Here is a 50140-nt window from a genome sequence, read left to right as displayed (position 1 = left end):
GCCGGGTGGAAATCACCTACGGTCCGGGCTCGGGCATGTAAGCAACGCGCGTCACCGCAAACAGGAAAAGGGCCGGAGAAATCCGGCCCTTTTTTCGTGGGCTGCGCGGGGGCAGGCCAACCACCCGGATTTCGACAAGGTCAGCTTCACCTGCTCGACCGCGTCCAGACGCGGGGTCATGCCGAGCGTGGTGCCGACACTCGATCGGCTGACGCTCGAGCAGGGCGGCAGCTACGCGGCGACCATCATTCCCGGCTTCGACATTTCCGAAACTGCGGAACAGCCGTGCTGATGGGATCCAACACCAGCGGGCTAGTCTGCGTCGCCACCAGGCGGATCTGTGTTCACAACGACATCTACGATTAATGCCACGACGAGATGCGAAGGCCCGCCCGTGGTTGATCGGGGAAAAGCTTCGCCGCAATGGCGGCGGTCCACCACGCGACCCGGCAGCGGGCGCGGTGCTGTGGCGTCTATGTCAGCGCGCGACCTTGAGAGTGTCGCTAGTGCCCTGCGAAAGCTGTTCCTAAGCCGGTCGCTGATCTTCGCGGCGATCGATGATCGACACCTGCCTGCAAATATCAGACTGAATGTTGCACAGAGAGCCGCTTAATCCGCCCTAGGCGCTTTTGGCCACTCCACTACCGCTTAGGCCGAGAATGGATCCAGCAGACTCAGGATGCGAATTTGGGGACGCGGCGCCTGACGAGGCTATGGCCCGGATTGCTCAGGCGGGGAGCGCGGACAAGGCGTGACGCAACCGCTTCCCTGGAATTTGCCAATGTCGAACCAGACGGCGCGCAGGATCTAATCGCGGCAACGGCGCTCTCAACGTTAGACTTCGGCGAAGCTCGCCCAGATCGAGCCGCCACAACGGGTTCTCATCCTAGAGTTGGCACCTGCTGGCGAGGTCACCCAGTTCACCGGAGCGGGCAGCTCGGGCAAGTTACTGTTGGCGCGGCAACTCACGAGGGCCTTAGCCGCAGGCGCGTCTACGCTCAGGTTCGCCATGCCGAAGTCCAAGACGATCTACATCACGTGCGAGGATGATGCCGAGCAGTTGCACTGGCGGCAGGCGCATATCCGCACTTGGCTGAACGTTGCCATGGAATCCTTGGCCGGGTGGCTGCACATGGCCAGCTTGCGTGGGAACCTCGACAATGGCTTGGAGTTGGCAACCGCTCCGGGCGAGTTTCAATTGACCCCCTCGTATGAGGGCTGGCCGCGTTAATCCGGCGAACAGGGGTGGCGTTCGTGGCGATCGACAACGCGGCGCACCAGTTAGCCGGCAACGAGAATGACCGCGGAGATGTCGCCCGTTTCATCAATGCGCTTAACCACCCAGCCGACCCGGCCACCTTGATGCTTGGTCACCGCCACGGCAAGACTGGGCCGTGTAGTCTTTTACAGCTTCCACGGCTGGCACCGGCATGGCTGCCCGAATGGCTTTTCGGACGATTGCCAGGAGCTGCTGAGAATTGTTGAGGTGCGCGCCGATTGCGCGAATCCCGCCGCTCGCGCTCGCCTCAAGCGCCGGGTCTTACGGCGAGCGATTATGGGAACCGGCAAACGATTCGGAAAAATATCAGTCAAATCAATGACGAGTGGCGGAGACGGAGGGATTCGAATATACACGATAAACTATTCATTTCATTAATTCAAAATACATTAGGATGCAAATAATGCCCCCTATCATGCCCCAGATAGTCGTAATCGACAATTGGCCATCGGCTCACCATGCGTGTGACAAAAGTGTGCTTCGGTTGGTGCTGTCCAGTGGGTTTACCGTCCACCGTATCGACATCTCAGGATCAGTGGCGATTTCTGTGTCGGAACTCACGTGGGCTTATGCCGAACTCTCTTTTGAAGATTTTGCTGAACGTACTGGAATCGTTGAATCCCCAACGGAAGGCTATATCCGTAATCGAATTTTCTGAACAAGCCGGAGATGCCAATTCAATCTTGCAGCGGTCCAGTCTTCTGCTTGTGATATAATTGGAGACAGATATGCCTTCTTCCCCGAAAATTCGGTGGGCATGTCGTGGGGAAATGCTGTGTTGCTTAGCGATACTCGCGACGCACAATTCATAATCATCTAGATTTTCGTCAATATACTTTCGAATCTTTTCGAGTAATTCAAACTTTCCATTGTGCTTTACAATTTCCGTACCGTTTTCTAGCGCAGTAACCGCGAGATTAAGCGTGGTGTCCAGAACTCGCCATGCCTGTTCTCTGGTTAGATCGCCGAACTGATTCTCCAAAGCCAGCAAGTGGTCGATGAACAGTTTGTTCAAGCCGGATGCGCATGACATCGGTTTGCCCACAAATTCGCTGGCTCTTGGAAATATGCGATGTAGTCTTGAATGCGCCACGGCGAGCGTGACTTGATGCAAGTCGGTTCCAGTCACGAAGTCCATCGGACGGGTGCTGTCCCATAATACCAGATTGCCTGGTAGTAATTCTATGTCTTCTCCGTCAATCGTCAGGCATTCAGAGCCGGCAGCAATGTAAAGAAAGTTGTATAATGCTTCATCGTCTTGCGCGATCTCGGCGGTGCCTCTGGTGCCTTTAACTCTCGCTTGCGGCGAGGCCGTTAGATTGGCCGTTCGAAAGTCACCGAATCGACCTTCGCGAATGAATGCTGGGAAGTAATCAAAGCTGCTTCGTTCAATTGACCAGTGGAGATGTGCCTCGTTTACGAATTCACACCAGCGGCCAAACTGTTCCCTGGCGGGTAACTGTGCCGTTGACCAAGTAGATGCATCTTTCCAATTGCTGACAATCGTCGCGGCCTCTGCCATAACATCCTCTCTTGTCCAAAGTGCTGCTCTCTTGAAGATTGCAGCACCCCGTTCTGCATTGGCATCAACTGATACCTTTTTTAAAGGGTGAGCTATCGGCAACCCCTCATGCCGTCAATCCCTGGATCACTTCGCGCCAAGCGGCCGCCGACGCAGAAATGACCGTCCTGGCGCAGCTCACTGAGGTTATAAGCGGGGATGAGCGGGCCGCTCCCGCAATTCATTAGCCGGAGGTCAGTCTCGACCAAGTCGGGTGGCGCACGTTGCCAAGACGGCCCATCGCATCGGTCAGTATTGCTAGCCAAAGTTTGGGCGGCTCTGATCGCGTGATGGAAGTAGGCGGCAATGGCGAAAATTCATTCAGACACCAACAAGTATGACCAGAGGGCGACGCCCCCGAACGTCGTCGAGATCTTTCACGGCGGCATCCGGGATCTGATCCGGACCAGATTGGATGAAGTCGGTGATACATGGTCGAACTTCGTCTTCGGCACGAGCTACGATCTCATTAGCGCCAAGGATGTCGTAGAGCTTGAAAAGCGGGCCGTCGATGCGGGATACCGGTACGTGGCTTCCGCGACGATCTCGGCAGAAGAAAGGCCGAATGCCTATCAGCAAATCGGCGGAGCCGATGGGGACGCAGACGAATTCTCTTTCGAGCATCCCCGCGCCGTTGTGGAACCCGCGGACGAAGCTGGCAGGCAAAGGCGGGGTCAGGGCGACAATGTCGTCAGGTTTCCCGCCAATGCAGTTGGCACGGCGCGATACTACCGTTCGGTAAAGGATGTGATGGAGGGGCTGACCAACGGCGTTCCTCCCGAAACGATTGCGATTATCGACGACAGTGGCGGCACCCTTACTGCTCCCATCCTCGAGCAGTTCCACGGGGTGATCTGCGCGGGCGGAACCGTCAAGTCACATCTCGGCATCCTGACCCGCGAATTCGGCATTCCCTGCCTGATGAACGCATGCATCAGCGGTATCCGGAATGGCGACAGGGTCGAGATTGAGGTGTCTGGGCGGGCCAAGGCCATGGGGGACTACCAGACACAAGACGATCATTCAGTTCGTGTGTGGCTGCTTTCTCGCCATTGATACTCCCAAGGTCCTTGAAAAGATAACATGAATTTCCGGAGATGGGCGTGAAAGGTTCTGAAATCACATATGCTAGGTTGCTAGAGGCCAACAATTTGATCCGAACCGCCGGCGAGGAAACTTATTTTCTTGGCGTGACGCGGACGGTACAGGAATCGAAATTCTTTCCTGTCTCAGCTTATATCATGCTTGGGTACTTGAATGCCTTTTACCGGTACCCTCCGCTGCTGCGCAAGATTTCGGCGGTGATGTCACCAGAGGATCTGGCCGATCGCATTCGCAATTCCAACTCCAAGATCCAGTCGATGGGCACCAATTGGTGCATGATCAACTTCTATCTGCTCGGCCGGGAGATGATGATCGACATGGGCCTGGTCCGCCCACAGGACGCTGTCGAGGACGTGATCTTCGTTCTTGACTTTTGGCGTCGCTACCAGCTCGCCTGGCGCCGGGATTCCGGCCATATCACGAACAAGGAGGCCGGGCACCGCTCTCAGGTTCTGCCAGAGCGTCGCATTCAGGTCTATCACGCCGACATGTTCCCCTGCGAGGAAGGGGATGCGTTGCACGGCGCCACCGACAGGTTCCTGGCGGCAGTTTCGCAATACGCCGTTCTGGTCGCTTGCGAGAGCCGGGTCTGCATGACCAATCACGGCCCCTATAATCTCGGTCAGGATCGCGAACTGCTGGTCCGTGACTTCTTCGACCTTGCCGAAGGGGATCTGCCGTGGCTGGACGGAGTGGCGGGCGATGTTCCCTTTTCGCGCCTTACCGTGCCCACCGCAGTCAGAAACACACATTTCAACATTGTCGACGATTGGGGCAGCTTTGACTCAAAGCCGGAATACAGGGCCGCCAATATCTGCGCAGTGGGACTTTATACATCCGACGAACTTACCGAAACGCAAGTCCCGATAGGCATGGGAAGTGCCGAGGAGCTCACGGCAACTTTCGACAGGTATACCGAGATTTTCAAGGATGCGACCAAGAAGCTATGGGAATCGCTGGCCGGATATTCGCGTGAGCAACTGATCGATGCCGGCGCGCTGACCTATTATTCCATCATCAAGGATTTCGCCCACGTTGCCGGATGTTACGAGGCAAGCGACTGGATGGAAATCGATGAGCGCGCGGATCGGTTCCGCCCCTTCATGAACGACGAGTATGGCAACGAATTGCTTGGTGCGCTGTTCGTTCCGCTGTCGCTTTCCAGCCAGCAGTTCAGCGCATATGAAATGATGCCGCATTCCAACCTGCCCAAGCGCAACTATTCCCCGATCCCCTATTCCATCCTTTCCGATGGCGACTATGCGCCGACGGTGGGAGACGAACTCGGACGGGGGGTTACCTATCTCGCTGCGAAGGTCGATCGGTATCGCACAACGCAGGGAACGATGACCCAAGATGAGCTGAACGAGAGGGTTCGTCAGTTCACGCCAAAGCTTTGCACCGAACGCTATCGTTATCTGGACGATGCATGGGTCAAGTACAATTACGACAGCCCGCTTGCCGACGAGCTTTACAGGATTGAGCAGTCGGACTCGCGAAATCTCAAGGATCGTGGAGCGGGACTCGATCGAGACGATGTCGAAGCGCTCTCCAATCTCCAGCACCGTTCCCGATAACGCGAAGAAGAATAGTCATGCTCTACACAGATCATCTTGTGCTGCATGGCATCGGCATCAAGAAATACGCCGACGCCGTGAATATCTCCGAGATAATCGGCATCGCCCAGGCCGAGGTCGAAAACTCGATCGACCGCGCGGAAGAGCGAGGGCTGGTAATGCGGGCCGACGGCAAGGCGACGCTCGGTCCGGCCGGTCGGTTGATAATGCAATGCAATTATTCCCGATTTTACGACAGTGTCAGGAAAAATGATGCCTTTGTTGCGGCCTACGATCGTTTCGAGGAACTGAATGTCGACCTGAAGTCCCTGATTACGGCATGGCAGGTGCGAGATATCGCCGGGAGCACTGTTCGTAACGATCATACCGACGCGGACTACGACAACAAGATCATCGATCGATTGGGCGCCCTGCATGAAAGCGCCGAGCGCATTCTTGCGGCGATGGCGTCGGTTCTTCCGAGAATGGCGATCTATCGGGAAAAGCTGCTGACGGCGCTCGAACGGGCAGAGGACGGTGCGATCGAATGGGTGAGCGACGCCAAGATCGAAAGTTACCATACGCTGTGGTTCGAACTGCATGAGGATTTGCTCTGCATGCTCGGCAAAGAGCGCGAAGAGTGAGGTCGGTGATGGCTGGTTCCATGAAATGGATCATGCGTCTCGATGGGACGAACTTGCCGGGAAAGTCGCTCATTGGCGGCAAGGCGCACTCGATCGTACGCCTGATGGCGCTCGGTCTGCGGGTGCCGCCTGCCTTCGTGGTTACGACCGAGGCCCACGCCGCGTTTCTGGCAACGGGTGAATTCCCCGACGGACTTGTCGAGGAACTCGAACGTGCCATCGCCTGGCTCGAAGAGTCCACCGGGCGCGATTTTGGCGGAGCATCTGCTCCCCTGCTCGTGTCGGTCCGTTCGGGAGCAGCCATCTCGATGCCCGGTATGATGGATACCATCCTCAATGTCGGCATGAACGATCAGACCCAGACGGCCTTGGCAGCCGAAAGCGGAGACGCGGCGTTCGCACAGGATACCCACCGTCGCTTTGCGCAACTATACGGTAACGTTGTTCTCAAGGCCGATGCCAAGGGTTTCGACAGTGCGTCTGACCCACAGGTGTGGCGCGACATGATCCACAGCGCGACCGGCAAGACGCTGCCCGATGACCCGCGTGAACAGTTGCTGGGGGCGGTGACAGCGGTTTTCGAATCTTGGAATGCGCGCCGCGCCCGACGCTATCGCGAGCACCAGAAGATTCCCCACGACCTAGGCACCGCGGTGACTGTTCAGGCGATGGTGTTCGGAAATCTGGATGAGCGATCGGGCACCGGTGTGCTGTTTAGCCGCAACCCTTCGACCGGCGAAGACCAGCCCTTCGGCGAGTACCTCGGCCAGGCGCAGGGCGAAGATGTCGTATCGGGTGAATTCACGCCGCAACCCCTTGCCACAATGGCCGAGATTGTTCCCGAGGCATTCAACGACCTGATGTCCGCCTCGAAGGCGCTGGAGCGGGCCGAACGGGACGTACAGGATATCGAGTTCACGGTGGAGCGTGGCACTCTCTACCTCTTGCAGGCGCGATCGGCCAAGCTCGCGCCCCAGGCTGCCGTGCGAACGGCGGTCGAGATGGCGAATGAAGGCCTGATCGACCGGCGCACGGCCATTTGCCGCATTCCTTCGGACCGGATCCGTATCCTGATGTCGCCTGTCATTCCCGAAGCAGCACGAGTTGCGGCTGCTCAACTGGCAAAGGGAGAGGGGGCTTGCCCCGGTGTCGGCATAGGCATGGTGGTATCCGACTCCGATGAGGCCGAACGGCTTGGCAAGGAGAGGATTGCGGTCGTGCTCGCCCGTCCGACTACAAGCCCGCATGACGTTCACGGAATGATTGCGGCCACTGCGGTAATAACCGAGGAAGGCGGATCGACATCGCACGCCGCCGTGGTCAGCCGGGCGCTTGGCACACCCTGCGTTGTCGGTTGCGGGCAAGGCAGGCTTTCCGCCCTGAACGGCCAGACCGTGACCGTCGATGGACAGACAGGGCAGATCTGGGCCGGAGCGCTGGAGGTTGTTGTCCCCGACGAAGTGTCTGACGGGATGCTGGCGCAGTTGACCGAATGGGCGGATCAGCTTGCGCCAATCCGCATCATTTCGGCCGATGGAGCGAAGGGGCTTGATGCCCTCGATCTCGCGGCGATTGAAGGTGCCGAAGAGTCGGAAAACCTTCCACAAATCCTTGCAGGCAACCAGACTGCGAAGGGCGCAGCCGGAGGCGCGATCGCGACCGACGAAGGCGTGCGCGCAGCCATTGACGCCGGTCTGGAATTCATCGTCGCGGACCCTCGCCTGCCATCGCTCCTGGCAGCGGTTCAGGCGAACGTCGAACCCGTGCCGTGAGAGTGCTGCGTCCCTATCGCCTGCGGACCTGCACGTCGCTCGGCGAGCGTGCGGCGCGCAAGCAACCACACCGCCAATCCAAACTCTCTGTATTCGAGGAATTGAGCAGATGACCAATGTCACCCCCGAAGATGTCCAAGCGCTGATCGAGCTGTTCGATGCAGGCAATTGGGACGAGCTTCACATCACGCTCGACGATTTCCAGCTTCACCTCAACAAGGATCCCGCAGCCCGTCGCGTCTGGAACGGTGGCGAGCGTGCAGTCGTCGATACCCCGGCTGCATCGGTGGCCACCCCTGCGCCGGTGGCGGCCCCGGCGGTGAGCGCGACTGCCGATGCAACCCGATCGGCCGACTATCAGATCCCCGATGGAATGTCGGTGCTCAAGGCCCCGAACCTTGGAACGTTTTATCGTTCGCCCAAGCCCGGTGCGGCGCCATACGTGGAAATCGGGCAGAAAGTGGATGCCGATACCGATGTGTGCCTGATCGAGGTGATGAAGCTGTTCACGCCGGTGAAGGCTGGCGTGGCAGGCACCATTCGCGAAATACTCGTCAGCGATGCCGAGCTTGTCGAATTCGACCGACCGCTGTTTGTTATCGAGCCGGACGCCTGATGCCTATCAAGCGTCTCCTTATCGCCAATCGTGGCGAAATCGCCGTGCGTATTGTGCGTGCGGCGAAGGCGAAAGGTATCGAAACGGTGCTGGCAGTATCGGCAGCGGATCGTGACAGCATGGCCGCAACGGAAGCCGACCGCGCGGTCGTTATCGGCCCAGCGGCTGCCCGCGATTCCTATCTCAATGGCGACATGCTTATCCATGCGGCCCTGTCGACGGGATGCGACGCTGTCCATCCGGGTTATGGCTTCCTGTCGGAACGTGCGGCATTTGCCGAAAAGTGTGAGAATGCCGGCCTGAATTTCGTCGGGCCCAAGGCCGAGACGATCCGGCTGGTCGGCGACAAACTGGCCGCCCGCGCCCTTGCCAGGTCCGCCGGTGTCCCCATGGTTTCAGGAAGCGAGAAGGTCGATACCGTGGATGATGCGCTGCGCATTGCCGATGAAATCGGGTTTCCGGTCATCACCAAGGCTTCGGCAGGTGGCGGTGGACGCGGCATGGTCGTTGCACGCTCGCCCGAAGAGCTGCGCAGCTCGTTCGATGCCGCCTCGCATGAAGCCAAAGAAGCCTTCGGCGACGGGACACTCTATCTGGAGCGCTTTGTCGAACGTGCGCGCCATGTGGAGGTGCAGGTCGTCGGTGACGGCGAAGGAATTATCGTGCATTTCGCCGAGCGCGACTGTTCGCTGCAGCGGCGTTACCAGAAAATGGTGGAGGAAGCACCTGCCGCGATCCTCTCGCCTGCATTGCGCAACCGCGTTTCGCAAGCGGCGATCGATCTGCTCTCGCCGATAAGCTATCGCAATGCGGGAACAGTCGAGTTCCTCTACGACGAGGAAACTGAGCAGTTCTTCTTCATGGAGGTCAATGCCCGGATCCAAGTCGAACATCCGGTGTCCGAGCAAATCTGCGGGATCGATCTGATCCAGCGCCAGCTCGACGTTGCCTCCGGCGAAGCCAGCGAACTAGCGCAGGATGACATCATTCCTGCCGGCCATTCCATTGAGGTGCGGATCATCGCGGAAAATCCGCTGGATAACTTCCGGCCGTCACCAGGCCGTATCACCAACTGGTCGGCACCTTCAGGCACGGGCATTCGGGTCGATACGGCGATGACGTCGGGCGTGATGGTCCCACCCTACTACGACAGTATGATTGCAAAGCTTATCGTGACCGGTCGCGATCGTGACGATGCCGTCGCACGCCTTCGCGATGCGCTCGATTCATTCGTGATCGAAGGTATTGCGACCAACATCGACCTGTTGCGGTTCATTTCCCGCCACCCTGATTTCATCGAAAACCGGATCGATACACGTTGGGCAGAGCGCGTTTTGCTCCCCGAATTTCTTTCAGACAAAGGAGCCCCCTAATGGCGCACATCGACATTCTAGACACCACCATCCGGGACGGCCAGCAAGCGCTTTGGGGTATGCGCATGACCGCGGGGATGGCGCTCCCCGTCGCGCCGATCATCGACCGGACCGGCTATTCCACGATTGATCTTACCGCTTCGTCCTTGTTCGAGGTTCTCGTTCGCAGCTGCCGGGAGAATCCCTGGGACGGAATGGACCTGCTGGTTCAGGCCATGCCGCGCACCCCGAAACGAGCGGGGATGCGCTCGAACGCCGCAGTGAGCTTTGGTGTAACGCCCGACGCCTTGATGGATGCCTGGATGCGTCAGCTGGCGATACACGGCTGCCGCAGTTTCTGGGTCTACGACGTGCTATTCAATATCGACAAGATGTTGCGACTGGCCAAGGTCTCAAAGGAGTTCGGCGCGACCTGTGCGGGTGCGCTCATGTTCACCCTGTCGCCGGTTCACACCGATGAATATTATGCCGACAAGGTCAAGAAGCTGGCTGCATCGCCGGACATCGATTCCATCCTGATCTATGATACGGCCGGCGTTCTGGAGAAGGAGCGGTTGAGCACACTGGTGCCTGCGCTGATCGCTGAGGCGCGCGGCAAGCCTATCGAACTGCATGCGAACAATATTCTTGGGCAATCGGGCAAGGCCTATCTCGATGCCGTGGATCTCGGCGTCACGGTCCTGCACACCTCCACCAGGCCGCTGGCCAACGGACCGGCGGTACCTTCGGTCCAGATGTTTGCGCACAATCTCGAAATGCTGGGGCACACCCACGACCTCGATTTATCGCTCCTTCCGCCGGTCGCCGATCATTTCGAAAAGGTTGGGCGCGCCGCCGGATATCTTATTAACCAGAACAATGAATATGACGTGCTCGCCATTCAGCACCAGATTCCGGGGGGCATGGTAGGCACTTTCAAGGCCAACCTGGCGCAACACGACATGCAGGACCGATTGCCCGATGTGCTGCGCGAGACAGCCGTGGTCCGCCGCGAGCTGGGCTATCCGGGCATGGCAACGCCGTTCAGTCAGATCGTAGGCATTCAGGCGGTGCTGAACATCGTTTCGGGCAAGCGCTATGAGATCGTAACCGACGAGGTGATCGCGTACGCCGCCGGATTCTATGGAGAGATGGTCGCACCGATCGAGCCCAATGTCCTGGACAGGATCATGTCTTCCCCCCGCGCCAAGGACGTGCTCGCCAACCCTCCCGAAAATCCGTCGATCGAGGAACTGCGCAAGCGCCACGGGACGGACAATGACGATGAATTGATCCTGCGCGCGCTCGTGCCTGAGGCCGATCTGGAGAAAATGAGGGCGGCGGGATCGGTGAAGCAGAACTTCCCGCTCATGTCATCGCCCGAACTCGACCAGGTGCAGAAACTGATGCGTCTGGCTCGTACGCCGTCGCTTCAGGCGACCATCGGGATGATGCAACTCGAACTCATCCGGCAGGAAGGCTGATGCTGAAGCCGCTGGCCCTACCTCCCGCAAACTTTGACAAGGAAAAATTGGGTGTTGGAACCGGAACAACTGCGTAATCAGCGGGTCTTGCTGGTCAATGACGACGGCATCCATGCCGAAGGACTGGCGCTGCTCGAAGCCATCGTGCGAGAATTCACCAACGATGTCTGGATCGTCGCGCCCGATGAGGAAAAGTCCGGTGCGGCGCATTCGATCTCGCTGTCTGTCCCCTTGCGCTGCCGTCAGCTGGGCGACCGCAAGTTCGCGATCAAGGGAACGCCGGCCGACTGCGTCATGATGGCAGTTTGGCAACTGATGGCCGAATGCCCGCCGACCACTGTCATTTCGGGGATCAATCATGGCGAGAACCTTGGCGACGACAATATCTATTCAGGCACGACTGGCGCCGCCATGGAGAGCGCGGTGCTGGGCTTGCGGTCGATCGCACTCAGCCAGGCCCGCACTCTCGGCAAGGTGCCGCGCCTGGATGCAGCGCAGGCATTTGCGCCCGGCATTCTGGAAACCTTGCTGACCTGCCCGTGGGAACAGGGTACGATCGTTAACGTGAATTTTCCCGATGTCGCTGCCTCTGACGTGCGCGGAATCGAAGTGACCGGCCTGGGGAACCGTCGGCCGGGTACCTTCCGGCCGGTACCGGGTGCTGACGGACGCAACGTGCCCTATTACTGGGTCAAAGTGGATTACGGCGTTTCGAAGCTGGTACCGGGAACCGATCTGGCGGCGGTGAAATCCGATGCGATTTCCATCACACCACTGCGCGTGAACATGACGGCAAACGATCTCATGCCGCGATTTGCAGAGTTGTTTCCCGTCGGCGCGCTGGCGGCGAACTCCTGAATTGAAGTTACTGCTGACTGGCGACCAGCTGCTGCGACGACCGTCGGCAACGAAAGGATTTGATGTGGCTACGCAACTTCGAGAGCACGTACGAGAAGACGGTGACGGGCCGACCGCTCCCACCGACGTGCGAAGCGATTGGACCCGCGAGGAAATCGCGTTTCTGTTCGATCTTCCCTTTCCGGAACTGTTGTTCCGGGCGGCCAGCGTTCATCGCCAATGTCACGAACCGTCCCGGATTCAACTGAGCACGCTTCTTTCCATCAAGACCGGCGGATGCCCCGAGGATTGCGGCTATTGCTCGCAATCGGTGAAGGCGGACTCTGGCGTCGAGGCGACCAAGCTGATGGAGGTGCAGCAAGTCCTGCAATCCGCCGCGCAGGCCAAGGATGCAGGCTCGCAGCGCTTCTGTATGGGCGCGGCATGGCGCAATCCCAAAGACCGCGACATGCCCGCGATCATTCAGATCGTCGAAGGCGTGCGTGCGATGGGAATGGAAACCTGCATGACGCTGGGCATGCTGACGCCCAAACAGGCGCAGATGCTGAAAGAGGCCGGCCTCGATTATTACAACCACAATGTCGATACCGGGCCGGAATATTACGAACGCGTGATCTCGACCCGCAATTACGAGGACCGGCTCGACACGCTGCAGAACGTGCGCGATGCCGGGATCAATGTGTGCAGCGGCGGGATTGTCGGCATGGGTGAGACACGCGCCGACCGCGTGGGCTTCGTCCACACGTTGGCAACGCTCGAACGCCATCCCGAAAGCGTGCCGGTCAACGCGCTGGTGCCCGTCAAAGGCACGGTGCTGGGCGACATGCTCGCCGACACGCCGCTCGCCAAGATCGACGACATCGAATTCGTTCGCACCGTGGCGGTCGCGCGCATCACCATGCCGATGAGTATGGTTCGCCTCTCTGCAGGCCGCGAAAGCATGAGCGAGGCGACGCAGGCGCTGTGTTTCTTCGCAGGCGCGAATTCAATCTTCACCGGCGACAAGCTGCTGACCGCACCCAATGCGGGCGATGACAGCGACGCTGAGATGTTGCGTAAACTTGGTTTGTCCAGCGGAACGGGCCCCTACAGTGACGATGTCGTCGGTGGGCGAAACAAGCCAAGGGAGAATGTCTTTTAAGGGCAACAACACTCCATTCCTGACTTCCAAGTAATTGCACAAGCCGGAATTCGATGGCTTTCATCGATTTCTGGCTAAGTGCATGTCAGGGTGCTGTTCAGCACCAGAAATATCGCAATTTCTCCTTCATGGGTTGATCCTGTCGAAGTGTCAGATTGTCATTTATGGGGGGTTTGGCGCGCTGCGCCAATATGGCTGTCACTGGTGACCAAGAATAAGAACGGCAACCGGTCCAACGTATATCCGAACCGATCGACCATAGAAACATAGAAAATCGATAAATACGGTGGAGGGATAGCCATGAAGGTTTTGCGAGCATTTATCATAACACTGATGTCGACTGCCGTTGTGCCCAGCGCACTTTACGCGCAAACCGCTTCGGTCCCGTCGCAGGCAAGCGAGCAGCCAAACGTTCAATCCGGCAATGATATTATCGTTACAGCCAACAGGCGAGCAGAATCGCTGCAGGATGTTGGCGCCTCAGTCATGGCCTTCAACGGTGAGCAACTTGAGAATTTGCGGGTCGAGTCGGCTGGCGATCTCGCCGGCCTCACGCCGAATGTCGACTTCAAGAAGCAATGGGGTTCGAAAGGCAATGCCAGCCTTTTCTATATCCGCGGGATCGGGCAGGCCGATTTCAATGAAGGCAGCGAGTCTCCAACTACCGTTTACATTGATGACTTCTACATTTTATCGAGCTCGGCGGTCGACTTCCAGACCGATGATGTGGCGACAGCAGAAATCCTGCGCGGGCCTCAGGGTACGCTTTTTGGTCGCAATTCCACAGCCGGCGCCGTTGTCATGCATACTAACCAGCCCACGAACTATCTTGAGGGTAGTGCGAAAGTTTCCGTTGGAAATCACGATAGTACGGGAATCTCCGGGGTATTGAACATTCCGGTCATATCCGATCGGCTGGCGGTGCGGTTCTCCGCGACACGTGAGACCAACGGTGCGACTACAAAGAACCTCTTTGACGGTCCGGGGGAAGGTGCCAACGACACACACGAAGGCAACTTCCTCGCTGCGCGCGCGATCGTGCGTTGGGACGTTACGGACGATCTTGATATCACCTACAAGTACCAATACGGGCTCGCAAAAGGCCGGAATGGCGGCGATAGCTCACAGCCGATGCAGCAACTTGAAGGCTATACTATCGTAAAGCCCGACGGAACTGACGGTTTCGGTTATAACCCTACAGAGTCCGGTCAGACCAGTACGTCTGTCATCTCTGATGGCATTAATGACTTCCGAAACAAGGTTCAGAACCACCTCTTGACGATCAATTATGACGTCAACGACGCTGTCACTTTGACATCGGTTACTGGGTATCTGAAGCAGTTCAAGTATACTCTGGAGGAGTGCGACGGAACGCCGCGAACGATTTGTGCTGCTTATCAGACAAACGACCAGAAATACTGGACCCAGGAACTGCGCGCGGCCGTCGATCTGGATCGTGCAAGACTTACCTTCGGCGGATTCTATCTTAATCAGGATTACGCCAACCAGTGGACCCTCCCCATCATCAGCGGCACTGGCACATTTCAGGGGCACCCATCGATCGAAGCCGGTGACACTCCCGGCGGACTCGTGCAGTACACCCCCAACAATTCGAAGCTGGAATCCTATTCTTTCTTCGGGAACATTTCCTTCGACGTTACCGACCGATTGACTCTTTCCGGCGGTCTGCGCTGGAACCATGAAGAGCGCGATTTCCAGCAGGTTGAAGGGCTTTATGTCCACGACCACCCCGATACTGGTCAATATACCATTGATGGAAATACATTTGGTATCCTTGTTCTTGATGCCGAGGGGATGGAGAACCTGATCGCCAACTATATCGTCGGCCCTGCCGACCCGGTTGGAGATCCAGTCGTCGACTTTTCGGATACGTTCAAAACCACTTTCGTGAATTATCAGTTGGGCATCGATTATGAACTAACCGATGACACGCTGGCCTATGCATCATTTAAGCACGGCGTGAAATCCGGCGGCTTCAATAACGGACTTGTAAATTTCTCGGCATTCGATCTCGACGCTATCCCCTTCAAGAATGAAGTAAACAATGCTTTCGAAGGTGGTGTAAAATGGCAGACCGCCGATGGCCGGATCCGGATAAACCCTGGCATTTTCTATTATGACTACAAGAACTACCAGGCGACCGCGTTTACAGTGGTGAACGGCACCTTGGGTGTTCAAGTCATCAATAAAGATGCGGTTGTCTATGGCGTGGAAATAGACACTTGGGCGAATCTCGCCGATGGTCTGGATTTGACGTTCGGTGCGGGCTACCTCGACACGAAGGTCAAGGATGTGACAAACGTGGGCGGCGGGGTTGCGGTCACTGAAGATCGTGAACTCGGATCGGCACCGCATTTCCAGGCGAGTGGCTCGCTCCGATACGAAATGGAGATGTTCGACGGTACGCTCAGTAACCAAGCTTCGGGTAGCTATACGTCTTCGCGCTATGTCGATGTGTTAAACGATCCCGCAACGAAACTGCCCGCCTACATCAATGTCGATTACAATATAATGTACAAAGACAATGACGGGTGGCATGTTTCGGCCTATGTTAAAAATCTAACCAATAACACAAAGGCATTGCAGAAGTTTAACTTCGCAAGTTTGTATAATACTGGTCAGATTAATTATGCTCCACCTCGGTTCTACGGTGTAGAAATTGGGTTCGAGTTCTGACCATTAATTTCGGATTAGCCCTCCCTGTCGGGCGGCGGAGTTCTGGACTGGATCTCCGCCGCTCATTTTTGGCCCTATGCGTGCTTCGACATACTAATGGCGCCTGCCTGACCCGGTGATCGGGGACTGTTCGGGGATCGGGCCAGGCCATCTATTGGCGTCTGCAATTGCGGCAACAGACAGAGCCGAGAACGGCAAGTTGAGGAACGTTCGTACGGTAGAGCCGAAGCCTGGCTTGGCGGTTGGGCGTGCGTCGATTCCGTGGCCCCACACTGCACACTGATACCGGCTGTCGTTTGCGCGCCAATCGATGATTCCAGGCGCTCTCCAGTGCTTAGGGTCAGGACCCATTACCCGCACCGTCGAGGCGGCAGAATGGCAAACAGATCGGGCGGCAATTCCCGCCGGGAAGGCTGGTTGCCTTTCCAAGGGGATTGCCGTTCGAGATGGATGCCATTCCGCCGTCCCGCAGGGATTTGGCCAAAATGGCCCGTTGCTGCGTCAGGAAGTCTTGAAATATCGACATATTCCTGCACTTTCCTTCCTTGCACCGAGCCATTTTGACTCAAGCCTCGATAGCGCGGGTAATGGGTCCTGACCCTAGGAAGTCGGTGAAGGGCTGAACGTTCCAAGTAGTCCGTCTCCGCCAATCTCGATGTCGCTGCTCGCCAAGATATTCCGCCTGGTTCTATCTAGTTTCCGGGTCATGTCAGCGTTCTTGCCCGTTGTTCGCCGAATGGGGCAGCCTGGAACGAAATCTGGATGGGAATGCAATGGTTGAGGAGAAGCGCAAGTCGCGCAAAGTGATAATAACGTGTGCGGTCACCGGAAGCATCCACACGCCGTCGATGTCACCGCACCTGCCGATCACGCCAGACGAAATCGCCAGCGAAGCGATTGCCGCAGCCGAGAGCGGCGCTGCAGTGATCCATCTCCACGCGCGCAACCCGCAAGACGGTAGGCCGACGCAGGATCCGGATATCTACGGCCAATTCCTTCCCCGAATCAAACAAGCGAGCGACGCGGTGCTTAATATCACCAGCGGCGGCGCGGTGACCCTGACGCTTGAGGAACGTCTGCGGCCCGCAGCGAAGTATGCTCCGGAAGTGGCTTCACTGAACATGGGGACGATGAATTTCGGTCTCTATCCGATGTTGTCGCGGTTCACCGAATTTCAGCACGATTGGGAGCGGCCCTATCTCGAAAACAGCAAGGATTACATCTTCCGCAATACGTTCGCCGATATCGAATATATCCTGAATACCTGTCGCGACAACGGGACGCGATTCGAATGCGAATGCTATGATATCTCGCATCTCTACAACCTTGCGCATTTCCTCGATCGTCAGCTGATCGAACCACCGGTGTTCATCCAGTCTGTGTTCGGCCTGCTCGGTGGCATCGGCGCGCATAGCGAGGATATCGCTTACATGAAACGAACCGCAGATCGGCTGTTTGGAGATCGGTTCGTATGGTCGGTTCTGGGTGCCGGGCGGATGCAGATGAACGTGGCGGCGCAATCCCTCTTGTTTGGCGGGAATGTTCGCGTCGGGCTTGAGGACAGCCTGTGGAGCGGGCCGGGTCGGTTGGCGACGAGCAATGCCGAGCAGGTCGCCCATATTCGAAAATTTATCGAGAGTCTCGGTCTCGAAGTAGCAACCCCCTCAGACGCGCGTGAGATGCTACAGCTCAAGGGCGGCGATCAGGTCAACTTTTAGATATGGATGTCAGGATCAAGGAGTGATATAATGCGGCTTGAAAACAAGGTTGCCGTGATCACCGGCGGGTCAGGCGGCATCGGAAGCGCGGCGGTAAGGCTTTTCGTCGAGAACGGCGCGAGTGTGCTTGCCGTTGACCGGGACGAGGATCGCCTTGAAGAAGCGATCGCCGACCTCAATCCTGAGAAGGCAGCCTATTGCTGCGCAGACGTCTCGCAGGAAGCGGACGTGGATGCCTATATGCGCGCGGCGGTCGAACGCTTCGGCGGCGTCGATATTGCCCTTCTGAATGCAGGTGTGCTGGGCGAACTGCTCCCCATAACAGAATATCCGGTGGAGATGTTCGATGCGGTCACATCGGTCAACTTGCGGGGCGCTTGGCTGGGCCTGCGCGCCGCTTTCGGCCATATGAAGGGGCGGGGCGGCGGAAGCATCGTCATGACTTCGTCGGTACAAGGCCTGTCCGCTATCCAGTACACTACCGCCTACACCGCCAGCAAACATGCGGTCGTCGGCATGATGCGCGGTGCAGCGCTGGAAGGCGCGCAATTCAAGATTCGCGTCAATACGGTTCATCCAGGGCTTACAAATACGCAGATGATGGGTGGACTTCATGAGCAACTTGCCAGCGAGGCGGAAACCGAGCAGACCGCGCAAGGCATCATGGATAATTGGGCGCAGACCGTTCCCATGCGCCGCTATGCCGCGCCGGTCGAACTTGCGCGGTTGATGCTGTTCTTGGCCAGTGACGATGCGAGTTACTGCACGGGTCAGACTTACGTCGCCGACGGCGGCCTGCTTACGTCATGGACGCCTACAGTGACCGAAGACGTGATGCAGGGGCACAACAGCATTGGGCCCCGAGTGTGATTGGATACCTAAATTGAAAAAGCTTTTCCCCGACGCCCGGTCCGCGCTTGAAGGCCTTTTGCGGGATGACCTACTGATCGCCAGTGGCGGCTTTGGCCTGTGCGGCGTTCCCGAACGTCTGATCGACGCCGTGGTCGAGAACGGCGTGAAAGGCCTGACGGTCGCATCCAACAACGCGGGCATCGATAACGAGGGTCTGGGCAAGTTATTACGCACCAAGCAGATCAAGAAGATGATCAGCAGCTATGTCGGCGAGAACAAGGAATTCGAGCGCCAGTTCCTTGCCGGAGAGCTTGAGGTCGAATTCTGCCCGCAGGGCACGCTGGCCGAACGCATGCGCGCCGGTGGCGCGGGCATCCCCGGCTTCTATACCAAGACCGGCGTCGGCACGCAGGTGGCCGAGGGTAAGGAAGTGAAAAACTTCGACGGTCAGGATTACATTCTGGAACAGGGCATTTTCGCCGATCTCGCGCTGGTAAAAGCGTGGAAAGCGGATGAAAGCGGCAACCTCGTCTTCCGCAAGACCGCGCGTAACTTCAACCTGCCCGCCGCGACCTGTGGCAAGATCTGCGTTGTCGAAGTGGAAGAGATCGTGCCGACCGGATCGCTCGATGCCGACTGCATCCACCTGCCCGGCGTCTATGTTCAGCGCATGATCCTGGGCGCGCCATATGACAAGAAGATCGAATTTCGGACCGTGCGCACCAAGGAGGCCGCATAATGCCCTGGACCCGTGACGAAATGGCCGCCCGCGCCGCAAAGGAGCTGGAGGACGGTTTCTACGTGAATCTCGGCATCGGCATCCCGACGCTGGTGGCAAACCATATTCCCGATGGCGTCGAAGTGACCCTGCAGTCGGAAAACGGCATGCTGGGCATCGGCCCCTTCCCTTACGAGGGCGAGGAGGATGCCGACCTCATCAATGCCGGCAAGCAGACGATCAGCGAACTCGACAAGAGCGCCTATTTTGACAGCGCGGCAAGCTTTGCCATGATCCGCGGCGGTCACATCGACCTTACCGTGCTGGGTGCGATGGAAGTCGACGAGAATGGTGACATCGCCAACTGGATGATCCCGGGCAAGATGATCAAGGGCATGGGCGGCGCGATGGACCTTGTCGCGGGCGTGAAGAAGATCATCGTCGTCATGGAGCACAATTCCAAGGCCGGTGCGCCCAAGTTCATACCCGAATGCACGCTGCCGCTGACCGGCAAGAACGTGGTCGACATGATCATCACCGATCTCGCCGTATTCCAGCGCTCCGACCATGAAAGCCCGTTCAAGCTGGTCGAACTGGCCCCCGGCGTCACGGCCGAGGAAGTGGCGGAAAAGACGACCGCCAAATTTGAGATGAACTCTCATTCTGTGTTGCAAGGATAGCAATTCGAACAGGCAGATATCATGGATCAAGAGAATGATAGTCCCGTTGTTCTGCGCACTCTCAGTGAGAGAGTTGCACTTGTAACTATTAATAGACCAAAAGCCAGAAACGCCATTAATTCGGAAGTTGCAAATCTTCTGGAAGAGGTGTTGAAGAAAACTGAATGCAATCCCGAAATTGATGTCGTAATTCTTACAGGATCTGGCGGCACGGTATTTTCGGCCGGCGCAGACCTAAAAGAAGTTGCTGCCGGGAGGTTTTCGAGTCTCTTTACCGAGTGTGGCGGCTTTGCAGGATTTGTGCATGCTAAGCGCAGAAAGCCTTGGATCGCAGCAGTCGATGGGCTGGCGCTCGCAGGTGGATGTGAGATTGCCCTTGCGTGCGATCTGATTGTCGCATCGGAGTCGGCAGAATTCGGTCTTCCAGAAGTGTCGCGAGGGCTAATCGCTTCTGCTGGCGGTTTGTATCGACTGACCCGTTCTTTGCCTAAGGTGCTTGCAATTGAGCTCATTTTGACCGCTGGTCGTCTTCCGGCGGCGCGCGCGATGGCTTTCGGTTTGGTCAATCGAATCACTGAGGATGGCTGCGCGGTGGATGCTGCGCATGATCTCGCTTTGCAAATATCTGTAAATGCACCTTTAGCGGTACGGGAAAGTCTTGGTATTGCGAGGCTATCCTATGATCTATCCGAAGAAGCACTACAAAAAATGAGCGATGAATCACAAGAGCGCTTGATGGTAACAAAGGATTTTACGGAGGGTCCAAAAGCATTTGCAGAGAAGCGTAATCCGGAATGGAGTCGTGTTGGAATTTAGCGGGGTAACGCCTCATACGTTCGATGGCCAATTTCCAAACCAGCCATGACAGGTCTAGATCTAGTTTTCGGAGAAATGATTGACGCGCAGTCGGGTCAGGGCCTGCGCCGGACGTTGCGGCCTGCCGCGCTGGCAGGCGGTGGAAGGATCGTGCGGGACGGGCGGGAAATGCTCGATTTCTCCAGCAACGACTACCTTGGCCTCGCGCGGCATCCGCTGCTGGCCGAACGCGCGGGCGAATGGGCAGCGCGCATGGGTAGCGGCAGCGGTGCATCGCGGCTGGTGACAGGGACGCACGAGGCTCACCTCGCGCTCGAGGACAAGATCGCGCGGTTCAAGGGGACCGAGGCGGCGCTGATCTTCGCATCGGGCTGGCAAGCGAATGCGGCGGTGATTCCGGCGATTCTGGCGGCGGTGCCGGGGGCGGTGGTGCTGACCGACCGGTTGAACCACGCCAGTATGCACGCGGGCTGCAATGTCGCGGGCATTCGCCAGACGCGGTTTGCGCACAATGACATGGCAGCGCTTGAAAAGCTGCTGGCCGAAAGCGCCGATGCGCCCGCGCGGGTGATCCTGACCGAAAGCGTCTTCAGCATGAACGGCGACCGCGCCGACATGGCCGAACTGGCGCGTCTGGCGCGGGAATACGATGCATTGCTCTATGTCGACGAGGCTCATGCGACCGGCGTTCTGGGGCCGAAAGGCGCGGGGCTTTCCGCGACAGTACCGGGCGCGGTTGACGTGACGATGGGCACGTTCAGCAAGGCGCTGGGCGGGTTCGGCGCCTATGTCGCAGGCTCGCGCGTGCTGATCGACTACCTCATCAATACGAGCAGCGGCTTCATCTACACCACCGCGCCGCCGCCCGCCGTTCTGGGCGCGATCGATGCGGCGCTTGACCTCGTGCCGGACATGGAGGCGGAGCGAGCGCATCTTGCCGATCTGGGCAACCGGCTGCGCGAAGGGCTGACCGCGCGCGGCTTCGACGTGGCGGAGTCGAGCACGCAGATCGTCCCAGCCCTGATCGGCGAGGCGGAGGACGCACTGGCGCTTTCGGCGCGGCTGGAAGAGGCTGGCATGATCGCCTCTGCCATCCGCCCGCCGACGGTGCCCAAGGGCACAAGCCGCCTGCGCCTTGCCCTGCGCGCGACGCATGGGGAAGGGGAGGTCGATGCCCTGCTGGCTGCGATCGGTGATCGGGCGTGACTGCGTTGCTCTTCATGCACGGCTGGGGCTTCGATGCCTCGATCTGGTCGGGTGTCGTCAGGCATCTGGACGGGTTCGATTGCCGCATGGCCGAACGTGGCTATTTCGGCGTGCCGGTTTCGGTGGAGAGCGATGGACCTTGCGTCGTCGTGGGGCACAGCCTTGGCGCGATGCAATGGCTGGCGGACTTGCCTGAAGGGTGCTGCGGCATGGTGGCGATGAACGGGTTTGATCGGTTCGTCGAAGGTGACGACTTCCCCGGCGTGCCGCGCCGCCCGCTGGACCGGATGATCGCGCGGCTGCCGCAGGATCCGGCGCAAGTCGTCGCGGATTTCCGGGCGCGATGCGGTGCGGGTGCTGTTGCGGGGACGCCTGAACTGGCGCCGCTGCTCGCCGATCTGGAATTGTCGCGTGACGGCGACTTCCGCGATGCTGCGGGCGGCCTGCCGGTGCTGTCGTTGCAGGGCGCAAATGATCCCCTGCTGCCCGAAGCGATGCGGGGCGCGGTATTCGCCAAGGCAAGCGTGACCCGCATGACTTGCGAAAATGCCGGCCATCTCCTCCCGCTCGAAGCGCCTGAATGGACCGCAAAGGCCATCGCCGAATTCGTGAGGGCCGCGGCATGAACGCGGTCGAACGCGACCGGATCGGCGCGGCCTTCGGTTCGGCCCGCGACTATGACCGCCATGCGCGGGTTCAGCACGATGTTGCCAGCGAACTTGCCGCGCGCATCGCCGCGCTCGACCTGCCGGACAGCCCGCGCATTCTCGAGATCGGGTGCGGGACGGGGTTCCTGACACAGGCGCTGATCGATGCGGGTGTCGGGGGCGAATGGCTCGTCACCGACATCGCGCCCGCCATGGTCGAACGGTGCAAGGCGCGCGTGGGCGAGAGTGCGGGGCGGCGCTTTGCGGTGATGGACGGCGAATACGGACTGCCCGAAATGGGCGAGTTCGATCTCGTCTGCTCCAGCCTCGCGATGCAGTGGTTCGACGATCAGGACATGGGCCTGGCGCGAATGTTGCGCAGTGTGAAAGTCGGCGGACACTGCATGTTTGCCACCTTGGGCGCGGGCACTTTTGCCGAATGGCGCGACGCGCACGAGGCGGAAGGGCTTGAGGCGGGAACGCGCCGGTTTGCGCCTCTGAGCGAGCTAGAGAACATGCAGACAGATGGGCGGGTCGGCGATCTGGTCTCGCAGCACCGGGTCGAACGCCACGACGATGCGCTGGGCTTCCTGCGCAGCCTGCGCGCCATTGGGGCCGGAACGCCGCAGCCTGCTCACCGCCCGCTCGGCCCTGCCGAAATGCGCCGCGTCATGGGGCGGTTCGAGGAACAGGGATCGGCGGTCACTTACGAAGTCGTCATCGGGCATTTCCGCAGGAGCGCGCCGTGAACCCCATCATCGTCACCGGCACCGACACCGATATCGGCAAGACCGTCTTCGCGGCCGCACTGGCAGGTGCATTGGGCGCGCATTACTGGAAGCCGGTGCAGGCTGGCACCGACGATCAGGGGCGCACTGATCGCGACCGCGTGATCGAGCTTTCGGGCCTGCCGGACGACCGTTTCATGCCCTCTGCCTACGATCTCGCCACACCGGCATCACCGAACATCGCGGCAGAGATCGACGGCGTGACGATCGATCCGGCGCGGCTTGCGCTGCCCGATGTCGAAGGCCCGCTGGTCGTCGAAGGCGCGGGCGGCGCGCTTGTGCCGCTGACGCGCGAGTTGCTCTATGCCGACATGTTCGCCGCTTGGGGAGCGCCGGTCGTTCTCGTCGCGCGAACGGCGCTCGGCACGATCAACCACTCGTTGCTTTCGATCGAGGCGCTGCGCTCGCGCGGGGTGCCCATTCTTGGCGTCGCTTTCGCAGGTGATGCGGTCGAGGACAGCGAGGCGATCATTGCCGCCATGGGCAAGGTGAAGCGGCTGGGCCGCCTGCCTTTCGTCGATCCTCTTGACGCTGCGACACTGGGCGCGGCCTTCCGAGAGAACTTCGACCTTCAGGACTTCCGTTCATGATTTCGCCGATCTGGCATCCATTCACCCAGCATGGACTGGAAGAGGCGATCCCGACGGTCGAGAAGGGGGAAGGGGCGCTGCTCTACACCGCCGACGGGCGCGAGGTGATCGACGGCATTTCATCGTGGTGGGTGACGACGCACGGGCATAACCACCCGCCGATCATCGAGGCGATCCGAGAGCAGGCGACGAAGCTCGACCAGGTGATTTTCGCGGGCTGGACCCACGAACCGGCGGAACAAGTCGCACGCGGCCTGCGCGAGATGATGCCCGATGCGCTGACCCGCGTGTTCTTTTCCGATTCCGGCTCCACGGCGGTCGAAGTCGCGCTGAAGATGGCGCTCGGCTACTGGCAGGCGCAGGGCGAGCGGCGCGAAGGCATCGTGGTGATGGAGCATTCCTATCACGGCGACACCATCGGCGCGATGTCGGTGGGGGAACGCGGGGTCTTCAACCAGGCCTACCAGCCGCTGCTGTTCGACGTCGCCAAAGTGCCCTTTCCGGCCGAGGGCGCGGAGCAGGCCTGCTACGACGCGCTGGACAGTGCCTGCGCGAACGGGGCGGCGGCCTTCATTGTCGAGCCGCTGGTGCTCGGCGCAGGCGGGATGCTGATGTATTCGCCCGAGGTGCTGGCCGAGATGCGCGCGATCTGCGCGCGCCACGGCACGCTGTTCATCGCCGATGAAGTCATGACCGGCTGGGGCCGCACCGGCACGCTGCTGGCCTGCGAACAGGCGGGCGTCGTGCCCGACATTCTCTGCCTGTCGAAGGGCCTGACCGGCGGGGCGATCCCACTGGCGGTCACGATGGCGAGCGAGCCGATCTGGGACGCGCATTACAGCACCGACCGCGCGAAGATGTTCTTCCACTCATCCAGCTACACCGCCAACCCCATCGCCTGCGCGGCGGCGGCGGCGAACCTTGCGATCTGGCGCGACGGGCCGGTCCGCGATCAGGTGGCGACGCTCGTGGAGCGGCAGGCAAAGCACTTTGCCGCGCTGGCCGCAGAGCACGAGATCGAGAACGTGCGCCAGTGCGGCACGATTGCGGCTTTCGACGTTCCGGGTGCGCAAGGATACCTCGCCGACGTTCAGCCGCGCCTGCTGAAGTTCTTCCGCGAGAACGACCTGCTGCTGCGCCCGCTGGGCAACACCGTTTACGTAATGCCGCCCTACTGCATTTCAGAGACGCAGCTCGCCCGTGTTTACGAGGTTATCGCCTCTGCACTGCGCTCGCTGCGCGAACCGGCACACGACGGCGCCTGAGCGTCGCGAGGCTCGCTCGCCGGCATCGCCTCGATGCCGAGGCGGGCGAACATGGCTGCATCGCTGTCATCGCCCGCGTTGGGCGCGGTCAGCGAACGCGCTCCAACGGCAGCAGCGACCCGAGTACTTGTTCTTCCAGTTTATGGGATGGACGGTGATGTGATGGCTTTCTCAAGTCAATCATGGCTGAATTTGATCCCTCGCCGGTCACTTGCTTCTGTCCGCAGTCGGCGTCGCAGCTGCTACACTATGGGGTCGGTGAGGACCAGTCGGCCACCACCCCGCCGACACCTGGCGTTGTTATGAGTCGGCGTGCGTCAGCGCTTTCTCGCGCCATGTCGCGGAAGGGAAGCCCTTATGTGCTTCCTGTTGAACCCGGACCAGAGACCACAGTTCACACCAGCATGGACTGGGCCTCATTCCTGAAGGCCCACAAGTTGGAGGATGAGCCGGCGCGGCAACTGCCATGACAACGCCGTATTCGAGAGCTTCTTCAACCTGCTCAAGAGCAAACGCATCCGGCGGTGGACCTATCGCTCACGCGACGAAGCCAGGCAGGATGTGTTCGATTACATCGAGATATTCTACAACCCGATACGCAAGCATGAACGGAACGCGATGCTGAAACCCGTGGAATTCGAACGGGAACAGATGATGAGCACCGAGGGCGTCTAGAAAACTCGGGGCTATTCAGACATTGCTGCTCAGTGCATCATCATTGGTAATTACGATATTGCGGGCTGCCGCGGTATTCGCCTGACACATCACCAGCGCTGTGGCGATCAATACACTCAACTTCTTCATCCTCGGCCCCACTCGTTCTGTTCAACTCTCATCGAAGTCCAATGCTCTCCCGATGCAGCCCCAAGGCCACGCCGGAAGAGTTTTTGCCTGTCACGCAGCAATTAAGCAATCTGCCTCAACACACCCCCGTATCAGTTGGGAAAGCGTACTTCCAAATCATATGTTCGCGGCTCGTTGAAAGCTGTCCGTTGTCAAAACATTTGGCGCAGATTGCGGCGTGAATTAGCGGAGTTCGGGCCTCATTTTGGGTTTGATGTTAGGCGGCGAGCTTGCGCTGTTGCAAGCGCAGATACCTGCGGCTCGACGGCAGGCTTGAGGGACAAGCCTCCCTTGCCAATGCGCCATCGGCATTGCGTGCGGCACTGCGACAGTGCATGAAGTTGTAAATGCGGTCGAGCTCCATGGGGCCATTCTGAGCGGCAACGATCTTGTCCTCCGTGGACAGACCCGCAATATGGAAGCGGATTCTTGAGCCGCAGGCGCACCCACGATCGGCAGAGAAATTACCTTCAGTCATTTTACGCTCGAAATACTGGATCAAGCCTTCCGCAGTGGGGGAGAAGAGAGCACACCCTACCCCTCACCGGGAATGGAATTTTGGCGTAAAGCATTGACCTGAATAGACTTTATCCGCGCGCTCCGAAATCCCGCGGAACTGACCAGTGGTCACCGCGATGACGGGTCGTGACCAGCTGCCTCAACCGTCTGACAGCAAACGGATATCCGCGCTTGAATTTGCGGTTTGTTCTACCTATGTTCTCAATGAAGGAGGCGGATCGTGAAGGGGCGTGGAGAATGCCCGAATGCCGCGACGCCATCACCTTGCCTGCTATGTAACGCAGGACATCTTCGACCAGTTCGGCGCTCTTGCAACAAGCCGCCACATGACGGTGACGGGCTTGCTGCGCAAACTGATCGTCGACGAACTCGACGCCGCCGCGCTGCTCGCTCCGGGCGATCTGGAGCGCAATGTACTGTTTACCGCAAGGGCGGTGGGCGCGCTGCTCGAACGCCATGATCCCAGGCTCCATGCGCAGGTAATGTCGGCCTGGCGCAGCGACCTTTCGGGCGAGGATCACGGCAATGTGGGATGACGCGCGCTCCACCTTTGACGAGCCGTTCTACCTCACTCGCTGGGTGGGACCGAAGCTTGCCGTGGGACTAATTGTTGCGATCCTCTACCTGTCGATACGGTACCAGCTGGAGGTCCATTCCAGCGTCACTACCAACACCTTTGGCCTCGCCCATGCCAAGGCGAACCTGTTCCTGTTTCTGGGCGCAAGCGGGGACGCACAATGGTACTTCTCCGGGGGCGGCGAAAGCTTCGTCGTGCGGCAGGACGTGGTCGCCACGACGAACCCGTTCGTGGCCGCGTGGGCCCATATACTGGACCGGATCGTGCGCGGCACATGGATTGCGGCAGGTCTCCTGTTTGCCCCGCCAGCGTTCTGGCATGCGTTGGCAGTGCTGGAAGAGGCCATTGCCCGGATCAGGGTGCAATGGGCAAGGTGGCACGAGCGGAATACGCTGCCCGAAGAGGCTAAGGTTGAGCCCCCGGCATCGACCAAACCACGACGGCGTCCGAGAACCAGAGCGGAACCCGGCGAGCAGCTTTCCCTGCCCTTTGCCGAACCTGACGGGGATCAATCCAAGGCATCGAGCGATGCGATCGAGGCGATACGATCGCGCACTGTACAGCGTGTCGAACAAGTACCAACGCGCCCGCCCGATTCTGCTCCCGAACTACCACCCGCCTTGCCGCCGCGTGTGTCATCCGAGGAAACCAGATTCGTTCCAGGGCAAGCCCGCCGCAAGCCCCAGCGTGAGGACAAATAAGTGCTCTCGGTGGCATCGGTTCGCTCGGCAGGCGGGGCCGCTGCGTACTTCGCTGCTGACAACTACTACACTCGCGAACAGGGCCAGGGCGAATGGTTCGGCAAGGGCGCCGAGGCACTGGGCCTGTCCGGCAGGATCGATGCCAGACAGTTCGAAGCCGTGCTACGCGGTGAACTGCCTGATGGTTCGCGTGTGGGGCGCGAAGGCATCCACCGTGCCGGGATCGACCTCACATTTTCGATCCCCAAGAGCTGGTCGCTGATTGCGCTGGTGGGCGGGGACCGGCGGATTATCGAGGCTTATGGCGAGGCGGTGAAAGCAACGCTGACCTGGGCGGAAAAGAACGCGGCACAGGCGCGTGTCGATGACGGGAAAGGGCAAAGACAAGTTCCAACCGGCAACCTGGTCGTCGGCCTGTTCGAGCACGACACGAGCCGCGCGCAGGAACCGCAAAGCCATTTCCATGCCGTCATCGCCAACATGACGCAGCTGCCGAACGGGGAATGGCGCGCGCTGCGCAATGACAAGCTCTGGACCTACAACACGCTATTGAACTCGATGACCATGGCGCACTTTCGGCGCAGCGTCGAAGCGATGGGTTACAGGATCGGCGACCGATCGAAGCACGGCAACTTCGAGGCGGCCGGCATCGCCCGCAACATGGTGATGGCGTTCAGCACCCGCCGCCAGCAGATCCTGGCCAAGGTCAGCAAGATGACCTCGCGCTCGCCGCAAGCTTTGCAGGCAGCCACATTGATGACGCGCGAGAACAAAGAATGGATCGAGAATCGCGGCGCGCTCTATGCGGGATGGAAGGGAACCGCCACCGAGATCGGGCTCGACCTGGCCGGTATCCGCGCCGAGGCCGATCACAGGCTCCAATCCAAACCTGGCATAACCCGGCGAATGGGTGAAGTGTGGAGCACGATTGCCGGCAAGGCGCGAGATATTGCGGATCGCTTTGCCAGTGCCGTGGGGCTGCAATCCACCGACCCCTATCTGCCGCAGCGGTTCCCCAGACAGACACCCGGCGACATTGCCGCTGCTCATGCGGTGGCGTCCGCCATCCGGCACCTCGAACAACGCGAGGCAGGCTTTGCCGTGACCGACATCGCGAAGGCCGCGCTGGACTTCGGCCTGTCGACAACCATCGACGAGGTCGAGAAGGCGATCGACCGTCAATTGCGCAATGGCAACCTGCAACGGGGGGCTGACGAGCGTGCCGGGCTGGTCACCACCACGCAGGGGCTGGCGACCGAGCGGCGCATGCTGGAGGAAATCGACAAGGGACGCGGAAGCGTTGCACCGATCCTGTCGTCCGATCTCGCTGGGGACAGTCTCCAGCACTTCGCGCGAGACACGAACGGCTTCGCCCTCAATCCCGGGCAGGAAGCAGCAGGACGCATGATGTTTGCGTCCTCCGACCGCATCGTTGCCATCCAGGGGATTGCCGGGGCGGGCAAATCCAGCCTGCTTGCACCCGCCGCGCGCCTGTTCGAAGCGCAGGGGCGCAAGGTCATGGGACTTGCCGTACAGAACACCCTCGTTCGGCAACTGGAGCGCGATACCGGTATCGCGTCGATGACCGTGACCCGGTTCCTCAAGGCCAATGGCGGGGAGGTCGATAGAGCGACCAAGGCAGAAATGGCAGGCAGTATCCTCGTGGTCGATGAAGCCTCGATGCTCGCCAATGCCGATCAGCTGCAACTGGTCGAGATCGCCAACCTGCTCCATGTCGCGCGTCTCGTGCTGATCGGCGATGCACGGCAGCTTGGCGCAGTCGATGCCGGCAAACCCTTTGCGCTGGCGCAGGACGCCGGGATCGCGACCGCACACATGGACCAGAATGTCCGCGCCCGCGACGATACGATCCGCGAGGTCGCGAAAGCCGCGCAGGCAGGCGACGTCAACAAGGCCATGGCCCTGCTTGGCGGCAAGGTTATCGAAGCCGATGGCGGCGTGGTCGAACAGGCAGCAAAGCAATGGCTCGATCTGCCAAGGGACGAGCGCGACCGTACCATGATCTTTGCATCGGGCCGGCGGCTACGCGATGCAGTCAATCTGACCGTCCAGGCGGGACTTCAAGCCAAGGGCGAACTTGGTACGGGCAGCCTGACTGTTCGGGCGCTTGACCGGGTCAACCTCACCAACGAGGAACTGCGCTATGCGCACCACTACATGCCGGGCCGGATTGTCGAACTGGCCAAACCCGTCAAGGCACAGCGGTTGTCTTCAGGACTTTACGCGGTCACCGGCGTGAACGGGAATGGCCGCGTGGACCTGATCAATGCCCAGGGCAAGCCGCATCGCTTACATCCCGACCGCATCCGGCCCGGGCAGGACAATCGCATTGCGCTTCACGAAGAGAGGGAGCGGACCATCCATGCCGGTGATCGCATCCGCTGGACGACGAACGATCATCAGCGCGGGCTGCTTAACGCCGATCGCGCCACGATCACGGCGATCGGCAAGTCCCATGTCGATATCGAAACCTTGACCGGCATGAAGATGACCCTGGCAAAATCCGACCCGATGCTTTCCCGGATCGATCTGGCCTATGCTTACAACGCGCACATGGCGCAGGGCATGACCACCGATAAGGCGATCGTCGTCATGGAGGCGCGCGACACGAAACTGCTGACCCGGCAGAACTTCCTCGTCTCGGTTACCCGCGTGCGCGATGATCTTACCGTCTATGTCGACAAGGCCGACCAGGCCCAGCGGAAGCTGGAACTCCAATCGGGCGAAAAGACTTCGGCGCTGGAAACCGTGGGCGAGAAGGAACCCAAGGCGCCCGAACTCGAACTGCAGCGCGAGCGGGTCAAGCCGTTCGAGATCGGCATCTGATTAGCGGCTTGGCCAGCCCAGCATCTTGTGCGGCGCGGGGAAAGCACCGAGCAGCGTCGCGCCCCAGACATCGAGCAGTTCGCGCCGGCGCTCCATGTAGGCGGCACGATTGTAGGCACCTTCCGATCCCGACACCCCTTCGGGGACATGGGCAAGGATCAGGTCGATCACATGCCGGTCGCCCGGCGAACCGTTGCGCTCGGCCCATTCGTTCATGATCGTCGAGAACGACGCTCGCCAGCCATGCGGGACATGCCGCCCCTGGTAGCCGCAGCGGTTGTAGAAGTAGGAGAGCGTGTTCTCGCTCATGGGCCGGTGGGCATTGCGGTTCGATGGAAAGATCAGCGGCCCGCGTCCGGTCAGCACCCATGCCGCGCGCAGGACATCGACAGCCTGCGGTGACAGCGGCACCAGATGCTCGAAACCTTCGTCGGACTTCAGTTCCTTGTCGAGCTTCATGCGGTGGGCCGGCACACGCCAAAGTGCATCAGGGCAAAGCTCATTGCTTTGCCAATCCACGCCCTCGATCTCGTCCCACGGTAGCGCGCGAATCATGCCAGGACGTTGTGCTGTCAGGGCCAGGAACCGTGAGGCCAGCTTGGTCAGCGGCGAGGCCGGTTCGGCTTCGGTCTTGCGGACCATGTCCTGCAGAGCGTCGAGCGAAAGGAAGGCGGGCCGCTTCTTCGCGCGCGGCACGGGCTTCAGCGCCTTGGTTACGATCGCCGCGGGATCGCGCGTTCCCGCGCCTTCCGCGATGGCATGGACAAACACCGCCGACATGCGCTGGCGCACCCGGTGCGCCGTCTCGATCGCCCCGCGCTTCTCGATCTTGCGCAGCACGGACAGCACCATGGGTTCATCGATCTCGGAAATCGGCAAGACACCAACCCACGGGAAGACTTCCTTCTCCAGGCTTGTGATCACATCGCGAGAGTGGATCGGCGTCCAGCGATCCTTTTGCAGATCGTACCAGCCCCGCGCCAAGGTCTCGAAGGTGTTGGCGGTCGCAACCGCGCGTTCGACTTTTGCCTTGGCCGCCTCGATCCCCGGATCGCGCCCATCGGACAGGAGCCGCCGCGCATCGGCCTTGCGGTCACGCGCTTCCTTCAATCCCATCTCGGGATAGCGCCCCAGAACGAGCCTTCGTTCCTTGCCGGCGAAGCGATACTTCAGCCGCCAGCTGCGCAAGCCCGCCTTCGAGACGAACAGGTACAGCCCTTCGGAATCGGCGATCTTGTAGTCCTTCTGCCTGGGCTTTGCCTGCCTTACGGCCATGTCGGTCAGCATCAGTGCCCCCAAAGTCGCGTTCCGCTGCCCCCATATGTGCCCCCTAATCGGGGTGGATGAAGGCGGAAGACCGGAAACAAATAGAGAACAATGATGGCCGAAGAATGGCGGAAAAGCAAGGAAATTAGCGCTTCAAGGGATGCCCTCGGATCACGAGGTGGCGGAGACGGAGGGATTCGAACCCTCGATACCGCGATAGCAGTATGGCTCCTTAGCAGGGAGCTGGTTTCAGCCACTCACCCACGTCTCCGCATCGCGACATGGGCCGCGAGCGGCGGGCTATAGCGAGGGGGCAGAAGGTCGGCAAGGCCTCTCGCGGCGTGTCGGCAAAAAGGTGAACGCCGCACCGGCACGGCTCGCACCAGCCCGCCGCAAAACCGGCGTTTCGTCGCGCAACGGATTCGATTCACCGCCCATTCATGGCCTGAACGCTCACATTCGGCTTAGATGTGGTCTGGCGGATGGACCTTGCGTCGGGCGTGGACCGATGCGGTCGTCCTGCCGCGCCAAGGGATCGGCGCGCCGTGCGCAAAAAGTTTGGACAGGGAACTACCATGAATCGCATTTTCTCGATGGGTCGTCGCTCGGGCTGGGCCCTGGCGCTGGCCGCGCTGGCGATGAGTGCCGCCCCGGCCATGGCGCAGGTGCAGACGGTGGATCCGGACAGCGCTATCGACGGCGACCTGGCGCAGACGAGCCCGCAAGGCGAGCTGCCGGCCGTGTCGGGCGATCCCTATGCGAAGCCTGCGACCAAGACCGATCCGTACCCGGTCGACCCTGCCGATCCCTATTTGGAGCCCGTGGCTCCCGCATCTGCACCGACCGCGCCGGCTGCCACCCCCGCACCCGCGACGACGACCGCGACGGCCGCGAGCCAGGAAACCTACCAGGAAGACGACCTCATCGGCGCGGCCGAGGGTGTTTTCGGCAAGGGTGCACAGGGCCTTGCCGACGTGATCCAGGACATTCTCAAGAAGCAGGGCCAGCCCAACGCCTACATCACCGGGCGCGAGGCGGGCGGCGCGATCGCCATCGGCGTGCGCTACGGTTCCGGCACGCTGCATCACAAGGTCGAGGGGACGCAGCCCGTCTACTGGACCGGGCCTTCGATCGGCTTCGACGCGGGCGCCAATGCGGCGTCGACCTTCGTGCTCGTCTACAACCTGTGGGACAGCGAGGAGCTGTTCGAACGCTTCCCCGCGGGCGAAGGGCAGGCCTATCTCGTCGGGGGTTTCAACGTCAGCTACATGCGCAAGGGCGATGTCGTGCTGATCCCGGTGCGGGTCGGCGCGGGCCTGCGCCTCGGGGTCAACGCGGGCTACATGAAGTTCTCGAAAAAGCAGCGCTGGCTGCCGTTCTGAGGGCGCCTGCGCCGCACTTGTCCCGAATTGCGGTCCGGAACGGTCTCGGGGCTTGAACCCGGGGCCGTCCGTGGGCATGAGGCGCGCGCCCGCGACTCTCGAGGCGGGCCTATCACAGGACCAGGGACCATGCTCTCCACTCTTCCCGCCCAGCCCGCCGACGCGCTGCTCGCGCTGATCAAGCTCTATGCGGCCGATGAACGCGCGGACAAGATCGACCTCGGCGTCGGCGTCTATCGTACCGGGGACGGCGCCACGCCGGTCTTCGCCGCGGTAAAGGGTGCGGAACGGAAACTGCTCGAGACGCAGGATTCCAAGGCCTATCTTGGCCCCGAAGGCGACATGGGCTTCGTCGACGCGCTCAAGCCCCATATCTTCGGCAAGGATTTCCCCGCGATCGACCGGATCGACGGGATGCAGACCCCGGGCGGCACCGGCGGCGTGCGCGTCGCCGTGGCGATGGCCAAGGCGGCGGGCGTCACCCGCGTCATCATGGGCAACCCCAGCTGGCCCAACCACGCGCAGATCATGAAGGACCTCGACCTCGGGGTCGTCACCTTCAACCACGCCAGGGACGGTTCGGTCGACATGGATGCGCTGCGCGCCGCCATCGCCGATGCGGGGCCGACCGACGCGATCCTGCTGCACGGCTGCTGCCACAACCCGACCGGTATCGACTACACGATCGAGCAGTGGGGCGAAATCGCCGCGCTGCTGAGGGACAAGGACCTACTGCCGATCCTCGACCTTGCCTACCAGGGCCTCGGCTACGGCATGGACGAGGATGCGCAAGGCGTGCGCCTCGTCATGTCGACGGTGCCGGAAGCGCTGCTGGCCTATTCCTGCGACAAGAACTTCGGTCTCTATCGCGACCGCGTCGGCGCGTTCTACGTGCTGGCGGCCGACAGGAGCCAGCTTCCGGCGATCATGTCGAACGGCGCGACGCTGGCGCGGGCCAGCTGGTCGATGCCGCCCGATCACGGCGCGGCGGCGGTGCGGATCATCCTCGAGGATGCGGACCTGACGCGCCAGTGGCTCGGCGAGCTCGACGACATGCGCGCCCGCATGCGGCAGGTGCGCGACCGACTTGCCGCCGCCGGAACCGCCGGATCGGTCGACATGACGCCTTACGGCACGCAGAGCGGGCTGTTCGCCATGCTGCCGCTGTCGAACGAACAGATCCAGGCGCTGCGCGACGATCACGCCGTCTACATGGCGGGTTCGGGCCGCATCAACGTCGCCGGACTGACCACGGGCAACATCGACAAGTTCATCGACGCCGTGGCGTCGGTCAGCGCCTGATCGAAAGATGGACCGGCAGCCGACCCTCGTCGGTTCGCTGGTCCGCCTTCGCCCGCTGCGCGAGGAGGACCGCGCCGCGCTGTGCACGGTCGCGGCCGATCCCCTGATCTGGCAGCAGCACCCGGCCCACGATCGCTGGCAGCCGGACGTCTTCGCCGCGTTTTTCGACGATGCGCTGGCCAAGGGCGGCGCGCTGGCGGTGGAGGATGCGCAGACCGGGGCGCTGATCGGGTCGAGCCGCTTCCAGAACCACGACCCGGCGGATGGCGGAGCGGTGGAGATCGGCTGGACCTTCCTTGCCCGCAGCCATTGGCGGACCGGTGCGAACCGCGAGATGAAGCGGCTGATGCTCGACCATGCCTTCCGGCACGTCGCGCGGGTGTTCTTCACGGTGGGCGAAGGCAACGCGCGCTCGCGCCGCGCGCTGGAGGGGATCGGCGCGCGCTGGAGCGGAGAGGCCGAGGACCGCGCCGTCGGCGGCCGCCACTTGCGCTACGTCATCGAACGTCCGGTTTAGGCCCGGTCGTTCAGGTCCTGCATCCGCTTAAGATAGCGGGCGAGCACGTCGATCTCGAGATTGACGCCATCCCCGATGTCCAGCGCGCCGAGCGTGGTCACCTCCGCGGTATGCGGAATGATGTTCAGCGAAAACCGCGCCGATCCGTCGGCCAGGTCTTCCACCGCGTTGACGGTCAGCGAAACGCCTTCGACGGTGATCGAGCCCTTGGTGGCAATGTAGGGGGCGATGTCCTTTGGGGCGTCGATCTCGAGATGGATCGAGCCGCCGCGTTCTTCGCGCACCGCGACCCGGCCCACCGCATCGACATGGCCGGTGACGATGTGCCCGCCCAGTTCGTCGCCCAGTTTCAGCGCGGGTTCGAGATTGATCCGCGCGCCTTCGCGCCATTGCAACGGGGCGGTCTTGCTGATCGTCTCGTCGCTGACATCGACCGCGAACCAGGCGTCACCGGCCGTGCCGCCGCGTTCCACGACCGTCAGGCATACGCCCGAACAGGCGATCGAGGCGCCGATCGCGATCAGCGACGGATCGAAGGGACACGCGATGACGAGGCGGGTGTCGCCGGTCCTGGCGACGGAGGCGACGGTGCCGATGGCGGTGACGATTCCGGTGAACATGGCGGTCCTGCTAGCGGGTCCGGACGTAGACTTCCAGCGTGTCGGCACCCAGCCGCCGCGTATCGGTCCTTTGCCAGCGCCCATGGGCCGAGCCGAGCGAGGCAAGGCCGATGTCGCCGATGCCCGGCAGGCCTGCGCCGACGATGACCGGCGCGCGATAGACGAGCAGCCGGTCGACCGCATCGGCGGCGAGGAAGGCCGCAGCCGCCCCGGCCCCGCCCTCCACGAACAGGTATTGCGCGGGCGCCAGCGGCGACAGGTCCGACGGACCGGTCAGCACCTGCCAGCCGACAGGTGCGGTGCCGCGTGACAGCACCCAGCGATTCGGCTTCCGATCATCGAGACCCGGCAGTCGCACGTCGAGGCGTGGCGCATCGGCGCGCAAGGTGCCGCCGCCGACGAGGATCGCGTCATGCCGCGCGCGTTCGAGGTGCCCGTGCGCCCGGGCGGTCTCTCCGGTGATCCACCGGCTTTCGCCCGCCGCCGTCGCGATGCAGCCGTCGAGCGACAGCGCGAGCTTCAGCGTCACGAACGGGCGGTTCAGCGCCGCGCGGGCCAGATATCCGGCGAGCGAGGTGCGACTGGCCGGGCAGTCGGCCTCGACCACCTCCACGCCGCTTTTGCAAAGCATGGCATGGCCCGCGCCCGCCGTCCGCGGGTCGGGATCGGGGCAGCCGACGACGACGCGCGCGACTCCTGCTGCCACCAGCGACCCCGCGCAACAGGGGCCCCGCGTGCTGTCGTGGGCACAAGGTTCAAGCGTAACGTAGGCGGTCGCTCCGCGCGCGGCTTCGCCCGCTGCGGCCAGCGCCATCGCCTCGGCATGGGGGCGACCGCCGGGCTGCGTCCAGCCGCGCGCGACGACGCGACCGTCCTTCACGAGGATGCAGCCAACCGCGGGGTTGGGGGTGGAGCGAGGGCGGGCGCGTTCGGCGAGGCGTGCGGCCGCTGCCAGCCAGCGGCGGTCGGCGTCGCTCGGCCCCCTTCTCGCCCCGACAGCCATCAGCGCTGCCCCGTCAATCGCGAGGCCGTCATTCGCCTTGGCGCGCCTTGATCTCGGCGATCAATTCCTGCCGGCGGGCCTCCTCGGCCTTGGCCCGGGCGGCGCGCTCGGCCTCGCCCTCGGCCTTGATCGCATCGACATCCATGCCCGACGCGCGACCGACCGCTTCGTAGACTTCGCGGGCCTTGGCCTCGCGCGCGGCCTGCTCGGCCTTCAGCCGTTCCTGCTCGCGCTGGTTGGCTATGTTGCTGGCCATGATCTCGGCATCGGTGCGGCCGGGCTTGAACGTGGTGATCCAGGTGATCTCGGGCGGGCGCGGTTCGATGCGATGCTCCTCGCCCATCATCGTCCAGAAGATCGAGCCCGTCGCCACCGCCGCGACGAGCGCGAAGCGCCAGCGATAGGGGTTCTCCTGCATCCAGACACCGCGAAAATCGCGGATCGCGCGGACCGGATTGATGATCGTCAGAAAGCGGGAGAGTGCGGTCGTGCTGGCCATGGCTTGGACTTCAATAGGGATTTGCGGCTGATTGCGCCACTCATTAGCCGCGTTCACCCGAACGGCACATGAAGCGAGCGGCCATGCCGCTTCAGCCAGGCGTCGGCATGGGCGATGTCGCCATCGTAGATCGCGCCGAGGAAGGCATGGAAGCGAGGCGAATGGTCGAAATGGACGAGATGGGCGACTTCGTGCGCGACCACCGAGCGGCGCACCATGTCCGGGGCCATGACCAGCCGCCAGTTGATCCGCACCGTCCCCTGGCTGGAACACGAACCCCAGCGCCTTTGGGCGCGGCTCAGCCTCAGTAGCGGCGTGTCGAGATCGGCCGCCGCGCAGTAGAAGGCAAGATCGCCCTGCATCAGGCCGAGCGCCTCGCTCTCCAGCCAGCGACGAACCCGGCCCGCGATGCCATCCTCCGGCCCGCCCAATTGCAGCCGTTCGCCGACCAGCGCGGGGCGGCGGGGCAGGCGGTGTTCCCAGGCGACGACGAGGTCGCGGCCGCGATACGGGACGAGAGAGCCGGTGCCGATCGCCAGCGTCTGCGGTATTTTAGCCAGCTGCGCAGCCAGCCATTCGCGGCGGGACAGGGCGAAGTCGCGTCCTTCGCTGAACGGGGCCCAGCGCGGGATTGTCACGCGCACCTCGCCGCCGTCGGGCGCCAGGCGGAGGGTGAGGCGGCGGGCACCGGCATGGCGGCGAATGCGCAGCACCTTCTCGCCGCCATCGGGCAGGGCCAGCATCTCGACATGTTCGGTGGGCGGCGCGGCCTTGCGCCTAAGGAAGGCCTCGAGCCCGCGCTGCGCGCGGTTCACCGCCCCGAACCTTCGACGGCCTCATCGTCGGCCTCATCGTTGGCGTCATCCTCTTCGGGCCACGCGCGCAGTTCATAGCCGTCGATCACGACGTGTTCCTCGATCGGCCCGGCGTCGTCTTCGGAGATGACCCGCCCCGCCACCGAAACGCCCGCCGCGCGCACCGCGTCGTAGGATCCGGTCAGCAGGTGGTGCCAGTGGGGCAGCGGCTCACCTTCGGCGCGCAGGCGATAGGCGCAGGTCGCGGGCAGCCAGGGGAGCGTGCCTGCGGCCTCGCGCGTCAGTTGCAGGCAGTCGGGGACCTTCGCCTTGCGGTTGGGATAATCCATGCAGCGCGCTGTCGATATGTCCAGCAAGGTGCAGGCGACGTTTGTTTCGTAGATCGCGCCGGTATCGGCGTCTTCCAGCTTGTGCAGGCAGCACTGCCCGCACCCGTCGCACAACGCTTCCCATTCGCCGTCGGTCAGGTCCGACAGCGGCTTTTCCCAGAAGGGGCGACTTTCGCCTATCGCACCCATCGCGCGATTTCGTCGGCCACGGCCTTGCCGCCCTTGTCGGTGGGCAGCAGCGCGACCGGCTGGCCTTCGGGGGTGAAGAGCACGGTCTGGTTGGTGTGATTGACGAGGTAGCCGCCCTCGGCTGTGGGTTCGCCCTTTTCCGACCAGACCGCGAACTTGCGCGCGGTCGCCGCAATCGCATCGGGCGTACCGGTGAGGCCGACCATGCGCGGATGGAAATTGGCGGCGAATTCGCCGACGACGGCAGCCGTGTCGCGTTCGGGATCGACGGTGATGAAGATCGGCGTGACTTTCGCGCCCAGCGCCGGCTGCGCCTTTTCGAACTGGGCCAAGCCCTGGCCGATGGCCGCGGCATCGACCGGGCAGACGTCGGGGCAGAAGGTGTAGCCGAAATAGACGATGCGCCATTGCCCGGCGAAATCGGACCAGTTGACCGGCTGGCCGTCCTTGCCCGTCAGCGTGAAGTCGCCGCCGATCGTCGCCCCGGCTAGCGGCGCGGTCGCAAGATCCGGTTGGGCGGGTGCCTGTGGGCCGCAGGACGCCAGCAGGGCCGCGGCGAGCAGGGGCAGGGCGGGGCGCAGCAGGCGCGGCGGGGCGGTGAAAGGGGGCATGGGCATGGCGGCGCGGTTCATGTCCTGCTAAGAGGCGCAAGGCAAGTGCATGCAGGGGGGAAACTCCGGCATGCACGGGATAACAGATGATGGGTGATCGAGTGTTTCGCAAGGTTATGCGGGCGGGTGTCCGCACGGCGATGGTGGCAGCCGCGGGCGCTTCGGTGCTGACGGCTGTGCCCGCCAGCGCGCAGTTTTCCGATGGCTACAAGTTCATCGAGGCGGTGAAGAAGCGCGACGGCGAGGCGGTCACCAAGGCGTTGGGCGAACCGGGCAGCACGATCGTCAACACCCGCGACATCTCTTCGGGGCAGACCGCGCTGCACGTCGTCGTGCAGCGGCGCGATCTCGTCTGGGTCCGCTTCCTTCTGCAGGCCAACGCCAACCCCAACGTGCGCGACAACGACGGGATGACCCCGCTGGAACTCGCCGCCTCGCTCCGCTTCATCGAGGGGATCGAGGCCCTCGCCGACGCGGGCGCGAATGTCGACGAGCCGAACTCCACCGGAGAGACGGCGCTGATCCTGGCGACGCACCTGAAGGATGCGGACATGGCCAAGGTCCTGCTGGAAAAGGGCGCCAATCCCGACAAGGCCGACAATTCGGGCCGGAGCGCGCGCGACTATGCCAAGATCGACGGGCAGCGCGGTCCGGTGCTCACCCTCATCGAGAACCTCGACAAGGTGCGCGGCAATGGCGGCACTTACGGCCCGGCGGTGCGTTAGGACCAGCATGGCGAACGCTTATGACGAGATGACGCTGGAGGAGATGGCGCAGGCGCTGGCTCCGGCCGTGGCCGATGCCGCCGTCTTCGACGGCTGGACCGAAAAGGCGGTTGCCGCCGCGGCGCTGCAGGAAGGGCTGGACCCCGAGGTGGCCCGACTGGTCTATCCGGGTGGGGCGATGGACATGATCGCCGCCTGGATCGCGACGATCGACCGTGCCATGGCAGAGGCGCTACCCGCCGACATGCTCGCCCAGATGGGCTTTTCCGCGCGCATCCGCACGCTGCTGGTGTTCCGCATCGAACACCTCGCGGAACGGCGCGAATCGCTGCGCCGCGCGCTGACCCTGATGGCCCGGCCCGCCAACCTGCCACGCACCGCACGGCTGGGCTGGCGCAGCGCCGATCTGATGTGGCGCATGGCCGGCGACACGGCGACCGACTTCAATCACTATTCCAAGCGCGCCATTCTCGCGTCGGTCTACGCATCGACCCTCGCGGTGCTGGTCGACGACGACAGCGCTGGGCAGGCGGAGACTTACGCCTTCATGGACCGGCGGCTGCAGGACGTGGCCCGCTTCGGCAAGGCGAAGGCCCGCGCCACCGGCGGCGAGCGGGAGCATTTCAGCGTCGCACGCCTTCTGGGCCGACTGCGCTATCCGGCGGCCTGACGCACGGGTTGCCGCCAGTTTCGTGAATTATTGAGAATGAGTTGCAAAACCTCGCGGGCTGTGCAACCAGCCTCGGCCGATGGTTGAGCATTCGATGACGAATCTGGCCGACAGGCCGCTGGGCAGCGCCGTTCGCGTGACGAGCGTCGCATGGGACAAGCTGGAAAGCGGCGAGGCGCGGCGCCTGCATGCGCTCGGCGTCGATGTCGGCGCGGTGCTCAAGCTGGCGCATCGCGGCATCTTTGCCGGACGCGATCCGCTCGCGGTCGAAGTCGGCCGGATGACGGTGGCGCTGCGCCGTGAACACGCGCTTGCGATCATGGTCGAGGATGCCGGCGACGAGGCGGTCCATCCCGCCGGGATCCCGCCGCAGGGCGACGCGCAATGACCCGCGGCCCCCTGACCATCGCGCTCGTCGGCAATCCCAACGCGGGCAAGAGCGCGCTGTTCAACGCGATGACCGGCGCGCGCCAGAAGATCGCCAACTATCCCGGCGTGACCGTCGAGCGGAAGGCGGGACGTCTGATCCTTGCCAGCGGCGAACCGGCCGAACTGCTCGACCTCCCCGGCTCCTACTCGCTCGATCCGACCAGCCCGGACGAAGCGGTGACCCGCGACGTCGTGATGGGGCGGCAGGAAGGGCAGAAGCGGCCCGATGCGCTGATCGTCGTGCTCGACGCCAACAATCTCGAACAGCATCTCGTCTTCGCGCAGGAAGTGATCGCGCTGGGCCTGCCGACGGTGGTGGCGCTCAACATGGTCGACCTCGCCGCCCGCGACGGGCTGGTCATCGATGCCCGCGCGCTGGAACAGGCGCTGGGCGTGCCGGTGGTAGAAACCGTGGCGGTCCGCCGCCGCGGGCACATCGATCTCACCACGGTGCTCGGCAAGACGATCGACAAGCATCCCTCCGAACCGCCGCTGCCCGTGCACGTCGACATGGTGGAACGCCGGGTCAGCGCCCGCGCCATGGCCAAGGCGGCTATCCTGTCGGAAACCCGGACCCGCCGCCTGCACCGCGGGCTGGACAAGGTGCTGCTGCATCCCTGGGCGGGGCCGGTCATCCTGTTCGCGATGCTCTTCGTGGTCTTCCAGGCGGTCTTTGCCTGGGCGACGCCCTTTGCCGATGGCCTCGAAGCCATCGTCGGTGCCCTGTCGGATGCGGTGAAGGCCAACATGCCCGCGGGCCTGCTGCGCGACGCGCTGACCGAAGGCGTGCTGGCCGGCGTCGGCTCGGTGGTTGTCTTCCTGCCGCAGATCGTCGTCCTGTTCTTCTTCATCCTGGTGATGGAGGCGACCGGCTACATGGCCCGCGCCGCCTTCCTGATGGACCGGATGATGGCGTCTGTCGGGCTTTCCGGCCGCAGCTTCATTCCGCTGCTTTCCAGCTTCGCCTGCGCCATTCCCGGGATCATGGCGACCCGCAGCATCGCCGATGCGAAGGACCGGCTGACCACGATCCTGATCGCTCCGCTGATGACCTGCTCGGCGCGTCTGCCGGTCTACGCGGTGATCATCGCCGCCTTCATTCCGGCGCGGACCGTCGGCCTGGGCGTTGGCTTGCAGGGGCTGGTGCTCTTCGCGCTCTACGTCGCCGGCATTCTCGGCGCGATGCTGGTCGCGCTCGTCCTTCGGCGCAGCGTTACCAAGGGGCAGGCGTCGGGCTTCATCATGGAACTGCCGCGCTACCAGTGGCCGCTTCTGAAGGATGTCGCCATCGGCCTGTGGCAGCGCGCGTGGATCTTCCTGCGCCGTGCGGGCACGATCATCTTCACCGTCACCGTCGTCTTGTGGCTGCTCCTCTCGTTCCCGCAGGCGCGGCCCGGCGAAAGCCAGATCGACGCCTCTTTCGCGGGCAAGCTCGCCAATGGCCTTGCCGTCGTGGTCGAGCCGATCGGCTTCAACCGCGACATGGCGCTGGCGCTGATCCCGGCGATGGCGGCGCGCGAAGTGGCCGTGTCCTCGCTGGCGACGACATATGCCGTGGCGGCAGAAGACGAGGAGGCCGCGGCCGAGGCGCTGGGGCCGAAGCTCGCACGCGACTGGACCTTGCCGATGGCGTTGTCGTTCCTCGCTTGGTTCGTCTTCGCGCCGCAGTGCCTGTCGACCATCGCGGTCGCCAAGCGGGAGACGAACGGCTGGAAATGGCCGGCCTTCATGCTCGCCTATCTTTTCGCGCTCGCTTACATCGCCGCCGGCGCGACATTCTGGATCGCGACCGCCGCCGGGCTCTAGCTGTCGATAACGCGGCCAAAGGCGTACCCCGGCTGTGGCAGGCCGGGGCAGGCCACCCTATATCCGCTGGGCAGAATCATCCGGGCGCCATCGGGCCGCCCCCCACCCGACACGAAGCGGAGAGAACATGGCGGGCTCACTCAACAAGGTCATGCTGATCGGCAACCTCGGCGCCGACCCGGAAATCAAATCGTTCCAGAACGGCGGACGCATCGCCAACCTGCGGATCGCGACCTCGGAAAGCTGGAAGGACCGCGCCACCGGCGAACGCAAGGAGCGGACCGAGTGGCACTCCGTCGTCATCAATTCCGAAGGCCTTGTCGGGGTCGTCGAGCGCTTCCTGCGCAAGGGCAGCAAGGTCTTCATCGAAGGCCAGCTGCGCACCCGCAAGTGGCAGGACCAGAACGGTAACGACCGCTACACCACCGAGATCTCGGTCGGCGGCATGAACGGGACGCTGACGATGCTCGACGGCGCGCAGGGCGGCTCCGGCGGCAGCCGTGGCGGCGGCGACTGGGGCGGCGGCGCTTCCGGTGGCTCGGGCGGCGGCTCGGGCGGCTGGAACCAGGGCGGCGGCAGCGCCGGCGCGGCCGGGGGCGCGGGCGGCTGGAACCAGGGCGGTGGCGGTTCGGGCGGAAGCTCGGGCGGCGGCTACGACGACCTGGACGACGACATCCCGTTCTGATCGGTCGTCGCCGATTATCCGGATTACCCGACGCCGCCCTCTCGTCACGACGGGGCGGCCTTTTCTTGTCCGCTCAGCGCTTCAGGCCCTTGAGCGCGGCGAAGGGATTTTCCCGCTCCGGCTCGGCAAGCCCGACTTCGCGGCGCACCCGCTCCGCCTCCGGGCCGGTCAGGAACGGATCGATCGCCAGCGCCAGGCTCTGCGCGATGGCCTCGCCGAGGTCGAACCGGTCGCCGGTGAACGGGATCTCGTCCAGTTCGTCGGCCTCAAGCTCGATCTCCTCGTCGCTCGCCTCGCCCTCGGGGACGAAGCGGAGGCGAAGGGGCTCGTCGATCGCGACTTCGAGGTCCTCGCCCGAAACCGCGCAGCTCTGCACGATGCGGGCGCGCAATGTCCCGTTGGCGGTGATCGCCGCGCCATCCTTGCCGAGGGTGACTTCGGCATCGAGCGAATCGACGCGCACGATGTCGAAGCGTTCGGACAGCCGCGCTCGTTCCGCGGCATCGGCGCTGACCGCGACGTGGCGGCCCTCGCTTTGGCGCACGGCGATCCAACGGCTCAGTTCGGACAGTTCCACCGTCATCGCGCGATGTTCCCCTTGAGCAGGTCTTCGCGCGAAGGCCGGTCGATATCGGCGGCCAGCGCGCGAAGCGCTTGCGCGAGAGGCTCCGGGTCCGCGCCGTCCAGCATCGTCGTGTTGCGTGCGGCGGCCTCGGCCAGCGATGCGTCGCCCTCTGCCGCCAGCCCGTCGCGATAGGCGCCGATGCGCCCGCCCAGCGCGCTGACCAGCTTGCCCATCGACTTGCCCACGACAAGATCGCCCACGCCCGCCTCGCGCAGCTGTCCGTCCATGTCGTCGATGAACAGTTCGGTGAGGCGCGCGGCGTGCTCGACCAGGCCTTCGCGCTCCAGCCGGATGATCACCAGCGCGGTGACGGCGGTGACCATGTCGAAGCGGCCCTCGACCGTGTCGGCGACGCCGCGCGTCGCATACCAGTGCTCCTCGCGCGCCAGTTCCACCACGCGGTGCCACAGCGCGACGAGGTCGCCGCCATGCGCGTTGCCGAAAAGGCGTTCGAGGATCCGGATCATTAGTACACTCCAACCGGCCCGCCCGGGGCCATTCAGCACAGATTAAACCGCGCCCGGTCACGCCGCCAGCCCAAGACGCTCGCAACGCGAGGATGCCGCCGGGCCGCATGTCGCTTTATGGACAGACAGCGCCAAGGCTCCCTTGTGCGGCGGGCGCCGGGCCACTAAGGCTGGCCCGGCTTGGAAACCGGCACGGCCGCGCCCGTCGGGGCGATATAGGCACAGTCCGGCATTGGCGAAAGGCGCATAGGTTCAAGATGGCCCACAATTCCGCAGTCCGGGTTTCGACGATGCTGAAGCTTTCGGCCGCTGCGCTGGCGTTGCCCGCGCTGCTGGGCGGCTGCACCTCGATCAAGGACCGGCGCGGCTATATCGCGGACCCGGTGCTGACCGGCTCGATCCAGCCGGGTCTCGACAACCGGGAATCGGTGAGGGGCACGATGGGCCAGCCGAGCTTCGTCAGCCAGTTCGGCCCGCCGGTGTACTACTATGTCGCCAGCACCACCGAACAGCGCGTGTTCGGCCAGCCGGACATTGCCGCGCACCAGGTCATCAAGGTCGCCTTCGACCCCAGCGGCACCGTCTCTTCGGTGACCTATGCCGGGATGGACGACGTGCGCGACATCAATCCCGAAGGCGACAAGACGCCGACACTGGGCCGTCATCGCGGCTTCCTGCAGGACCTGTTCGGCAATATCGGCGCGGTCGGCGCGGCGGGCCAGGCGCCCGTGGGCGGCCCGAACGGCAGCTGATCGCGAAGGGATCGGTTCGTCATTGAACCGCCCGCCCGCGATCCCATATCGCGGGCCATGGACGCACACAATCAGGCCCACGGCCTTACCCCGTGGCACGGCACCACCATCATCGGCGTGAAGGCGAACGGGAAGACCGTCGTCGCCGGCGATGGCCAGGTTTCCATGGGCAACACGGTGATGAAGCCCAACGCCCGCAAGGTTCGCCGCATCGGCGAAGGCGGCAAGGTCGTCGCCGGGTTCGCCGGTGCCACGGCCGATGCCTTCACCCTCTTCGACCGGCTGGAACGCAAGCTGGAGCAGTATCGCGGCCAGCTCATGCGCGCTGCGGTCGAACTGGCCAAGGACTGGCGCACCGACAAGTACCTGCGCAACCTCGAGGCGCTGATGATCGTCGCCGACGCCGACGTGCTGCTGGTCATCACCGGCAACGGCGACGTGCTGGAGCCGGAGGCGAGGGAAGGTGCGTTGGTCACCGCGATCGGTTCGGGCGGGAACTACGCCCTTTCGGCGGCACGCGCGCTGGTCGAATACGAAAGCGACGCCGAAGTGATCGCGCGCAAGGCGATGAAGGTCGCCGCCGACATCTGCGTCTTCACCAACGACAACGTGACGCTCGAAACCGTCTGAGCCTCCCCGGGATACCCTTCATGAATTCGAACCTGACCCCCAAGGCGATCGTCGCCGCCCTCGACGAGCACATCGTCGGCCAGAACGACGCCAAGCGCGCAGTCGCCGTGGCCCTTCGCAACCGCTGGCGCCGCCAGCGGCTGAAGGCCGAGCTGCGCGACGAGGTGACGCCCAAGAACATCCTGATGATCGGCCCCACCGGCTGCGGCAAGACCGAGATCAGCCGCCGCCTGGCGAAACTGGCCGACGCGCCGTTCGTCAAGGTGGAGGCGACCAAGTTCACCGAAGTCGGCTATGTCGGCCGCGACGTCGAGCAGATTGCCCGCGATCTTGCCGAAGAGGCGATCCGGCTGGAAAAGGACCGTCGCCGCGAAGCCGTGCGCGAAGCCGCCAGCGCCGCCGCGATGAAGCGCCTGCTCGACGCCCTCGTCGGCGAATCGGCCAGCGAGGCGACGCGTGAAAGCTTTCGCCAGCGGGTCGTCGACAACCATCTCAACGACAAGGAAATCGAGATCGAGGTGGAGGACGCACCGGCGATGAACATGGAGGTGCCCGGCATGGGCGGCAACGTGGGCATGATCAACCTGTCCGACATGATGGGCAAGGCGTTCGGCGGGCAGCGGATGAAGCGGCGCAAGCTGACCGTGGCGCAGGCCTGGGACAAGCTGGTCGACGAGGAGTCCGAAAAGCGCATGGACCAGGACGATGTCGCCCGCGTCGCGCTGCAGAATGCCGAGACCAACGGCATCGTCTTCCTTGATGAGATCGACAAGATCGCGGTCAGCGACGTGCGCGGTGGCTCCGTTTCCCGCGAAGGCGTGCAGCGCGACCTGCTGCCGCTGATCGAGGGGACCACCGTTGCCACCAAGTACGGGCCGATGAAGACGGACCACGTGCTGTTCATCGCATCGGGCGCGTTCCATGTCTCCAAGCCCAGCGACATGCTGCCCGAACTGCAAGGCCGCCTGCCGATCCGGGTCGAGCTGACCGCGCTCACCGAAGACGATTTCGTGCGGATCCTTTCTGAAACCCGCGCCAACCTGGTCGAGCAGTACAAGGCGCTTATCGCGACCGAGGAGGTCACGCTCGATTTCCACGAAGAGGCGATCCGCGAGATCGCCGCCACGGCAGCGCAGGTGAACGAAAGCGTCGAGAACATCGGCGCCCGCCGCCTGCAGACGGTGATGGAAAAGCTGCTGGAGGAAGTCAGCTTCGATGCCGAGGATCGCAAGGGCACGACCGTGGTGATCGACCGCGATTACGTGCGCGGCAAGCTGGGCCGGCTTGCCGGCGACGCGGACCTGTCGAAGTACATTCTCTGAACGCCGCTATCTGGCGCGAGGCACGTATTTCAGCCTGACGGTTTCCTGCCAGTCCGCACCGTTTACCGATATCTCTGCCGTAAAGACCGCTCCGCCATCGACGGGCCGGATTCGCGATCGGCTGCGGGCCTCGCCACGTTCGGTCTTCCTTTGGCCGAGGCAAACGAGACCGGCAGGCTGATCGGCGAAGCAGGTCTCGGACCGGCTCCGTCCGTTCTGGCCGTAATTGAAATAGGTGTAATGGCGCTCGGCGGCTGACCAGCCGAAGATGCTGACGCTGCGAACTGGGTCGCCCTCTGTCGCGTCGGTCGTTTCGCAGATGAGGAAACTGCGGTCTCCCCACCAGGCGCAAGTCTCGCGGTAGCTTTGTTCAAGCCCGCCGATCGTCCAGTCTTCCTCCAGGAAAGCGAGCGTGCGCTCGACCTCTTCGGGGTGCGTCCCCGCATGGGCCTGCGCCGGGACGGCGGCAAGCAAGGCAATCGCAAGAAATCTCATCCCCGCCTCGATCCCCGGCAGTCAGAATCGACGGTCAGACTGAGCGCAATTCGGCAGACAGGCAACCAGGCAATGCGGTCTGTCGGAAGCTCTACTCGGCCGCAGCGTCCATTTCCGCCTCGTTTGCCTGCCGGGCCCACATCTCGGCATAAAGCCCGCCGCGGCGCAGCAGTTCGCCGTGGCTGCCGCTTTCGGCGAGACGGCCCTGGTCGAGCACGAGGATCCGGTCCGCGTCCACCACCGTCGAGAGGCGGTGCGCGATGGTCAGGGTCGTCCGGTCCTTTGCCACGGCGCGCATGGTCGACAGGATGTCCTGCTCGGTCCGGGTGTCGAGCGCGCTCGTCGCCTCGTCGAAGAGGATAATCTCGGGGTTCTTGAGCAAGGTGCGCGCGATCGCAACCCGCTGCTTCTCGCCCCCCGACAGTTTCAGCCCGCGCTCGCCGACTTCCGTCTCGTAGCCTTGCGGCAGCCGTTCGATGAAGTCGGCGATGGCCGCACCGCGTGCCGCCGACTCGATTTCGGCGCGGCTGGCCGGCCCGGCGTCGCTCGGGCGGCCATAGGCGATGTTGTAGCCGATGGTGTCGTTGAACAGCACCGAATCCTGCGGCACCACGCCGATGTGGCGGCGCAGCGAATCCTGCGTGACGGTGCGGATGTCAGACCCTGAAATCAGGATGCGCCCCGCCTGCGGATCGTAGAAGCGGAACATGAGCCGCGCGATGGTCGACTTGCCCGCACCCGAAGGCCCGACGATGGCGACCCGCTCGCCCGCCTCCACCGCAAAGGTCAGGCCGTGGAGAATTTCCCGGTCGGGTTCGTATCCGAACCGCACCTTGTCGAACACGACGGTCGCGCGCCGCATGTCGAGCGCGGGGGCGCCGGGCGCGTCGGCCACTTCCACCGGCGTGTCGATCAGCCGGAACATCGCGGCCATGTCGATCAGGCCCTGGTGGATCGTGCGATAGACCATGCCCAGCATGTCGAGCGGGCGAAACAGCTGCGTCAGGTAGGTCTGCACCAGCACGAGGTCGCCGGTCGTCAGCCGGCCCTGGCTCCACCCCCAGACGGTGTAGGCCATCGCCCCGCCCATCAGCAGGTTCATGATGACGGCCTGCGCGATGTTGAGCAGGCCGAGCGAGTTCTCGCTCTTGACCGCGGCATTGGCATAGGCGCGCGTGGCGCGGGCGTAGCGCTCCTCTTCGCGGCTTTCGGCGCCGAAGTATTTCACCGTCTCGTAATTCAGCAAGGAATCGACGGCGCGGGACATCGCCTGCCCGTCGAGATCGTTCATCCGGGCACGCAGCGCGGTGCGCCATTCGGTAATCCAGCGGGTGACGAAAACATAGGCGAGCACCGTCACGGCGGTCGCCGCCACCAGCGGCCAGCCGAAGTTGACGTAGAAGATGGCCGCCACGACGATCAGTTCGATCGCGGTGGGGGCGACGTTGAACAGCAGGAAGTAGAGCATCGTGTCGATGCTCTTGGTCCCGCGCTCGATGGTCTTGGTCACTTCGCCGGTGCGGCGCGACAGGTGAAAGCGCAGCGAGAGCCGGTGCAGCCGGGCGAATACGTCTTCGGCCAGTTTCTGCGTCGCGTCCTGCCCGACCCTCTCGAACACGATGTTGCGCAGGTTGTTGAACAGGACGCTGGTGAACCGACCCGCGGCGTAGGCGACGACCAGCGCCATTGCCGCCACCGCGGCGTCGCGGCTGGGCGTGCTCATCCGGTCGATCGCCAGCTTGTAGGCGAACGGCAGCACCAGCGTCACGGCCTGGGCCGCCAGAACCAGCAGCATCGCCATCACGATCCGGCGTCGCAGCGAGGCATTGTCGCGTGGCCAGAGATAGGGAAGAAACCGCTTCAGTACGCGCCAGTCGGCGGTGGTTCCCGAGGTCTGCGAGGTGGCGTGGTCTGGCGGCATGGGCCTATACTTAGGCGTAGCGGCCCGCGACGCCAGTGCCGCGGCGGGTCATCGCGGTAATAACGGCTTCAGCCGCCCTTGCGGTGGAGATCGAACGCGATCTGCCTCCTCCGGAAATCGACGGCGACGGATCGGAACATCCGCAAGTGGTTCATGCCGAGCAGGATGGCGGGCCGATCGACCATGCCGAGCCGCTCGAATACGGGCGAATCGACAAAGGCGACCAGCGGCTTGATGAGGCGCAGCCGA

At 62.6% G+C, this 50140-nt stretch carries 51 protein-coding genes, 1 tRNA gene and 1 pseudogene (1 of these 53 cut by a window edge); 38 read left to right on the top strand and 15 right to left on the bottom strand.

Annotated elements, in window-relative coordinates; translation table 11 throughout:
• The 3 genes from J2X37_RS15190 to J2X37_RS15180 all read left to right on the top strand — a co-directional run.
• Window positions 1–292, top strand: a 292-nt coding sequence (locus J2X37_RS15190) for an aldehyde dehydrogenase family protein (RefSeq protein WP_310022868.1), incomplete at its 5' end; no start/stop codon positions are given.
• Window positions 293–859: 567 nt separating this feature from the next.
• The gene (locus tag J2X37_RS15185) at window positions 860–1231 is read left to right on the top strand and encodes an AAA family ATPase (protein WP_310022885.1); all 372 of its coding nucleotides are present in this window, start codon (window positions 860–862) and stop codon (window positions 1229–1231) included.
• Window positions 1232–1254: 23 nt separating this feature from the next.
• Entirely contained in the window at window positions 1255–1485 is a 231-nt protein-coding gene (locus tag J2X37_RS15180) for a hypothetical protein (protein WP_310022866.1), read from the top strand.
• A 326-nt stretch (window positions 1486–1811) separates the two neighbouring features.
• Here J2X37_RS15180 and J2X37_RS15175 read toward each other — a convergent pair whose 3' ends face one another.
• Entirely contained in the window at window positions 1812–2801 is a 990-nt protein-coding gene (locus tag J2X37_RS15175) for a helix-turn-helix domain-containing protein (RefSeq protein WP_310022864.1), read from the bottom strand.
• Window positions 2802–3146: 345 nt separating this feature from the next.
• Here J2X37_RS15175 and J2X37_RS15170 point away from each other — a divergent pair, with 345 nt between their 5' ends.
• The 21 genes and pseudogenes from J2X37_RS15170 to J2X37_RS15070 all read left to right on the top strand — a co-directional run.
• Entirely contained in the window at window positions 3147–3896 is a 750-nt protein-coding gene (locus J2X37_RS15170) for a PEP-utilizing enzyme (RefSeq protein ID WP_310022862.1), read from the top strand.
• 41 nt (window positions 3897–3937) lie between these two features.
• Window positions 3938–5521: a hypothetical protein gene (locus J2X37_RS15165; RefSeq protein ID WP_310022859.1), complete on the top strand. Its 1584-nt coding sequence runs from the start codon at window positions 3938–3940 to the stop codon at window positions 5519–5521.
• Window positions 5522–5538: 17 nt separating this feature from the next.
• Window positions 5539–6144 carry a hypothetical protein gene (locus J2X37_RS15160; protein WP_259962201.1) on the top strand — a complete coding sequence of 202 codons (606 nt, stop codon included), beginning with the start codon at window positions 5539–5541 and terminating at the stop codon, window positions 6142–6144.
• Window positions 6145–6164: 20 nt separating this feature from the next.
• A complete protein-coding gene (locus J2X37_RS15155) occupies window positions 6165–7916 on the top strand; it encodes a pyruvate, phosphate dikinase (protein ID WP_310022856.1) in 1752 nt (583 codons plus the stop codon).
• Between the two features lie 109 nt (window positions 7917–8025).
• The gene (gene accB, locus J2X37_RS15150) at window positions 8026–8532 is read left to right on the top strand and encodes an acetyl-CoA carboxylase biotin carboxyl carrier protein (protein ID WP_310022854.1); all 507 of its coding nucleotides are present in this window, start codon (window positions 8026–8028) and stop codon (window positions 8530–8532) included.
• Window positions 8532–9905 carry an acetyl-CoA carboxylase biotin carboxylase subunit gene (locus tag J2X37_RS15145; RefSeq protein ID WP_310022851.1) on the top strand — a complete coding sequence of 458 codons (1374 nt, stop codon included), beginning with the start codon at window positions 8532–8534 and terminating at the stop codon, window positions 9903–9905. Before accB ends, J2X37_RS15145 begins: the two co-directional genes overlap by 1 nt.
• Window positions 9905–11368, top strand: coding sequence for a pyruvate carboxylase (locus J2X37_RS15140; RefSeq protein WP_310022849.1), 1464 nt, complete (start codon window positions 9905–9907; stop codon window positions 11366–11368). Before J2X37_RS15145 ends, J2X37_RS15140 begins: the two co-directional genes overlap by 1 nt.
• A gap of 51 nt (window positions 11369–11419) precedes the next feature.
• On the top strand, window positions 11420–12226 hold the full coding sequence (gene surE, locus J2X37_RS15135) for a 5'/3'-nucleotidase SurE (RefSeq protein WP_310022847.1): 807 nt from the start codon (window positions 11420–11422) through the stop codon (window positions 12224–12226).
• Between the two features lie 127 nt (window positions 12227–12353).
• Window positions 12354–13367, top strand: a complete 1014-nt coding sequence (gene bioB / locus J2X37_RS15130) for a biotin synthase BioB (RefSeq protein WP_310022883.1) — start codon at window positions 12354–12356, stop codon at window positions 13365–13367.
• Between the two features lie 333 nt (window positions 13368–13700).
• Window positions 13701–16064 carry a TonB-dependent receptor gene (locus J2X37_RS15125; protein WP_310022845.1) on the top strand — a complete coding sequence of 788 codons (2364 nt, stop codon included), beginning with the start codon at window positions 13701–13703 and terminating at the stop codon, window positions 16062–16064.
• Between the two features lie 773 nt (window positions 16065–16837).
• Complete coding sequence (locus tag J2X37_RS15120; protein ID WP_310022880.1) at window positions 16838–17782, top strand: 3-keto-5-aminohexanoate cleavage protein; 945 nt, start codon at window positions 16838–16840, stop codon at window positions 17780–17782.
• A 30-nt stretch (window positions 17783–17812) separates the two neighbouring features.
• Complete coding sequence (locus tag J2X37_RS15115) at window positions 17813–18652, top strand: SDR family oxidoreductase (RefSeq protein WP_310022843.1); 840 nt, start codon at window positions 17813–17815, stop codon at window positions 18650–18652.
• Window positions 18653–18665: 13 nt separating this feature from the next.
• Window positions 18666–19373 carry a CoA transferase subunit A gene (locus J2X37_RS15110; RefSeq protein ID WP_310022841.1) on the top strand — a complete coding sequence of 236 codons (708 nt, stop codon included), beginning with the start codon at window positions 18666–18668 and terminating at the stop codon, window positions 19371–19373.
• Window positions 19373–20032 carry a CoA transferase subunit B gene (locus J2X37_RS15105; RefSeq protein ID WP_310022839.1) on the top strand — a complete coding sequence of 220 codons (660 nt, stop codon included), beginning with the start codon at window positions 19373–19375 and terminating at the stop codon, window positions 20030–20032. The genes J2X37_RS15110 and J2X37_RS15105 overlap by 1 nt, the downstream gene beginning before the upstream one ends.
• Window positions 20033–20053: 21 nt before the next feature.
• A complete protein-coding gene (locus J2X37_RS15100) occupies window positions 20054–20848 on the top strand; it encodes an enoyl-CoA hydratase-related protein (RefSeq protein ID WP_310022837.1) in 795 nt (264 codons plus the stop codon).
• A 75-nt stretch (window positions 20849–20923) separates the two neighbouring features.
• Complete coding sequence (bioF, locus tag J2X37_RS15095; protein ID WP_310022835.1) at window positions 20924–22054, top strand: 8-amino-7-oxononanoate synthase; 1131 nt, start codon at window positions 20924–20926, stop codon at window positions 22052–22054.
• Window positions 22051–22680, top strand: a complete 630-nt coding sequence (locus J2X37_RS15090; RefSeq protein ID WP_310022833.1) for an alpha/beta hydrolase — start codon at window positions 22051–22053, stop codon at window positions 22678–22680. The genes bioF and J2X37_RS15090 overlap by 4 nt, the downstream gene beginning before the upstream one ends.
• Window positions 22677–23450 (top strand): methyltransferase domain-containing protein, encoded by a 774-nt coding sequence (locus tag J2X37_RS15085; protein ID WP_310022831.1) that lies wholly within the window; start codon window positions 22677–22679, stop codon window positions 23448–23450. Before J2X37_RS15090 ends, J2X37_RS15085 begins: the two co-directional genes overlap by 4 nt.
• The gene (gene bioD / locus J2X37_RS15080) at window positions 23447–24079 is read left to right on the top strand and encodes a dethiobiotin synthase (RefSeq protein WP_310022828.1); all 633 of its coding nucleotides are present in this window, start codon (window positions 23447–23449) and stop codon (window positions 24077–24079) included. Before J2X37_RS15085 ends, bioD begins: the two co-directional genes overlap by 4 nt.
• On the top strand, window positions 24076–25344 hold the full coding sequence (locus J2X37_RS15075) for an adenosylmethionine--8-amino-7-oxononanoate transaminase (RefSeq protein WP_310022825.1): 1269 nt from the start codon (window positions 24076–24078) through the stop codon (window positions 25342–25344). Before bioD ends, J2X37_RS15075 begins: the two co-directional genes overlap by 4 nt.
• Window positions 25345–25710: 366 nt before the next feature.
• A pseudogene (locus tag J2X37_RS15070) lies at window positions 25711–26019 on the top strand (IS3 family transposase); the annotation flags it as partial.
• 385 nt (window positions 26020–26404) lie between these two features.
• Here the strand turns inward: J2X37_RS15070 and J2X37_RS15065 are convergent.
• Window positions 26405–26689 carry a hypothetical protein gene (locus tag J2X37_RS15065; RefSeq protein WP_310022824.1) on the bottom strand — a complete coding sequence of 95 codons (285 nt, stop codon included), beginning with the start codon at window positions 26687–26689 and terminating at the stop codon, window positions 26405–26407.
• Window positions 26690–26951: 262 nt separating this feature from the next.
• Between J2X37_RS15065 and J2X37_RS15060 the strand changes: the two genes are divergently transcribed.
• Genes J2X37_RS15060 through mobF form a run of 3 tightly spaced genes read left to right on the top strand, consistent with a single transcriptional unit; the run spans window position 26952 to window position 30831 of the window.
• Window positions 26952–27242 (top strand): hypothetical protein, encoded by a 291-nt coding sequence (locus tag J2X37_RS15060; protein ID WP_310022822.1) that lies wholly within the window; start codon window positions 26952–26954, stop codon window positions 27240–27242.
• Window positions 27232–27984 (top strand): hypothetical protein, encoded by a 753-nt coding sequence (locus J2X37_RS15055; protein WP_310022820.1) that lies wholly within the window; start codon window positions 27232–27234, stop codon window positions 27982–27984. Before J2X37_RS15060 ends, J2X37_RS15055 begins: the two co-directional genes overlap by 11 nt.
• Complete coding sequence (gene mobF / locus J2X37_RS15050) at window positions 27985–30831, top strand: MobF family relaxase (protein WP_310022818.1); 2847 nt, start codon at window positions 27985–27987, stop codon at window positions 30829–30831.
• Here the strand turns inward: mobF and J2X37_RS15045 are convergent, their stop codons facing one another.
• Both J2X37_RS15045 and J2X37_RS15040 read right to left on the bottom strand, forming a co-directional pair.
• On the bottom strand, window positions 30832–32130 hold the full coding sequence (locus J2X37_RS15045; protein ID WP_310022816.1) for a phage integrase central domain-containing protein: 1299 nt from the start codon (window positions 32128–32130) through the stop codon (window positions 30832–30834). It lies immediately after the preceding gene.
• Between the two features lie 146 nt (window positions 32131–32276).
• A tRNA-Ser gene (locus J2X37_RS15040) sits at window positions 32277–32368 on the bottom strand.
• Window positions 32369–32672: 304 nt separating this feature from the next.
• Here J2X37_RS15040 and J2X37_RS15035 point away from each other — a divergent pair.
• From J2X37_RS15035 to J2X37_RS15025, 3 genes are all read left to right on the top strand, one after another.
• Window positions 32673–33479 (top strand): DUF1134 domain-containing protein, encoded by an 807-nt coding sequence (locus tag J2X37_RS15035; protein ID WP_310022815.1) that lies wholly within the window; start codon window positions 32673–32675, stop codon window positions 33477–33479.
• A gap of 129 nt (window positions 33480–33608) precedes the next feature.
• Window positions 33609–34781 (top strand): aromatic amino acid transaminase, encoded by a 1173-nt coding sequence (locus J2X37_RS15030; protein WP_310022813.1) that lies wholly within the window; start codon window positions 33609–33611, stop codon window positions 34779–34781.
• A gap of 7 nt (window positions 34782–34788) precedes the next feature.
• Window positions 34789–35298 carry a GNAT family N-acetyltransferase gene (locus tag J2X37_RS15025; protein ID WP_310022811.1) on the top strand — a complete coding sequence of 170 codons (510 nt, stop codon included), beginning with the start codon at window positions 34789–34791 and terminating at the stop codon, window positions 35296–35298.
• On the opposite strand, the gene J2X37_RS15020 is transcribed toward J2X37_RS15025, so the two are convergent.
• The 6 genes from J2X37_RS15020 to J2X37_RS14995 are packed head-to-tail and all read right to left on the bottom strand — an operon-like array spanning window position 35295 to window position 39370.
• Window positions 35295–35918, bottom strand: coding sequence for a riboflavin synthase (locus J2X37_RS15020; protein WP_310022809.1), 624 nt, complete (start codon window positions 35916–35918; stop codon window positions 35295–35297). The two genes, J2X37_RS15025 and J2X37_RS15020, sit on opposite strands and share 4 nt — an antisense overlap.
• Before the next feature lie 10 nt (window positions 35919–35928).
• Window positions 35929–36921 carry a bifunctional diaminohydroxyphosphoribosylaminopyrimidine deaminase/5-amino-6-(5-phosphoribosylamino)uracil reductase RibD gene (ribD, locus tag J2X37_RS15015; RefSeq protein ID WP_310022807.1) on the bottom strand — a complete coding sequence of 331 codons (993 nt, stop codon included), beginning with the start codon at window positions 36919–36921 and terminating at the stop codon, window positions 35929–35931.
• A 28-nt stretch (window positions 36922–36949) separates the two neighbouring features.
• Complete coding sequence (locus tag J2X37_RS15010; RefSeq protein ID WP_310022805.1) at window positions 36950–37420, bottom strand: hypothetical protein; 471 nt, start codon at window positions 37418–37420, stop codon at window positions 36950–36952.
• A gap of 53 nt (window positions 37421–37473) precedes the next feature.
• Entirely contained in the window at window positions 37474–38235 is a 762-nt protein-coding gene (locus tag J2X37_RS15005; RefSeq protein WP_310022803.1) for a SprT family zinc-dependent metalloprotease, read from the bottom strand.
• Window positions 38232–38753: a YcgN family cysteine cluster protein gene (locus J2X37_RS15000; RefSeq protein ID WP_310022802.1), complete on the bottom strand. Its 522-nt coding sequence runs from the start codon at window positions 38751–38753 to the stop codon at window positions 38232–38234. Before J2X37_RS15000 ends, J2X37_RS15005 begins: the two co-directional genes overlap by 4 nt.
• The gene (locus J2X37_RS14995; protein WP_310022800.1) at window positions 38741–39370 is read right to left on the bottom strand and encodes an SCO family protein; all 630 of its coding nucleotides are present in this window, start codon (window positions 39368–39370) and stop codon (window positions 38741–38743) included. Before J2X37_RS14995 ends, J2X37_RS15000 begins: the two co-directional genes overlap by 13 nt.
• Before the next feature lie 134 nt (window positions 39371–39504).
• Between J2X37_RS14995 and J2X37_RS14990 the strand changes: the two genes are divergently transcribed.
• The 5 genes from J2X37_RS14990 to ssb all read left to right on the top strand — a co-directional run bounded on the left by J2X37_RS14990 (window position 39505) and on the right by ssb (window position 43679).
• On the top strand, window positions 39505–40089 hold the full coding sequence (locus J2X37_RS14990; protein ID WP_310022798.1) for an ankyrin repeat domain-containing protein: 585 nt from the start codon (window positions 39505–39507) through the stop codon (window positions 40087–40089).
• Between the two features lie 7 nt (window positions 40090–40096).
• On the top strand, window positions 40097–40759 hold the full coding sequence (locus J2X37_RS14985; RefSeq protein ID WP_310022795.1) for a COQ9 family protein: 663 nt from the start codon (window positions 40097–40099) through the stop codon (window positions 40757–40759).
• 79 nt (window positions 40760–40838) lie between these two features.
• Window positions 40839–41147: a FeoA family protein gene (locus J2X37_RS14980; protein WP_310022793.1), complete on the top strand. Its 309-nt coding sequence runs from the start codon at window positions 40839–40841 to the stop codon at window positions 41145–41147.
• Window positions 41144–42994, top strand: coding sequence for a ferrous iron transporter B (locus tag J2X37_RS14975; protein ID WP_310022791.1), 1851 nt, complete (start codon window positions 41144–41146; stop codon window positions 42992–42994). The genes J2X37_RS14980 and J2X37_RS14975 overlap by 4 nt, the downstream gene beginning before the upstream one ends.
• Before the next feature lie 127 nt (window positions 42995–43121).
• On the top strand, window positions 43122–43679 hold the full coding sequence (gene ssb, locus J2X37_RS14970; protein WP_310022789.1) for a single-stranded DNA-binding protein: 558 nt from the start codon (window positions 43122–43124) through the stop codon (window positions 43677–43679).
• Window positions 43680–43752: 73 nt separating this feature from the next.
• Here ssb and J2X37_RS14965 read toward each other — a convergent pair whose 3' ends face one another.
• Both J2X37_RS14965 and J2X37_RS14960 read right to left on the bottom strand, forming a co-directional pair.
• Window positions 43753–44262: a DUF177 domain-containing protein gene (locus tag J2X37_RS14965; RefSeq protein ID WP_310022787.1), complete on the bottom strand. Its 510-nt coding sequence runs from the start codon at window positions 44260–44262 to the stop codon at window positions 43753–43755.
• Window positions 44259–44771, bottom strand: coding sequence for a ubiquinol-cytochrome C chaperone family protein (locus tag J2X37_RS14960; RefSeq protein WP_310022784.1), 513 nt, complete (start codon window positions 44769–44771; stop codon window positions 44259–44261). The genes J2X37_RS14965 and J2X37_RS14960 overlap by 4 nt, the downstream gene beginning before the upstream one ends.
• Window positions 44772–45028: 257 nt before the next feature.
• Between J2X37_RS14960 and J2X37_RS14955 the strand changes: the two genes are divergently transcribed.
• Genes J2X37_RS14955 through hslU form a run of 3 tightly spaced genes read left to right on the top strand, consistent with a single transcriptional unit; the run spans window position 45029 to window position 47475 of the window.
• A complete protein-coding gene (locus J2X37_RS14955) occupies window positions 45029–45523 on the top strand; it encodes an outer membrane protein assembly factor BamE (RefSeq protein WP_310022782.1) in 495 nt (164 codons plus the stop codon).
• Between the two features lie 57 nt (window positions 45524–45580).
• Window positions 45581–46153 (top strand): ATP-dependent protease subunit HslV, encoded by a 573-nt coding sequence (gene hslV / locus J2X37_RS14950; protein WP_310022780.1) that lies wholly within the window; start codon window positions 45581–45583, stop codon window positions 46151–46153.
• A 20-nt stretch (window positions 46154–46173) separates the two neighbouring features.
• Window positions 46174–47475, top strand: a complete 1302-nt coding sequence (gene hslU / locus J2X37_RS14945) for an ATP-dependent protease ATPase subunit HslU (protein ID WP_310022778.1) — start codon at window positions 46174–46176, stop codon at window positions 47473–47475.
• Between the two features lie 6 nt (window positions 47476–47481).
• Here the strand turns inward: hslU and J2X37_RS14940 are convergent, their stop codons facing one another.
• From J2X37_RS14940 to J2X37_RS14930, 3 genes are all read right to left on the bottom strand, one after another.
• Window positions 47482–47970, bottom strand: coding sequence for a hypothetical protein (locus J2X37_RS14940; RefSeq protein ID WP_310022775.1), 489 nt, complete (start codon window positions 47968–47970; stop codon window positions 47482–47484).
• A gap of 91 nt (window positions 47971–48061) precedes the next feature.
• Window positions 48062–49891 carry an ABC transporter ATP-binding protein/permease gene (locus J2X37_RS14935; RefSeq protein ID WP_310022774.1) on the bottom strand — a complete coding sequence of 610 codons (1830 nt, stop codon included), beginning with the start codon at window positions 49889–49891 and terminating at the stop codon, window positions 48062–48064.
• Between the two features lie 68 nt (window positions 49892–49959).
• Window positions 49960–50140, bottom strand: the 3' portion of a protein-coding gene (locus J2X37_RS14930) for an aspartyl protease family protein (RefSeq protein WP_310022772.1). Its footprint extends 737 nt past the window's final position; 181 of the gene's 918 nt are visible here — the last part of the coding sequence; its start codon lies off the right edge, out of view; its stop codon occupies window positions 49960–49962.

It is taken from the genome of Croceicoccus sp. BE223 (assembly GCF_031457155.1).
GTDB lineage: Bacteria > Pseudomonadota > Alphaproteobacteria > Sphingomonadales > Sphingomonadaceae > Croceicoccus.
Note: the sequence above shows the minus strand (reverse complement) of the source record. Positions and strands in the feature narration are given on the sequence as shown.

Excerpts from the sequence above, each read along its gene's own strand:
- J2X37_RS15175 (WP_310022864.1), bottom strand. The coding sequence starts at position 2,801 with ATGGCAGAGGCCGCGACGATTGTCAGCAATTGGAAAGATGCATCTACT.
- J2X37_RS15170 (WP_310022862.1), top strand. The coding sequence starts at position 3,147 with ATGGCGAAAATTCATTCAGACACCAACAAGTATGACCAGAGGGCGACG.
- J2X37_RS15165 (WP_310022859.1), top strand. The coding sequence starts at position 3,938 with ATGGGCGTGAAAGGTTCTGAAATCACATATGCTAGGTTGCTAGAGGCC.
- J2X37_RS15160 (WP_259962201.1), top strand. The coding sequence starts at position 5,539 with ATGCTCTACACAGATCATCTTGTGCTGCATGGCATCGGCATCAAGAAA.
- J2X37_RS15155 (WP_310022856.1), top strand. The coding sequence starts at position 6,165 with ATGAAATGGATCATGCGTCTCGATGGGACGAACTTGCCGGGAAAGTCG.
- accB (WP_310022854.1), top strand. The coding sequence starts at position 8,026 with ATGACCAATGTCACCCCCGAAGATGTCCAAGCGCTGATCGAGCTGTTC.
- J2X37_RS15145 (WP_310022851.1), top strand. The coding sequence starts at position 8,532 with ATGCCTATCAAGCGTCTCCTTATCGCCAATCGTGGCGAAATCGCCGTG.
- J2X37_RS15140 (WP_310022849.1), top strand. The coding sequence starts at position 9,905 with ATGGCGCACATCGACATTCTAGACACCACCATCCGGGACGGCCAGCAA.
- J2X37_RS15125 (WP_310022845.1), top strand. The coding sequence starts at position 13,701 with ATGTCGACTGCCGTTGTGCCCAGCGCACTTTACGCGCAAACCGCTTCG.
- J2X37_RS15120 (WP_310022880.1), top strand. The coding sequence starts at position 16,838 with ATGGTTGAGGAGAAGCGCAAGTCGCGCAAAGTGATAATAACGTGTGCG.
- J2X37_RS15115 (WP_310022843.1), top strand. The coding sequence starts at position 17,813 with ATGCGGCTTGAAAACAAGGTTGCCGTGATCACCGGCGGGTCAGGCGGC.
- J2X37_RS15105 (WP_310022839.1), top strand. The coding sequence starts at position 19,373 with ATGCCCTGGACCCGTGACGAAATGGCCGCCCGCGCCGCAAAGGAGCTG.
- J2X37_RS15100 (WP_310022837.1), top strand. The coding sequence starts at position 20,054 with ATGGATCAAGAGAATGATAGTCCCGTTGTTCTGCGCACTCTCAGTGAG.
- bioF (WP_310022835.1), top strand. The coding sequence starts at position 20,924 with ATGATTGACGCGCAGTCGGGTCAGGGCCTGCGCCGGACGTTGCGGCCT.
- J2X37_RS15085 (WP_310022831.1), top strand. The coding sequence starts at position 22,677 with ATGAACGCGGTCGAACGCGACCGGATCGGCGCGGCCTTCGGTTCGGCC.
- J2X37_RS15075 (WP_310022825.1), top strand. The coding sequence starts at position 24,076 with ATGATTTCGCCGATCTGGCATCCATTCACCCAGCATGGACTGGAAGAG.
- J2X37_RS15060 (WP_310022822.1), top strand. The coding sequence starts at position 26,952 with ATGCCGCGACGCCATCACCTTGCCTGCTATGTAACGCAGGACATCTTC.
- J2X37_RS15055 (WP_310022820.1), top strand. The coding sequence starts at position 27,232 with ATGTGGGATGACGCGCGCTCCACCTTTGACGAGCCGTTCTACCTCACT.
- J2X37_RS15035 (WP_310022815.1), top strand. The coding sequence starts at position 32,673 with ATGAATCGCATTTTCTCGATGGGTCGTCGCTCGGGCTGGGCCCTGGCG.
- J2X37_RS15030 (WP_310022813.1), top strand. The coding sequence starts at position 33,609 with ATGCTCTCCACTCTTCCCGCCCAGCCCGCCGACGCGCTGCTCGCGCTG.
- J2X37_RS15025 (WP_310022811.1), top strand. The coding sequence starts at position 34,789 with ATGGACCGGCAGCCGACCCTCGTCGGTTCGCTGGTCCGCCTTCGCCCG.
- J2X37_RS15020 (WP_310022809.1), bottom strand. The coding sequence starts at position 35,918 with ATGTTCACCGGAATCGTCACCGCCATCGGCACCGTCGCCTCCGTCGCC.
- ribD (WP_310022807.1), bottom strand. The coding sequence starts at position 36,921 with ATGGCTGTCGGGGCGAGAAGGGGGCCGAGCGACGCCGACCGCCGCTGG.
- J2X37_RS15010 (WP_310022805.1), bottom strand. The coding sequence starts at position 37,420 with ATGGCCAGCACGACCGCACTCTCCCGCTTTCTGACGATCATCAATCCG.
- J2X37_RS15000 (WP_310022802.1), bottom strand. The coding sequence starts at position 38,753 with ATGGGTGCGATAGGCGAAAGTCGCCCCTTCTGGGAAAAGCCGCTGTCG.
- J2X37_RS14995 (WP_310022800.1), bottom strand. The coding sequence starts at position 39,370 with ATGCCCATGCCCCCTTTCACCGCCCCGCCGCGCCTGCTGCGCCCCGCC.
- J2X37_RS14990 (WP_310022798.1), top strand. The coding sequence starts at position 39,505 with ATGGTGGCAGCCGCGGGCGCTTCGGTGCTGACGGCTGTGCCCGCCAGC.
- J2X37_RS14985 (WP_310022795.1), top strand. The coding sequence starts at position 40,097 with ATGGCGAACGCTTATGACGAGATGACGCTGGAGGAGATGGCGCAGGCG.
- J2X37_RS14980 (WP_310022793.1), top strand. The coding sequence starts at position 40,839 with ATGGTTGAGCATTCGATGACGAATCTGGCCGACAGGCCGCTGGGCAGC.
- J2X37_RS14975 (WP_310022791.1), top strand. The coding sequence starts at position 41,144 with ATGACCCGCGGCCCCCTGACCATCGCGCTCGTCGGCAATCCCAACGCG.
- ssb (WP_310022789.1), top strand. The coding sequence starts at position 43,122 with ATGGCGGGCTCACTCAACAAGGTCATGCTGATCGGCAACCTCGGCGCC.
- J2X37_RS14965 (WP_310022787.1), bottom strand. The coding sequence starts at position 44,262 with ATGACGGTGGAACTGTCCGAACTGAGCCGTTGGATCGCCGTGCGCCAA.
- J2X37_RS14960 (WP_310022784.1), bottom strand. The coding sequence starts at position 44,771 with ATGATCCGGATCCTCGAACGCCTTTTCGGCAACGCGCATGGCGGCGAC.
- J2X37_RS14955 (WP_310022782.1), top strand. The coding sequence starts at position 45,029 with ATGGCCCACAATTCCGCAGTCCGGGTTTCGACGATGCTGAAGCTTTCG.
- hslV (WP_310022780.1), top strand. The coding sequence starts at position 45,581 with ATGGACGCACACAATCAGGCCCACGGCCTTACCCCGTGGCACGGCACC.
- hslU (WP_310022778.1), top strand. The coding sequence starts at position 46,174 with ATGAATTCGAACCTGACCCCCAAGGCGATCGTCGCCGCCCTCGACGAG.
- J2X37_RS14940 (WP_310022775.1), bottom strand. The coding sequence starts at position 47,970 with ATGAGATTTCTTGCGATTGCCTTGCTTGCCGCCGTCCCGGCGCAGGCC.
- J2X37_RS14935 (WP_310022774.1), bottom strand. The coding sequence starts at position 49,891 with ATGCCGCCAGACCACGCCACCTCGCAGACCTCGGGAACCACCGCCGAC.